This window comes from Marinomonas profundi (assembly GCF_020694005.1).
Taxonomy (GTDB): domain Bacteria; phylum Pseudomonadota; class Gammaproteobacteria; order Pseudomonadales; family Marinomonadaceae; genus Marinomonas; species Marinomonas profundi.
On record NZ_CP073013.1, the window covers coordinates 1441787 to 1499457 of the forward strand.

The following is a 57671-nucleotide window of genomic DNA, read 5'->3' on the forward strand; positions in this document are numbered from 1 at the left end:
ACGCCCTGACTTTTCTCAATAACCACACCATCAAGAAAACGCCACCGCCAGATAAAACCAACACGCCCCAGATAACGAGCAAGAAAGACGCTAGCTGCACTTCAAATAAAGTTTCGCCGAGAAACAACATAAAACCAATCGACACGACACTGGCGGCTAAGTTTTGCACCGCCATGGAACTCACTATATCAGACGATGAAATCGACATTTTTTGATAAGTCACACCAAGCGACAAGGACAATATAGCCACACAAGCCAAAGTAAACGTCAGCAAGGTTACGCCGCCGTGGCTCATATCCAGCGATAACGCCGGACTCACCACCAGCAACAACCCCACCATGCCGACCAACATCCCGATGATGCCTTTCAAGGCCGTTTTTTCTTTGATCAACAAGAAGGCGAGTAAGGTCACCAAAGCTGGTTGCAATGCGCCAATCAGCGCCATCATGCCGGCCGGTAAACCTTTAGCAATCGCCACATAGGCAAAGCCAAGGTAAAAACCATTCATCAGCATGCCAGCAATAATATGCTTAGGTAACTCTTTCCAAGCGGGAAAACGTCGACGCTGCCACAAAGCAATGGCAAGAAACAGTAACCCCGCTAGAACAAAGCGAATACTCAGAAATACGTTAGGGTCAATCAGGCCAACAATGAATTTACCCGTGATAAACCCTGTCGACCAAATAACCACCAAGAGTACATATAAAAATGCCATTCAAATTCCTTTCGCGAGTAAGCGCGCCACCGACAGAAACAGTGCCATTACATTGGCCGTGTAAGCACCATAAACGGGGTAATCCTATCTTATATTCGGATTATGTTATGGACAGAAAACATAAAAGGCGCTGATCGAATCGAAAAGCGCCTTTCATTTTATGGGTTAAAGCCGTAGAGGGATTACATACGCTCTAAGGTTTCGATGCCCAACAAAGACAAGCCCAATTTCAAGGTTGACGCCGTATTCAACGCCAACTGTAAACGGCTATGTTTCACGTCGTCTTCGGCATTCAGAATGGGGCAAGCTTCATAGAAGGTCATAAAGACGCCCGCCAAATCGTACAAATAAGCACACAAAAAATGCGGCATACCGTCGTTAGCGACCTGCTGGATGGCTTCTTCAAACTGACATAATTTCACCGCCAAGGCACGCTCTTGTGGCTCGTCAATCGCAATATCGCCCGTCAAGCTCGCCACCTCAATCTCAGAGCGCTTAACAATGCTCGCCACACGAGAATAAGCATACAGCAAATACGGCGCGGTATTGCCTTCAAAACTCAACATGGTGTCCCAGTTGAACACATAATCACTGGTGCGGTTTTTCGATAGGTCAGCGTATTTTACCGAGGCAATACCCACCACACGGCCGATGTTACGCAATTCTTCTTCGTCCATTTCTGGATTCTTCGACGCCACCAATTGATAAGCACGCTCTTGCGCTTCTTCCAACAAAGAAGACAATTTCGCCACGCCACCAGAACGCGTCTTGAATGGTTTGCCATCGCTGCCCATTACCGTACCAAAAGGCATGTGTTCCAATTGCGTTTCTGCTTTCACAAAGCCCGCTTTACGAGACAAGGTAAAAATCTGCTGGAAATGCAAAGACTGGCGAGCATCGACAAAATACAACACACGATTGGCATTCAAGGTATGTTGACGGAAACGCACCGCGGCTAAATCCGTTGTGGCGTATAAAAAACCACCACCGGTTTTTTGCACGATAATGGGCGTAATCTCGCCATCTTTATTGGCAAACTCTTCCATGAACACACATTGTGCGCCATTGGATTCTTGTAGCAAACCTTGATCTTTTAGCTCGCTCACAACGTTCTGCAAATCGTCGTTATACGCGCTTTCGGGCATCACGTGCTGACGCTCCAAAGACACACCTAACATCTTGTAGGTTTCTTCACAGTGCGCCATGGAGATTTCGATAAACTCATCCCAAAGCGCCAAGCATTCTTCGTTACCAGATTGCAGCGCCACAACCAATTCACGAGCACGTGCCGCGAAAGCTTCATCGTCATCAAAACAGGTTTTCGCGGCACGGTAGAAGGTTTCTAGATCCGCCAGCGCCATGCTGATTTTAGTGTTATCCGCACGCAAACGTTCCATGTACGCCAACAGCATACCGAATTGCGTCCCCCAATCACCTACGTGGTTTTGACGAACGACGTGATGCCCAAAAAACTCCAGCGTCCGCACCACGGCGTCACCAATTACGGTAGAACGCAAATGACCAACGTGCATTTCCTTGGCAAGGTTTGGCGCAGAGTAATCCACCACTACCGTTTCGGGCGCTTCAACAGGTTTTACATCAAGACGTTCACTGGTACGCAATTGCACCAACTCTTTGCTCAACCAAACATTTTTCAAAAAGATATTGATAAAGCCCGGTCCAGCAATGTCCACTTTATCGGCAAGATCAGACAGATCCAACTTATCTAATGTGGCTTGAGCAAAATCACGCGGGTTCATTTTTAACGCTTTCGCCGCGCCCATCATACCGTTGGCTTGGTAATCACCAAATTGCACTTTCGCCGATTGACGAACTAATGCAGGCGCTGTATCAGACGCGCCAGCCGCCACCATCGCCGCTTGGATGCGTTGATTTAAAAGAGTTTGAATATTCACAAGGGAGACCTTTAAACAGTAAACATGCCGCTAATAATGGCAGCACATTAGAATCACACAGCCCTCTGACTGTCACCAATCAGAGGGCTGAATTCAAAAAAATAGTGGCATCAATGATAACCGATTCTCACGCTTTTAGCGAAAGAACAGCCACGCTTTTAACGAAAGAACAGCTTACAGGCTTGGTTGTTATTTTCGTCCTGATAAGGATAGCCCAACTCGTCTAAGAAATGCGTCACGTCGGTTTCTTCACCAACCGCTTGCAGCCCCACCAAGACACGACCATAAGCATCACCATGATTACGATAATGGAACATGGAGATGTTCCATTGCCCGCCAAGGGTGTTCAAAAATTTCAGCAAGGCGCCGGGACGTTCAGGAAACTCAAAGCTGTACAGTAACTCGCCCTTGTCGCTGCGCAAATGGCCGCCAATCATATGACGAACATGGACTTTAGCGGTTTCATCGTCGGTCAAATCCACAATTTCATATTCTTTCAAATCCGCCAGTAATTCTTTACGACTGTGCGGACTGCCACCCAAGGCCACGCCAACAAAGATTACCGCTTCTTGATCATCACCATAACGGTAGTTAAACTCGGTGATATTACGGCCCACCAAGGCTTGGCAGAAATCTTTAAAACTGCCGGGATGCTCAGGAATCTTCACCGCAATAATCGCTTCGCGTTTTTCACCTAGTTCGGCGCGCTCAGACACATGACGCAAGCGGTCAAAATTCACGTTCGCGCCACTGTTGATGGCAATCAGCGTTTGGCCTTTCGCCTCTTCACGCTCAATGTACTTTTTCAACCCAGCCAAGGCACAAGCGCCTGCGGGTTCTGTAATCGCACGGGTATCATCGTAAATGTCTTTGATCGCCGCACACATTTCATCAGTGGTCACCGTAATCACTTCATCAACCGTGTCTTTGGCAATAGCAAAGGTATTGTGACCAATTTCCGCCACCGCCACGCCTTCGGCAAAAATCCCCACGGTGGCTAAACGCGTCGGTTTGCCTTTTTCAAGGGCAATTTTCAAACATGCCGCATCTTCTGGTTCGACACCGATGATTTTAATATCTGGACGCAGGTACTTGATATAAGCCGATACACCAGCGATTAGACCGCCGCCGCCAACAGGAATAAAAATCGCATCGATATTACCTTCGTGCTGATGCAGGATTTCCATACCGATTGTGCCTTGACCGGCAATCGTATCCAAATCATCGAATGGATGAACGTAAACTTGACCTGTTTTTTCCATGATTTCACGAGACTTTGCCGAGGCTTCATCAAAGGCATCACCAAACAAAATCACTTCCGCGCCATGATTGCGTACCGCGCTGACTTTTACTTCTGGCGTGGTCGCTGGCATCACAATCGTCGCTTGAATGCCCAGCTTTTTTGCCGCCAAAGCCAAGCCTTGTGCGTGGTTACCTGCCGATGCCGCAATAACGCCACGGGCGCGTTCTTCTGGCGTTAACTGACAAATCTTGTTGTATGCCCCACGAATCTTAAAGGAGAAAACTGGCTGTAAATCTTCTCGCTTCAAAATAATCTCATTGCCCAACCGATTCGACAATTGATTGGCACGAGACAGTGGTGTTTCTACGGCAACGTCATAAACGCGCGCCTGTAGAATCTTTTTGATCATGGTATGAGGCATAGTGTGTCCTAGATAGAAAAAACCGAGTAGGAAATATACTCTTTCACCCCTCTTGGCGCAAAGACAGATCGCCTCTAAATCCATCTCAAAAAGGCATAAAATCCATCAATAGGTCGATCTGGCAGGGTAACAATCGGCTCTTGAAGCGCTTATAATATCACCACCATCAGAGGTGGCTTATCTTCAAAAATAAGTCGAATAATATCGCCCCCGAGCACAATTATAATAGAAGGTGCAAATCACCATGACGCAAGACGAATTAAAACAAGCCGTTGCCAAAGCAGCCGTTGATTACATCTTACCTATGCTAGAGTCCGACACCATTGTCGGCGTTGGTACAGGCTCCACCGCTAATTTGTTCATTGACGAATTAGCCAAATACAAAAATCGTTTTGACGGCACCGTGGCAAGCTCTGAAGCCACCGCTGAGCGCCTAAAAAAACACGGCATTCCGGTTTATGATTTAAACAGCGTTGACAGCATCCGTGTGTATGTTGATGGCGCAGACGAATCCGATGAGCACTTACATTTAATCAAAGGTGGCGGTGCGGCCTTGACGCGTGAAAAAATTGTTGTCGCTTGCAGCGATGAATTTATCTGCATTGCCGATGCATCCAAACTGGTGAAAGTGCTTGGTAATTTCCCCCTTCCGGTCGAAATCATTCCAATGGCACGTGGTCATGTGGCGCGTGAATTAGTGAAATTAGGTGGTGATCCGGTTTATCGCGAAGGTGTTGTCACCGACAACGGCAACCATATTATTGACGTCTATAACTTAGAAATTCTCGATCCCATTACCTTGGAAAAAAGCATCGACGGTATTGTTGGCGTGGTGACAAACGGATTGTTTGCCAAACGTGCAGCCGATGTACTCTTGCTTGCAACCAAAGACGGCATCAAGACATTGAAGAAATAAACTGTACCAAGTCAAAGCGGCCTTCACATTTGGCCGCTTTGACTTAATAAACAGACACTTAAAACCAACGACTCCTGCGCATCAACATAAATTGACTGCCGCCTAAAACAAGTAAAGCGCCGCAAAATAACCAGAATGCCGCGTTACTGTCAGTGCCTGGCATACCGCCAATATTGATACCGAATAATCCGGTCAAAAAACCCAACGGCATAAAAATACCGGACAAAATCGACAAGACATACATCCGGGCGCTCATCTTTTCGGCTTGTAAATTGGCAAACTCTTCCTGCATCAACAAACAGCGTTCGCGCAATGATTCCAAGCCTTCGACATAACGAGTAATATCATTGGCCGCTTCCTGTACTTGAGCGATTTGCTCTGTTTTCATCCAAGACACAGCCTCCTGAGACAGTTTATTAATCGCCTCTTTCTGTGGCACTAAAAAACGCCTTAAGCGAATCGTCTCAAGACGTCGCAGAACAAGCGATTCACGTTGTCCCGACTCAATACCCTCACCAATACTTTCTTCTAAATCGGCTAATTCATCTTCTAAATCAGTAATGATTTTCGCCATTCTTTCAGTCAGCGTCGCGGTTAAGGTGGCAATCACATCCGCCGTATCAACAGGCCCTTCATTGTCAGCAAAACTTCTGACAACATCCTGTACCGAAAGTAACTTTCGGCGTCGACTCGACACAATAAAATGAGGTGTCACCCAGATACGTAAAGCGACCATATCAGATGGATTCGACTCTGGATTTAAATTAACGCCTCGTAGCGTCAATAATAGCCCCTTCCCCATGCGAACAGCGCGAGGACGTGTTTCTTCTGCGAATAACGCCTCTACGGCTGTCTCTGGTATTCCCTCCAAACCAGACAACCACGCATACCCTTCGTCTTCGGAACAATCCAAATGCACCCATCGACAACCCTGCTCAGGGATACTTTTAGGAAGATCCTCAGCCGGCAACGAAACAGCACCACCTTTACCATCGAGTTCTAAATGGTGAACAACAAATCCAGACATATCACTTCCTCTCAATATTTAGCGTAGGTTATCTAATAATTCCCACTTCCCCTATTTATTTTCCCTTCAGGACATCACCTTGGCTGACACTCAGTGGCTAGAATGGCATAATTTCAACAACTTCAAATAACAAGGAAATACCAAACCATGCAAAATCTACCTGACGTTTTAGCATCCAACGCGACACCGAAAACATTACAAGCTTTGTTAACCGTCACTACTGACACCTGCATCGCTATTTCAGACGCGCTAAAACAAGGCTCACTTGCAGGTATTTTAGGTATGGCTGGCAATGAAAATGTTCAAGGCGAAGAACAAAAGAAACTGGATGTTATCTCCAACAACATGTTGAAAGAAGCCCTAGTTGCTTATCCAGCCGTTAGAGCCATCGCTTCTGAAGAAGAAGACTACATAGTACCAGCCAACACAGACGGCGAATATCTCATTGCGTTTGACCCATTAGACGGCTCTTCTAACATCGACATCAACGCCATGGTGGGTACCATCTTTTCAATCTATCGCCAAACTGGTGACAAGCCAGCCACAGAAGCTGACTTTTTGATTCCAGGCAAAGAACAAGTTGCAGCAGGTTACGTTCTCTATGGCCCATCCACCATGCTGGTTCTCACCACTGGCGAGGGCGTCAACATGTTTACCTACGACCCAACCACAAACGTCTTCACGCTCACCCACGAAAACGTTCAAGTGGCGCAAGACACGCAAGAGTTCGCCATCAACATGTCAAACCAGCGTTTCTGGTCTACCAACATGCAAAGCTATGTCAATGACCTAGTGAAAGGCAAAGACGGCGCACGTGGTAAGAACTTCAATATGCGCTGGGTTGCCGCCATGGTAGGTGACGTACATCGTATTCTTTGTCGCGGCGGCATCTTCATCTACCCGTGGGATAACAAAGACCCATCTAAAGCGGGCAAACTGCGCCTAATGTACGAAGCCAACCCAATGGCCATGTTACTAGAACAAGCTGGAGGCAAAGCTCACACCCACACACAACGTATTCTAGACATCCAACCAGAAGCCATTCACCAGCGTGTCGCCGTCATCCTTGGTGCCACCAACGAAGTGGATAAGTGCCTAAGTTATTAACAAATCAGAAGTGTTAGTCGATTTCAGGCTCAATGTGGATAGGTTTGTTGAGATAAAAAAGGGCAAACGTTTCCGCTTGCCCTTCCAGATATTGTGCAGCGTTTTATGCGCTAAGCTTAGCCGCAACTTCAGCCACATGCTTGCCTTGGAATCGTGCCATCGCGATTTCTTTTTGTGAAGGCTGACGGCTACCGTCAGCCCCAGCAATCGTCCCCGCTCCCAAAGGAGACCCGCCTTTCACTTCACTGATATCGGCTAGCTCTGGGCAAGAATAAGGCAAACCAACCACCACAAAGCCATGATGGAATAACGTCGTGTGGAAAGACTGTATAGTGGTTTCGTTACCACCACCTGTACCTGTGGAAGTGAACACGCTACCCACTTTACCGACAAGCTTACCTTCAGCCCATAAACCACCAGTCATATCCAAGAAATTTCTCATTTGAGATGCCATATTACCAAAGCGTGTTGGCGAACCAAAAATCACAGCATCATAATTTACCAAGTCATCTGGCTTAGCTATTGGCGCGTCTTGATCAAGCTTCACACCTGAATTCTTGGCGACGTCTTCAGGCATCAGCTCAGGAACGCGTTTAATATCCACCTGCGCTCCAGCACTGCGGGCGCCTTTAGCTATTTCATTAGCCATCACTTCGATATGACCATAACTTGAGTAGTATAGAACTAACACTTTTGTCATCTCAAACTCCTTACTTAATTAAACAGTATATTCATTGTAGACGTGAATATTAAAAATTAAAGACAATGAGACAAGATGTAGAATTGTTTGAGTTTTATTTGGACATTAGTGAGCCTTACACCCTGTGATATAGGTGAAAACTGAACCGAATAGGTAATGGGCGACATGAATAGAGGGATACGGTATGGGTGGTACGTCAGCAACCTCTGATTTTTTCCATTTTCATGGAAGGTCGCCCCCATCTGTCACACGCCTGATTACGGTCGTGCCTCCCTCATCAGACCTACAAACCTATCTAACCTTCGCAAAAGCTCGTCTTGGTGTTGGATTTCCGCCTTCAAGGGTGTCGCTAAACGACTTCCGCCGATCTTGTAGGTCGCGATTTACCCTGAAAAAATAACATGCCGACAAAAACTCACCACGACAAATTACGCCTTGTCGGGCTAAAGCCACGACCTACAAAAAAACAATATAAATCAATCAATTGCAGGATGAATAAAGTCACACGCCTGATAACGGTCGTGCCTCCCTCATCAGGCCTACAAAACCTATCCAACCTTCGCAAAAGCTCGTCTTGGTGTTGGATTCGCGCTGACGCGTTGAGCCCGCGAAACAGGCGCAAGCGAATCGAATAGCAAGACAAGTGTATTTTTTACAGGCAAAAATGCAGACGAAAAAAAGCCCTGACAGGATAACCTATCAGGGCTTTCTAAATTAAAGCTTGACGACGACCTACTCTCACATGGGATCTCCCACACTACCATCGGCGATGGCGCTTTTCACTTCTGAGTTCGGGATGGGATCAGGTGGTTCAACGCCTCTATGATCGTCAAGCAATTCTGTTGCGTTCGTTCTGGCTGGACTTTTCGTCTCACCAAAACACGCGAAGACGTGCTTGGATCTTTAACAATTCTGTTTTGAAATAACAATAATCAAGTATTAAACCGATGCTCATCATGACTGATGCGTTATCGTAATCTGTGTCTCTATGTGTTTACTGTTCGACTTTCGTCGAGTCAGCAAAACCACTTTGGTGTTATATGGTCAAGCCTCACGAGCAATTAGTATTGGTTAGCTCAATGCCTCACAGCACTTACACACCCAACCTATCAACGTCCTAGTCTCGAACGGCTCTTCAGGGGACTTATGTCCCAGTGAGATCTTATCTTAAGGGAGGCTTCCCGCTTAGATGCTTTCAGCGGTTATCCCGTCCGAACATAGCTACCCGGCAATGCCACTGGCGTGACAACCGGAACACCAGAGGTTCGTCCACTCCGGTCCTCTCGTACTAGGAGCAGCTCCTCTCAAATCTCAAACGTCCACGGCAGATAGGGACCGAACTGTCTCACGACGTTCTAAACCCAGCTCGCGTACCACTTTAAATGGCGAACAGCCATACCCTTGGGACCGGCTTCAGCCCCAGGATGTGATGAGCCGACATCGAGGTGCCAAACACCGCCGTCGATGTGAACTCTTGGGCGGTATCAGCCTGTTATCCCCGGAGTACCTTTTATCCGTTGAGCGATGGCCCTTCCATACAGAACCACCGGATCACTAAGACCTACTTTCGTACCTGCTCGACGTGTCTGTCTCGCAGTTAAGCGTGCTTTTGCCTTTACACTCTATGCATGATTTCCGACCATGCTGAGCACACCTTCGTGCTCCTCCGTTACTCTTTGGGAGGAGACCGCCCCAGTCAAACTACCCACCACACAGTGTCCTCGATCCGGATAACGGACCTGAGTTAGAACCTCAAACATACCAGGGTGGTATTTCAAGAGTGGCTCCACGGTAACTGGCGTCACCGCTTCAAAGCCTCCCACCTATCCTACACAAGTAGGTTCAAAGTTCACTGTGAAGCTATAGTAAAGGTTCACGGGGTCTTTCCGTCTAGCCGCGGATACACAGCATCTTCACTGCGATTTCAATTTCACTGAGTCTCGGGTGGAGACAGTGTGGCCATCGTTACGCCATTCGTGCAGGTCGGAACTTACCCGACAAGGAATTTCGCTACCTTAGGACCGTTATAGTTACGGCCGCCGTTTACTTGGGCTTCGATCAAGAGCTTCGCTTGCGCTAACCCCATCAATTAACCTTCAAGCACCGGGCAGGCGTCACACCCTATACGTCCACTTTCGTGTTTGCAGAGTGCTGTGTTTTTAATAAACAGTCGCAGCCACCTGGTATCTTCGACCGACTGGTGCTTACGGGGCAAGCCCTTCACACTGGCCGGCGTACCTTCTCCCGAAGTTACGGTACCATTTTGCCTAGTTCCTTCACCCGAGTTCTCTCAAGCGCCTTGGTATTCTCTACCTGACCACCTGTGTCGGTTTGGGGTACGGTCAATGTATATCTGACGCTTAGAAGTTTTTCCTGGAAGCATGGCATCAACCACTTCGCCCAAAAGAGGGCTCGTCATCAGTTCTCGACATCCTCTCTTAAAGAGTGACCCGGATTTGCCTAAGTCACTTGCCTACCGCCTTAAACACAGACAACCATCGCTGTGCTGGCCTAGCCTTCTCCGTCTCTCCATCGCAATATACATCGGTACAGGAATATTAACCTGTTTTCCATCGACTACGCATTTCTGCCTCGCCTTAGGGGCCGACTCACCCTGCCCTGATTAACATGGGACAGGAAACCTTGGTCTTCCGGCGGGGGAGTTTTTCACTCCCCTTATCGTTACTCATGTCAACATTCGCACTTCTGATACCTCCAGCCTGCCTTACAGCTTGACCTTCAACGGCTTACAGAACGCTCCTCTACCATGCCTAGTAAACTAAGCATCCGTAGCTTCGGTGGCCAGTTTGAGCCCCGTTATATCTTCCGCGCAGGCCGACTCGACTAGTGAGCTATTACGCTTTCTTTAAAGGATGGCTGCTTCTAAGCCAACCTCCTAGCTGTCTAAGCCTTCCCACATCGTTTCCCACTTAACTGGCACTTGGGGACCTTAGCTGACGGTCTGGGTTGTTTCCCTTTCCACGACGGACGTTAGCACCCGCCGTGTGTCTCCCGTAATTGCACTCATTGGTATTCGGAGTTTGCATGGGGTTGGTAAGTCGGGATGACCCCCTAGCCCAAACAGTGCTCTACCCCCAATGGTGAGATACGAGGCGCTACCTAAATAGCTTTCGAGGAGAACCAGCTATCTCCGAGCTTGATTAGCCTTTCACTCCTATCCACAAGTCATCCCCAGCCTTTTCAACGGATGTGGGTTCGGTCCTCCAGTTGATGTTACTCAACCTTCAACCTGCTCATGGATAGATCGCCCGGTTTCGGGTCTATTCCCAGCAACTAAACGCCCTATTAAGACTCGGTTTCCCTACGGCTCCACTAATCGCTTAACCTTGCTACTGAAAATAAGTCGTTGACCCATTATACAAAAGGTACGCAGTCACGGAACAAGTCCGCTCCCACTGCTTGTACGTACACGGTTTCAGGATCTATTTCACTCCCCTCACAGGGGTTCTTTTCGCCTTTCCCTCACGGTACTGGTTCACTATCGGTCAGTCAGGAGTATTTAGCCTTGGAGGATGGTCCCCCCATATTCAGACAGGATAACACGTGTCCCGTCCTACTCGTTTTCATCATTAAGGTGTTTTCGTATACGGGGCTATCACCCTCTATCGCGGCACTTTCCAGAGCCTTCTACTAACACCAAAATCACTTAAGGGCTAATCCCCTTTCGCTCGCCGCTACTTAGGGAATCTCGGTTGATTTCTTTTCCTCCGGGTACTTAGATGTTTCAGTTCCCCGGGTTCGCCTCCTCACAGCTATGTATTCACTGTGGGATACTCTACAAGTAGAGTGGGTTTCCCCATTCGGACATGTTCGGATCACAGCCTGTTTATCGACTCCCCGAACCTTTTCGCAGATTACCACGTCCTTCATCGCCTCTGACTGCCAAGGCATCCACCGTGCACGCTTGGTCACTTGACCATATAACCCAAAGTAGTTTTTACGATTCAATAAAAAGCCATAAATGACTCAGTATAAAAAGTAGAAACAACCATCAGATCACATACCAAAGAGCTTTTGTGTCTCTCTGGATTTACGATAATAGAAGTCACTAAGCTGTTATCCTTAAAGAATAAGAGCAAGTGAACTTCCACCGGTTTAACACTTGATTTATCGTTATTTCAAAATTCGAATTGTTAAAGAGCAAGTTTAGTGCAAAGCACTAAGTCAGAGACTAAAAATCATCCAACACAATTAAATGTAAGATGTTTAGCGCCTTGCTTAATACTTTGTGCTAATACTTTTAAGATAGGTATCAGATAATTTGTGTGAACGCTCACCAGAGCCTTCTATCGTTTAAGGAGGTGATCCAGCCCCAGGTTCCCCTAGGGCTACCTTGTTACGACTTCACCCCAGTCATTGACCACTCCGTGGTAAGCGTCCCCCTTGCGGTTAGACTACCTACTTCTGGAGCAATCAACTCCCATGGTGTGACGGGCGGTGTGTACAAGGCCCGGGAACGTATTCACCGTGACATTCTGATTCACGATTACTAGCGATTCCGACTTCATGGAGTCGAGTTGCAGACTCCAATCCGGACTACGACGTACTTTCTGGGATTCGCTCACTATCGCTAGCTCGCTGCCCTCTGTATACGCCATTGTAGCACGTGTGTAGCCCTACTCGTAAGGGCCATGATGACTTGACGTCGTCCCCACCTTCCTCCGGTTTGTCACCGGCAGTCTCCTTAAAGTTCCCACCCGAAGTGCTGGCAAATAAGGATAAGGGTTGCGCTCGTTACGGGACTTAACCCAACATTTCACAACACGAGCTGACGACAGCCATGCAGCACCTGTCTCACAGTTCCCGAAGGCACCATCTGATCTCTCAAATGTTCTGTGGATGTCAAGAGTAGGTAAGGTTCTTCGCGTTGCGTCGAATTAAACCACATGCTCCACCGCTTGTGCGGGCCCCCGTCAATTCATTTGAGTTTTAACCTTGCGGCCGTACTCCCCAGGCGGTCTACTTATTGCGTTAGCTGCGCCACTAAGTCATTACAACCCAACGGCTAGTAGACATCGTTTACGGCGTGGACTACCAGGGTATCTAATCCTGTTTGCTCCCCACGCTTTCGCACCTCAGTGTCAGTATTAGTCCAGGGTGTCGCCTTCGCCACTGATGTTCCTTCCTATATCTACGCATTTCACCGCTACACAGGAAATTCCACACCCCTCTACCATACTCTAGCTAGCCAGTATCGGGTGCCATTCCAAGGTTGAGCCCTGGGATTTCACATCCGACTTAACAAACCACCTACGCGCGCTTTACGCCCAGTAATTCCGATTAACGCTTGCACCCTCTGTATTACCGCGGCTGCTGGCACAGAGTTAGCCGGTGCTTCTTCTGGGGCTAACGTCAAAACATTTGGATATTAGCCAAACGCCCTTCCTCACCCCTGAAAGTGCTTTACAACCCTAAGGCCTTCTTCACACACGCGGCATGGCTGGATCAGGCTTGCGCCCATTGTCCAATATTCCCCACTGCTGCCTCCCGTAGGAGTCTGGGCCGTGTCTCAGTCCCAGTGTGACTGGCCATCCTCTCAGACCAGTTAAAGATCGTCGCCTTGGTAGGCCTTTACCCTACCAACTAGCTAATCTTACGCAGGCTCATCTAATAGCGGAAGGTCACAAGTGATCCCCTCCTTTCCCCCTCAGGGTGTATGCGGTATTAGCATGCGTTTCCACATGTTGTCCCCCTCTACTAGGCAGATTCCTACGCGTTACTCACCCGTCCGCCGCTCGTCAGCAGGAGCAAGCTCCCCTGTTACCGCTCGACTTGCATGTGTTAAGCCTGCCGCCAGCGTTCAATCTGAGCCATGATCAAACTCTTCAGTTAAAAAAGCTTGCTTACTCAAATCTATTACACTAACTATAACTTAATCGACTCACTGCTTCGAAAAACAACAAGCCAACATAAAGCGAATTACTGTATAAACACTCGTAAGACTTCAATTTTTTTGATCAACTACATCTCGGCAAAACCGGTCTGCGATGATCTTCTGAAGCCTCCAGCGAGCGCCCACACAAATTATCTGATTATCTATTTTAAAGAGCGGGCTGACTTGAATTCTTTACCAGATCTTAATCTGATTAAGTTGAACTTGGTCTTCGTTGCTCTGAAGCCTTGTCCGTGTCAGCGAGGGCGTATATTAAGGATCTACAGATTTTGTGCAACCCTTTTTTGAAGAAATTTTAAATTAATTTAAAATCTATCGAACTTCAACAATACGTAATTCTTTTGGCATAGAGAAAGATACGTTCTCTTCTCGGCCTTTTAGTTCTTGAGGAGCACTACCACCTTCTTTAACCAGACGTTCAATCACTTCGTTAACCAACACTTCTGGCGCAGAAGCCCCAGCGGTCACACCAACACTATGAACATCAGACAACCAATCGCGTTGAATTTCATTGGCATTATCAATTAAGTAAGCTTTGGCACCCATTCTTTCCGCGAGTTCACGCAGACGGTTCGAGTTAGAGCTATTAACAGAGCCAACTACAAGAACCAACTCAGACTCTTCTGCCAATGTCTTCACTGCATCCTGACGATTTTGTGTCGCATAACATATATCGTCTTTTTTAGGACCATGAATCATCGGAAAGTGCTTTCGCAACGCATCAATCACAACAGAGGTATCGTCCATAGACAGTGTTGTTTGAGTAACAAAGGCAAGACGCGCAGGATCTTTAACCTGAAGCTTTTCCACGTCAGCGGGACTTTCTACTAGATAGATAGCACCACCTCGGCAATCATCGTACTGCCCCATGGTGCCTTCCACTTCAGGGTGACCATCGTGGCCGATCAAAATGCATTCCATGCCATCACGAGAATAACGCAGCACTTCTAGATGTACTTTTGTTACTAATGGGCAAGTCGCGTCGAATACTTTCAAGCCGCGATTTGTCGCTTCATCTCGCACTGCTTTTGAAACCCCATGCGCGCTGAAGATAACAATATTGTCATCTGGCACTTGATCAAGCTCATCAACAAACACCGCACCGCGAGACTTCAAAGACTCAACAACAAATTTATTATGCACCACTTCATGACGAACGTAGATTGGTGCTTCAAAGAGATCCAAGCAACGATTCACAATATCTATTGCTCTGTCTACACCCGCACAAAAGCCACGAGGGTTAGCAAGTTGAATAGCAAAACTCATGAGGTCTCCTCAATAGCTATGATTTGCACTCGAAAAGTAAGTGTACGACCCGCCAGCGGATGATTGAAATCCACCAGCACTTCTTTCTCACCAATTTCAGCAATCACACCCGGCAATTCATTTTTGCTCATATCTGCAAAAGACACCACCATTCCTTCTTCTAAATCCATAGAGAATTGAGAGCGAGGCATACGCTGAATATTACTTTCGTTGTGCACACCAAAGGCTTTTTCTGGCGACATAAGATAAGACGCCTCTTGCCCTGTAGACATGCCTAATAAAGCCGCTTCAAAGTCTGGTAACAAACTACCATCACCAAACACAAAACTGGCTGGCGTTTGAGAAAAGTTAGAATCAACAATTTGCCCGTCTTCCAGTGACAATTCAAAATGCAGAGTGACACGACTTTCCGCCGTAATGACATTCATTTTTTCGCCCCTTCTGGGTTTTTCGCCACAAAGCTTTCAAGCAACATTAAAATAACACCAATGGTAATCGCGCTATCGGCGACATTAAAGGCAGGGAAATACCAAGACTGCTGCCAATGAAATTGCAAAAAGTCCACAACATGACCATAGACGAGTCGATCATAAAGATTGCCAATCGCACCGCCCAATACAAACGTCAGTGCTAGAGACTCCAATCGATTTGTCTCTGCAATCTTAACCAAACGCCAACTGATACCCACTGCCACCGCCAAAGCAATGACAGAAAAAAACCAGCGCTGCCAGCCACCCGCTTGCGCTAGGAAACTAAAAGCGGCGCCCGTGTTGTATCTCAAGGTCAGATCGAAGAACGGCAAAACAGCAATCTCTTGCCCATAGAATAAATTGGACTCAATCGCCTGCTTTGTTACCCAGTCTAAAACAAACAGAATCAGAGCCAGCGCCCACCAGCGCTGAACTCGTTTCCACACAATTAAAGCCGTCATTAGGCGTAAAGGCGCTGTTCACCTTCCCCATCTGGCAAGTTAGAAATACAACGATCACACAACTCAGGATGCGCTTCTCGTTTGCCAACCTCTTCACGGTGATGCCAGCAACGCACACACTTAGTGTACTTACTCAGCGCTACGTGAACTTTTAGGCTATCAAGGTCTGTCGCTACTGCATCATCACCCGCTTGAGACAAAGGCAACACCTTCACCTCAGAAGCAATCAACACAAAGCGCAATTCCTCACCGAGGCGATTTAATGTCGCTTGCAAAACATCATCACAATACAATGTGATTTCTGCGCTTAGGCTTGCTTTCATCTTGCCTTCGCTACGGGCCGCTTCTAATACCTTGTTCGCCGCGACTTTCGCTTCCAGAACACGCTTCCAGAAATCACGCCCCATTGGCTCATCACCCGACAACTCTTCAAGACCTTCGTACCATGTCTCCAAGAAAACCGACTCGCCACGCTCACCAGGAAGCGTCTGCCAAATCTCATCCGCAGTAAAACTCAAGATTGGTGCGATCCAACGAGAGAACGCCTCCATCACATGATAAAGCGCGGTTTGCGCCGAACGACGCGCCAAGCTGTCTTCTTGAGTCGTGTACTGGCGATCTTTAATAACATCTAGATAAAAACCACCCAAATCGACAGAACAGAAGTTCTGAATCTTCTGATTAACGGTATGGAATTGATAGTCGTTGTACGCTGTATCTAATTCTTTTTGCAATAAAGCAGCACGGTCCACAATCCAACGATCCAGAGCAATCATCTCGCTCGAAGGCACCATATCAGTAGCCGGATTAAAGCCATTTAGGTTTGCCATCATAAAGCGTGCTGTATTACGAATACGACGATAAGAATCCGCCACTCGCTTGAGGATTTCATCCGATACTGTCATTTCAGTGGTGTAATCCGTTGCCGCCACCCACAGACGAATAATATCAGCACCCAAGGTATCCATGACTTTTTGAGGCGACAACACGTTACCCAAAGACTTGGACATTTTGCGGCCGTCGCCATCCACAGTAAAACCATGGGTCAGCACTTGCTTGTATGGCGGCACACCACGAATCGCAATCGATGTTTTTAAGGAAGACTGGAACCAACCACGATGCTGATCCGACCCTTCTAAGTACAAGTCGGCAGGGAAACTCAATTCGTCACGTTGATCGATAACAGAATAATGCGTCACACCAGAGTCAAACCATACATCTAATGTGTCAGTCACCTTGCTGTATTTCTCAGCATCCGCGCCTAGCAGCTCAGCAGCTTCCATTTCGAACCAAGCATCAATACCTTCTTTTTCAATGCGCAACGCGACTTCTTCGATCAAACGCGGCGTTTCTGGGTGAAGCTCTTGAGTCTCTTTATTAATAAACAACGCAATCGGCACGCCCCAAGTACGCTGACGAGAAACACACCAATCAGGGCTGTTATTCAACATCCCTTCCATGCGGTTTTGTCCCCAGCTTGGCACCCACTTCACGCCTTCAACCGCCTGCTTCGCAGCATCCAGCAAGCCTTCTTTGGTCATACTGATAAACCACTGAGGCGTCGCACGGAAAATGAGCGGGGTTTTAGTACGCCAGCAATGTGGATAGCTGTGGAAAATTTTTGACTCAAACACCAAGGCATTATTGCGATTGAGCGCGTCAAGCACCGCGCCATCTACTTTGTAAACGTGCAAGCCCGCAAATTCACCCGCCGCCTCGGAATAAACACCGTTATCTTGTACAAGATTAATTGTACCGATGCCATTTTCACGACCAACGTTAAAGTCGTCTACGCCGTGGTCAGGTGCCGTATGTACGCAACCGGTACCGGCTTCGGTCGTGACATGCTCACCCAAGATGACAGGAATATCACGTGCCAAGAAAGGATGATCCAACACAGTACCCGCGAGCTCAGCCCCCACAACACGACCAACAATACGGAAATCAGCGACACCATAACGAGACATAATGCCCGCTACCATATCTTCAGCAAGGATCAGACGTTCTTTGCCCAAGCCCATATCAACTTCAACTAATGCGTAGTTAAATTCTGGATGAACCGAGACCGCCTGACTGGCGGGAAGTGTCCAAGGCGTCGTTGTCCAAATAACAACAGACACTTTACCTTCACCCTCAAGATCAGAGAATTTAGCCAGCAAGGCCGCTTCGTCTTGTGGCGCATAACGCACATCCAAAGACAAAGAGGTTTTATCCTGATATTCCACTTCCGCTTCCGCCAAGGCCGAACCGCCCACCACGCTCCAGTAAACCGGCTTAAAGCCCTTTACTAAATGGCCATTTTTAGCGATTTTGCCCAAAGCACGAACAATGTTCGCCTCGGTTTTAAAATTCATGGTCAGGTAAGGATTTTCCCAATCCCCCATCACGCCCAAGCGGATAAAGTCTTTTTTCTGCTCTTCAATCTGTGAATAAGCGTATTCACGACATTTGGCACGAAACTCTTTATAAGAGACTTTCGCGCCCGCTTTGCCGATCAATTGCTCCACTTTGTGCTCTATTGGCAAGCCGTGACAGTCCCAACCCGGAATATAAGGTGCATCAAAGCCACTAACGGTTTTGGATTTAACAATAATATCTTTGAGGATTTTGTTAACCGCGTGACCAATGTGAATACTGCCATTTGCGTACGGAGGGCCATCATGAAGAATAAAAGATTTACGGCCTTTACTTGCCTCACGGACTTTTTGGTACAGGTCTATATCCTGCCAATGCTTCAGCATTGCAGGTTCACGTTTTGCCAAATCCCCACGCATAGGGAAGTTAGTATCTGGCAAATTCAGTGTCGGTTTATAATCACTCATGGTTTATCGATTCATCCTCAAAGATCATCTTTTCACTGATTGGCAAAAAAGCGTAACGCTTCTTCTTTATCACATTGAATTTGTTTTTCCAGCGCATCTAGGCTGGCCATTTTTCGCTCTGCCCTAATAAACTGACAGAAAGTCACCTGCACATATTTGTCATACAGGTCACCATTAAAATCGAGTAGGTGTACTTCCAGTATTGGCGTCTTACCTTGCACCGTAGGGCGCACCCCAATATTGGCAACGCCATTATGGGAAACGCCGTCAACCATAAAGGTCACCGCGTATACGCCTGAAAGTGCAGATTTAATCCCTTTAAGGTGCACATTCGCCGTTGGAAAACCCAGTTTTCGGCCAAGTTGCTGTCCATGTATCACACGCCCACTCAAGGTAACCAAATGCCCCATATTCATCTGCGCAGCAACAATATCGCCGCGCTCAAGGGCATTTCTAACCAGCGTACTGCTCACGCGTTCATCCAACGCATTTAACACCGATGGCGTATTCTCAACAGCAAAACCATGCTGGCTGCCGAAGTCTTGCAGATAATAAAAATCCCCTTGGCGATCACAACCAAAGCGGAAATCATCGCCCACCACCAAATGCTTGACAGACAAACCGTCTAATAAGATTTGCTGGCAAAACGCCTGAGCATTAAGTTGCTGCAACTTAGGGTTGAATGGCATGCAAAGCACATAATCAATGCCCTGCCCTTCCAACAAGCGAATTTTGTCACGCAAGCGCCCAATACGACCCGGCGCCGTGTCTGGCACAAAGAACTCTCTTGGCTGAGGCTCAAAAATCATAATAGCGGCAGGCGAACCATATTGCTTAGCCAAGGCTTTAACCCGTGCCAAAATGGCGCCATGCCCTAAATGAACACCGTCAAAGTTACCTATCGTCAGCACGCATTCTTTATGCTTTGAACGGATATTATGAATACCGCGAATTAACTCCATAGAACCCCGTACAAAACAATTAAACCCAGCGTCGAAAAAATATTGAAGATTATATAGCAGTTAACCAGATGACGGTAGGCCAGAACTTGCACAAGCAGCGCAAAGCCATAATCAAAGCCAAAAACGCGCTCAATACACCTAATGCTTCAAAATGGAGGGACGCAAACCGGCGGCGACCGCAACCAAAACGTACACCAGCACGCCACAAATGACCACCATCAAGGTGCAAGCCACTCGATTCCAATCGTCCATTTGTGTCCATTGCCAACCCTGCAGAAGGAACAGATACAAACACAGACCTAACGCGATCGTCGCACTGATCACAATACGCAGCAAACGCCCCCACTGAGCGGAAAACACATGGTATTGTTTTTTATACAAACCGCGCCACAGCAAAAACGCATTCAACCCAGCAGAAAGACTGGTCGCCAACGCCAAACCAACATGCCCGAGCGGCCACACCAAAATTAAATTCAGCACCATATTCGACGCCATCGCAATAATACCAATGCGCACCGGCGTTCTGGTATCTTGCCGTGCGTAATACCCAGGCGCCAGCACCTTAATCAGCATCATAAACACCAAGCCCAGTGAATAGGCCTGCAAGCTTTGCGCGGCCATCTGCACATCGTTCACCGTTAACTCGCCGCGATAAAAAATCGTCGCAATCAAAGGCTCCGCCAGCATAAACAGAGCAAGAGAGGACGGAATCGCAATCAATAACAATATCCGCAGCGCCCAATCCAGCGTCTCTGAAAACTTGGAAGACTCACCACCCGCAAAGCTACGCGACATAGAAGGCAAGATAACCGTACTAATGGCGATAGCAAAAATCCCCAACGGCAACTCATACAGGCGATCAGACAAATACAACCAAGTAATACTGCCGGTTTGCAGAAAAGACGCCAGCACCGTATCCAAGAGCAAATTAATCTGGCTGACCGACACCCCAAACAGTGCCGGCCCCATCAACAGCAGAATGCGCTTCACTCCCGGATGACGAAAACCCAACGTCGGCATCGGCAAGAGTCGCAATCTGGCTAAAAACGGCATTTGAAACATTAACTGAATCAAGCCGGCGAAAAACACCCCCCAAGCCACCGCCGTTTCTGCTTGCGCCGCAGAGCGAGCAAAAAACACCGTCGCAACAATAAGAGAAATATTCAAAAAAATCGGCGTAATCGCTGGCACGGCATATTCGCCATGCGCATTTAAAATACCACCCGCCAAGGCCGTTAACGAAATAAACAACAAATACGGAAACGTAATGACCAACAATTCAGCCGCCAGCTTTGTTTGACCATCATTGCCAGAAAAACCCGGCGCAAAAATGTAAACAATCCAAGGCGCACAGACCATAAACAGCACGGTGATGCACAACAAGACCAACGTCAGCGATCCCGACACCGCAGAAATGAGCGCTCGAACGTCGTCTTTGCCTTCCTTCACCCGATAATCACTTAATACCGGGACAAAAGCCTGAGCAAATGCCCCTTCGGCAAATAAGCGACGAAAAAAGTTAGGAATTTTAAACGCAACGTAAAATGCGTCCGCACTGCCACTTGCGCCTAAAACATACGCCAACGCGGCGTCTCTCACCAAACCAAGAATACGAGAAAGGAAGGTACAAATAGAAACCAAGACACCAGAACGTAACAAAGACAAAGACTTAGGCTCTTTATCGAGTGCGGATTTTTTTTCGGACATAAAAAATTACGACATAAGCAATAGACAGATCGACAAAGAATAACACCAGCCACTACCAGAGCGCAGCCAAATATATAAGCTCATTTGATTAAATTTTGTATAATAGGGTTGTGGCAACGCTAAAAACTGGTAAAATCCGCCGCGAGATTTCAAAGTTAAAACTTGACATTAATTTCATGACGCAGCAGAGTGCTGAGTCATTACTTATTCAACACTAAAGGAGCCAGACCGTGGCAAATTCCGCCGGTTCAAAAAAACGCGCGCGCCAAGCAATCAAAAGCCGCGCTCACAATGGTAGCCTTCGTTCAATGGTTCGTACCTACTTGAAAAAAGTAGATGCGGCTATCGAAGCAGGCAATCAAGCTGACGCACAAGCAGCTTACGTTCTAGCAACTTCTAAGCTAGACAAAGCCGCAGACAAAGGCCTATATCACAAAAACAAAGCAGCTCGTCATAAGAGCCGCTTGAGTGCTAAAATCAAAGCACTGGCCTAATATCCATAAAAAAACCGGCACATGCCGGTTTTTTTATGTTTTTAAAGCACTATGCCTTTTAAAGCACTATGCCTTTTAAAGCACTATGCCTTTTAAAGCACTATGCCTTTTAAAGTACCACACCTTTAAAACACTCAAGCTCGCCATTCAAGCAACACCGTCCAAACCGCATTATCCAAACAGAATAACCAGCCACACAACGGCCGCCAAAATCAGCGTTAACATCACCGCCGCTGAACCCAAATCTTTCGCCCGCCCAGACAACTCATGATGCTCACTGCTAATGCGATCGACTACAGCCTCGACGCCTGAATTCAATGTCTCAACGATCAACACTAAGCCAACCGAAAAAATCAGCACCGCACGCTCAAGACCGGTATCACCAAGCCAGATAGCAAAAGGCAAAGAAATCAAAAACAAAAAAGACTCTTGTCGAAAAGCCGCTTCGTGCTTCCACTGTGCACGTAAACCTTGATACGAATACTTTGATGCACTCAATACGCGCTCTAAACCCACTTTACCTGGCTTAGCCATGACAACTCCCTAAATAATCACCAAATCATCACGATGAATTAACTCTGGCTCACCCTTGTAACCCAGAATCTCGCCAATATTAGACGAAGGCTGACCCAGCAGTTTCAAGGTTTCGGCCACACTGTAGTTCACTAAACCACGAGCCACCAGCCCTCCTTGCAGGTCAACACAAATCACCATATCGCCGCGCGAAAAAGTCCCTTGGGCATCTTTAACGCCAACCGCCAGCAAACTGGTACCTCCCTGACGCAAAGCCTTTACCGCGCCATCATCTAGAATCAATGCACCACGGCTTTTCAAATGCCCTGCCAACCACTGTTTGCGGGCCGCCACTCTACCCTGCTCTGGCTGTAGCCAAGTCCCTAGCCGCTCACCTGAAGCTACTCGCACAATCACATTTTCTTCACGACCAGACGCAATCAAGGTATCCGCACCAGACCGCGCCGCCAAACGCGCCGCCCGCACTTTCGTCAGCATGCCGCCACTGCCCAGTACGCCAGCACCGCCACTCGCCATCGACTCAAGACGATCATCCGACGCTGAAATATGCGAGATTAGCGTGGCATCTTGATGATCACGCGGGTTTTTATCAAACAGCCCCTGCTGATCCGTCAAAATAATCAACACATCAGCCTCAATCAAGTTAGCAACCAAAGCACCTAAGGTATCATTGTCACCAAAACGAATTTCATCCGTTACAACCGTGTCATTTTCATTAACGATTGGCACAACGCCAAAACCAAGCAGAGTTCGCAAAGAAGAGCGTGCATTTAAGTAACGTCGACGGTTCGACAAATCATCATGGGTCAATAAGATCTGCGCAGTACACAAGTCATGCTTTTCAAAATGCGACTCATAAACGCCCACCAACTCCATTTGACCCACTGCGGCCGCCGCCTGCAGCTCGTTAACCTGAGTGGGGCGAGAAGAAAAACCGAGGCGCTTCATGCCAGCCGCAATAGAACCAGAAGACACCAACACCACTTCCTTACCTTGCGTTCGCAATTGAGCAATTTGAGCCACCCAAAGGCCAATTCGAGCGACATCTAACCCTTGGCCATCATTTGTCAACAAGGCACTGCCTATCTTGACGACGATACGCTGCGCCTTCGCTATTTTTTCTCGCATTTCCATGATACTAGTTATTCCTACCCATCAGATTAGCTAACGTATTCCACTTCCACATCGTAGTCATCTTCATCAAAATCGTCATCATCAAGCAACAAGCCTGCTTTACGACGCTTTTCACGCAATGACATAATACGGTTTCGGCCTTCTTCATCAATCAAGGTACGCAGTGCTTTTTCTTTCTCGCGTGCTTCCGGACTTTCGATCAACAACTCACGTTTCTCATCGAGTGCCGTCATCAAATCCAAACACAAGACTTCCGTACCTTCACCAGAAATGGCAGAAATACGGTACGCCTTACCTTCCCAGCCAAGCGCATCAATCACGCTCTGGCAACGCGCTTCCAATTCGTCTTCTGGCACCATATCGGTTTTATTCAACACCAACCAACGATCACGCTCGGCCAAAGCCGGACTAAACTGATGCAACTCGTTCACCGCGATAACCGCCGCTTCCGCCGGGGTAATTTCATCCCAAGGCGCCAAGTCTACGATGTGCAACAAAATACGGTTACGCACCAAATGCTTCAGAAAGCGAATACCCAGTCCTGCACCTTCAGACGCCCCTTCAATAATTCCAGGAATGTCAGCAATAACAAAGCTTTGGTGTTTCTTAACCTTTACCACGCCAAGGTTTGGCACCAAGGTGGTAAACGGATAGTCAGCCACTTTTGGCTTAGCAGAAGACACAGCACGAATAAAGGTCGACTTACCCGCATTAGGCAGCCCTAGCAACCCCACGTCTGCCAACACTTTCATTTCTAGCTTGAGCGTACGCTCTTCACCAATGGTGCCTTTCGTTGTTTGACGTGGCGCACGGTTGGTACTGGATTTGAATCGCGTATTCCCCAAGCCATGATGCCCGCCTTGAGCGACTTTTAATTTTTGACCGTCACGAACAAGATCACCAAGCGTCTCGCCGGTATCGTCGTCAATCACCGTCGTGCCCACTGGCACTTTAATTTCAAGATCAGGCCCTTTCGAACCCGTCATATCTCGACCTTGGCCCGTCTCACCACTCTCGGCAATGTATTTCTTCGTAAAACGAAAATCAATCAGCGTGTTTAGGGCTTCATCAGCAACCAGTACGACACTGCCGCCATTACCGCCATCCCCACCATCAGGACCACCTTTCGCCACGAATTTTTCGCGCCAAAAGCTCAAACAACCATTACCGCCTTTACCCGCTCTTACATAGATACTGGCTTCATCAACAAATTTCACAGATACACCTCGTCGGTGGATTATCAGAATCAACAAACCCTGATTATAGAATTCTTCCAAAAAAAAAGCCCCGCGTCGCGGAGCTTTTTTTAAGTTTTTTAGTAAGCAATTAAGCCGCTACGACAGAAACTGTACGACGCTTCAACTTACCTTTCACTTCAAACTTCACTTGGCCTTCAGCAACAGCGAACAAAGTGTGATCTTTACCAATCTGAACACCAACACCAGGGTGGAACTGAGTACCACGCTGACGAACAAGGATGTTACCTGGGATCACGGCTTGACCACCAAAACGTTTGACACCTAATCGTTTCGACTCGGAATCGCGACCGTTACGAGTACTACCACCCGCCTTTTTATGAGCCATAACTTACTCCTTAAATTTGAATAGTTAGCGCTTAGTTAATGCCAGTTATTTTCACTTCTGTGAACCACTGACGATGACCCATACGCTTCATAGAATGCTTACGACGACGGAATTTCAAAATTTTCACTTTGTCTCCGCGACCATGAGCAACAACTTCCGCTGTTACTTTAGCGCCTTCTACAACTGGTGCACCAACTTTAACGTCGTCGCCATTGCATACAAGAAGAACGTCATCGAATTGAATCGCGCCACCTTCTTCAACAGCTAATTTCTCAACCTTAAGGGTTTGGCCTTCTTCTACACGGTATTGCTTACCGCCAGTTTTGATCACTGCAAACATGTTCTTCTCCAATAAGATTTACCCGGCTACTGAAATTGAATTTGACCTACTTCTAGTGGCAATAAACATCTGACCGAATCGGACAAAAATTACTAACCATATGATAGGGAGCAAAATGTGGGTAAATCGGACGCGAGATTGTACAAAATCGCACCATCTAATACAAGCGAAAAGCAATCTCTTTATAGATTTTTTGCATTGTGGGTTGACCCTGGCACAAGCCTTACCTAGCATGTGGCACACTTGCTGATCAGCTTGGGATTATTTAGCTTCGGAAATTGCATGCAACCTATACAAATACACGATGTTGTGGCCAATGAATTTGGCCAAGTGAACGACTATATTGTGTCACAACTTAGCAGTGACATCCCGCTCATAGAGCAAATCGGCTACTACATCATTAGTAATGGTGGAAAACGGCTCAGGCCGCTATTGGTATTGCTGGCGGCAAAAGCGAGCGCCGAACTCGACGCCAAAAAACTCGAACAAGCCATTCAGATGGCGACCATTATCGAATTTATTCATACCTCGACATTATTACATGACGATGTAGTGGATGAATCCGATATGCGTCGAGGCAAAAAAACCGCCAACGAAGAATGGGGTAATGCCCCCAGCGTTCTGGTGGGAGACTTTCTGTATTCGCGCGCTTTTCAAATCATGGTCGATGTCGGCAGCATGCAATGCATGAGCATTTTAGCCAAAACCACCAACATCATTGCCGAAGGCGAAGTTCAGCAATTAATTAACTGTGGCGACCCAGACACAACAGAAGAAAGTTACTTAAAAGTCATTCAATATAAAACCGCCAAATTGTTTGAAGGCGCGGCACTCTGTGGGGCCGTTGTCGCAGGCGCAAGCGCTGAACATCAAGAGGCCCTAAGACAGTTTGGTTCGCACGTTGGCACCGCTTTTCAGCTCATTGACGACGTGATGGATTACACCAGTACAGCAGAAGAAATGGGCAAGAGTGTTGGCGATGACCTTGCCGAGGGCAAACCCACCTTACCGCTCATATTCACCATGAAACACGGCCCTAAAGACGCCGTAGAGCGGGTCAGACAAGCCATACTAACCGGCGGACTTGACCAGCTAGATACGATTATCAATGATGTGCAAAACTGTGGCGCGATTGAATACACCCAGCAAAAAGCACAGCAACAGGCAGACCTAGCAATCCAAGCCATTGCGTCATTGCCAGAGTCGGACTATAAAGCCGCACTTGTCGCACTCGCCAACGCATCGGTAAAACGCCGCCACTAGCCGTTCATAAACTAAAAAACCAAACATAGTGCTTAAGCTATGTTTGGTTTCTGCGTTCACTTTCCCACATTAAGCGTTTTTTAGTGCCTCCATTACCGCCTGAGCGGCCATCGCAGAATGCTGCTGCATAAAACAATGCCCTCCGTCGACCTCGATGACTTGAATGTGCGGATTCAGCTTTGCTGCTAGTTGGTAAGCTTCTTTGAAATAATCAAACGTCTCTTTACCCTGAATAATGTAAGTTGGCACAGATATCTTCGCAATCGCCCCCCAGAGCCGCTTGGGATAACTCGAAAATATCGCCGCTTCCATCCACGACGGACAACTTAATTGATAATGCCCTTTTTCATCATGCTTAATAGAAGACGCAATATAGTCTTCCAAGCAAGCTAACTCCCAACCTTTAAACGTGCCCCTTTCAAAAAAGTTACTTTTCACTTGCGCAAAACTTTCCCATTGCGTCCGGCGACGACGAGCCTGTTTAGCCAAGGGGATCTGACTTTTTAAGCCTGCCAGTTTGACGCCGCGCATCATCCAAATTAAACGCGGCGGAAAAAGCGCAGGATCCAATAAAACCAAACGATCAAAAAGCGTAGGCTCTTGCTCACTCATCAGCATGGTCATGCAACCGCCAAAACTATGCCCCATACCAATCAATTCGGTTTTCGGCAAAGCCACACGCTGCGCATCCAGCGACTCAACAAACCGAGACGCAGTCGCATTCCAGCCAATAAACTGCTTTCCCGCGGTAGATTCTCCGTGACCTGCCGCATCTTGCATAATCAAATTGTAACCTTTTAGCTTTTCCAAAAAGCACAAATACGTCTTTACTGAAAAGCCATTACCATGCAGAAAATGAAGCGTTGGCTGATTTTCTTCCACTCGCCCAAGATATCCTTGGATATGGCCATCACCCACTTTATGCTGCCATGACGTTAAATCTATACGGTTACTTACACTCATAAAGGCACCCAAAAACAGTAAAGAACAACCAAACTCACGATCCTAACAGAAAACACATAGAAACGACCTTTTAATAAAAAACGCATTAAAGCCAAGCTTCACAACCCAATTTTCCAGCTTATTTTCCTCTCAGAGCCCAAAATGATCATTTTTTATGCAGGTAATTTGGTTTTTTTCCGTTCAAACATTCATATTAGAGTTTCAAACCGATATAATCAGCAAGATTTTTTACTGCAATCTGGACCACACAAATCCGCCAGACCCTGTTAAGTCATCGGCTGGATGTGGATATAGGACTATAATGACTACAGCTTCATCTTTTGAAAAAGACGAACTATTAAAATGCGGCCACGGTGAAATGTTTGGTGCAGGCAATGCCCAGCTTCCTGTCGGCAATATGCTAATGATGGATCGCATTACTCACATCTCGACTGAAGGCGGGGAACACGGCAAAGGCGAAATTATTGCTGAGCTCGACATCCACCCTGACCTTTGGTTTTTTGCGTGTCACTTCCCTGGCGACCCAGTTATGCCAGGCTGTTTAGGCTTGGACGCAATGTGGCAGCTAGTAGGATTTTTTCTAGGCTGGAAAGGCAATAAAGGTCGCGGTCGCGCCCTCGGCTCTGGTGAAGTTAAATTCACTGGGCAAATTCTGCCAACCGCGAAAAAAGTTACCTTCCACATCAACTTGAAACGCGTTATTGAGCGCAAGTTAGTGATGGGGATTGCAGACGGAAGTGTTAAAGTTGATGGTCGTGAAATTTACACCGCAAAAGACTTGCGGGTAGGCTTATTCACGTCAACGGATAACTTCTAAAGTTTAAGAATGAAAGAGGCACATTTATGCGTCGTGTAGTAGTAACAGGTCTTGGCATTGTCAGCTGTCTTGGCAATGATAAAGAAAGCGTTCTAAACTCCTTACGCGAGGGCCAGTCTGGCATTCGTTTCGCTGAAGACTATAAAGAGCATGGCTTTCGTAGCCATGTTTGTGGTCGCATCGACTTAGATGCTGAAAGTATTGATCGCAAAATTCGTCGCTTCATGGGCGATGCCGCGACTTACGCTTATGTATCTATGCAACAAGCGATTCTAGACTCTGGCTTAACAGAAGACCAAGTATCCAATATTCGTACTGGTTTAGTGGCTGGATCTGGCGGCGCATCTGCCAAAAATCTAGTCGATTCTGCAGACACGCTACGTGAAAAAGGCGTTAAGCGCGTTGGCCCGTACCGCGTCACCCAAACCATGGGCAGTACTGTCTCTGCTTGTTTGGCGACACCGTTCAAGATCAAGGGCGTTAACTATTCCATCACGTCCGCATGTTCAACCAGTGCACACTGTATTGGTAATGCCATGGAGCTTATCCAGTTAGGCAAACAGGACATCGTCTTTGCCGGTGGTGGTGAAGAAGAGAGCTGGACTCAAACTTGTATGTTTGATGCCATGGGCGCTCTATCGTCTAAATACAACGAAACACCTGAAAAAGCGTCTCGCGCCTACGATGCAAACCGTGATGGTTTCGTTATTGCTGGCGGTGGCGGTATGCTCGTTATCGAAGAGCTAGAACACGCCAAAGCTCGCGGTGCAAAAATCTACGCTGAATTAGTAGGTTACGGTGCAACATCTGATGGCTACGACATGGTAGCCCCTTCCGGTGAAGGCGCTGTACGCTGCATGCAAATGGCGATGAGCACAATTGATGGCGACATTGATTACATCAACACTCATGGCACAAGCACCCCTGCTGGCGACATGAAAGAGCTACAAGCCGTCAACGAAACTTTCGGTGATAAAATCCCTTTGATCAGCTCGACAAAGTCTTTGTCTGGCCACTCTTTGGGCGCTGCAGGCGTTCATGAAGCGATCTACTGCTTGCTGATGATGGAAAACAACTTCATCGCCGCTTCCGCAAACATAGATGAACTTGACCCAGCCGCCGGAAACATTCCAGTGGTAACGACGCGTAAAGACAATGCAGATTTGAATCTGATTATGTCTAACAGCTTTGGATTTGGCGGCACCAACGCCAGCTTAGTATTCAAAAAATACACAGCGTAAATAATCCGTCACGGTAAAACGCCAAGACGGACCAAAAGCACAAAAAAGCCGCAACCAATTGATTGCGGCTTTTTTATGTAGGCCACTTTATAATCGCTAGTGGGTCTTTTCACTAACAGCTTTTCGTTAAAGCCTTCTTGCTAAAACAGAAAGTCATTGCCTTTCGGCAGCTTCGCCATTTCCGTTCGCATCCAAACATCCATTTCATCGTGTAAAGCCGATGTTTTCTTGCCTTCAGACTCAATAATAGGGCCAATAACCACCCGAATCGAGCCGGGGAATTTACGCCAGCGCTTACCTGGCCAAGTATAGCCCGCGTTATGCACCACAGGCAGAATAGGCACACCTGCGGACGTGGCCAGCATGGCAGCGCCTTTATTAAAGGCTTGCTCTTCGTTTGGTGCGATGCGCGTACCTTCTGGAAAGATCAACACAGAGCGACCATCGTCTAAGCGCTCTTTGCCCTGACTAATAATTTGCTTCAAGGCATTGGTGCGCTGAGAGCGATCAATCGCGATAGGTTGCACCATACGCAATCCCCAACCAAAGAATGGCACGGACAATAGCTCTTTCTTCAATACCGTAGAAACCGGCGCCATCAGCACTTGCAAAACATAGGTTTCCCACTCGCTTTGATGATTGGCCACCAGCACCACGGGACGGTTTTTATTAATATGCTCTAAGCCAATAATCTCAACCTTCACACCACAAAAAACCCGAAAGACAAACAATAAGCCTTTGTTATGCAGATTCAATACTGGCTGGCGATAATTCTTCGGCAACAAAACCGTTGCGAAAGGCGCCAACACACCAAATATAATGGTGGATACCATGTAATAAATGGCGAATATTATTGAGCCGACCCACGACCTCAACGCCCCCAACATGCTCATTGACACCTTACTCCCCGCATTGCTTATTCGAATGATTTATTCAGATACTTTTTTTGTTGCTTCAATGGATTGGCGTACATAGCCAACACCGTTTCTCTTAAATTCTCAGGGCAGCGCTCAAGGTAATTCGAAAACGCACTGTCACCTGAAGGCAAACCCTGCTGCAAAGCAAGTGCCGCCTCATTAGTAGACTGAATCGCATAGTGGGTAATAATTTGACGATCAACTTCAGCAACAAAGGCTTCCGGCGTTTCAAAACCGTCTTTTATCACATCGCCAAACGTAACCACTACCTTGCCTTTTTGACCGACAATGCCATTTTTAATGCTGTCTATGTCTTCAAATTCGGCTTTTTCATAAGCCCCTGTCGTCGACTTTTGATGCAACTCGCGCGCCTTATCAAAGGCACAAGGATCGTATTCATAAGCAATCGAAACGGGGACAATTTTTAAGTTCGCCATGGCGTCAGCGAAAGGCGTCTTTGCCTTCTTTTGGCTCATAAAGAACATTTTGATAATCGCAGGGTCGGTTTGATCTAAACCATCTTTGGCACGCCCTTCTTTTTGCGCAATCCAAATGTTCGCCTGATCTGTCATCAGCGACTCTGTGATATAAGCAGATAATTGCCCAAACGCCGCCATCATTTCTCGAATACCATTGGCCGAGCGTTTGACGATAAAGCTTTTATTAAGGCGCATTAGGTCCGACACAAAAGGACGACGCAATAAGTTATCGCCAATGGCAATTCGCACCGTATTCAACCCCGCCAAGTACAAACCATAGTTAACAAAAGCAGGGTCCATGGCGATGTCTCTATGATTCGACAAGAACAAATAACCAACGCCTTTTTCTAGCTTTTCAATGCCACGGTATTCCACATTCGTGGTCGTGGTTTTTATCATCCGTTCCATGTAGCTGGCGACACGCGTTTGGAATTCATGAACATTCGAAATATTAGCAATCTGACGCTTTAGCGCCAGTTTGACGCAAAATGCCAACGGCGCACGTAAAAACCTAGGCCATTGGGCAAAACGAAAGCCAATAATCGTATTAATAAAATCGGGCATTTCAACCAGATTATTCAACACCTTGGCGACTTCATCGTCGTTGTAGGGGCGTATATCGTGAAACTGATCCATTTAATTTTCCGTCAGTAAAACTGTTTGGTTTTTTGTTATTAATTGAGACCTTTGCACCATTGCAGTACAAAGGCCTCAGTCTTTTTTACAGCGCTTGAATATCAAACCCTAATGCTTCCAACTCCGCACGCTTAGACGTGGACGTCACAACGGCGATGTTTTCGTTTTCTTTGGTTAAGTACGTCTTAGCCACTTGTTTCAACTGCTCGATTGTCACCGCCAAAACCTTGGCGCGAAACGCTTCTCTGTAGGCTAAACTGCGGCCATGTAGATGCACATAGAAATCACTTTGCGCTTCTCCCGCTGGCGAGCCAGGTTTATCCATCGAACCAATCACGCCTAAAACCGCTTCTTCAAGCGCCTCTTCAGTGTGTGTTTCATCGAGCATCCACGCAACCGAAGCATCGAAATCCGCCAAGGTTTCTGTCAAACGCGGATCACGATAGGAGTAAAAGCGGAACGACCCCGTGCTGCCATCAAACGTCGCCCCACCGCCATAAGCTCCACCCTGCTCTCGAATAGCGCGATGTAAGAAACCATTACGCAAGAAGCCACCCAATACCGTCAAAGCGGCAACATCTGGGTGATCGCCAAAGGCGGTACGAAAGGCTTTACTGCAAAAACTCACCTGAGTCGACGTCAGCCAAGCGACTTTCACTTTAGAATCCACCGCCGCCATCGAGAATTTAGTCTGCGCGGTACCGGTCGATAAATCGGCAAAAACAGCCTGAACCTGATCTATCACGCTCGCTTCATGCTGAGGCTCTGCAACAAGCAGCAACTGTTTGTTCGCTTGCAACAACTTATCGTGCAAACGCTTGAAAATAGCCAAGACATTTTCCGCGGTTTTGCTGTCGGCCTTCATCGCATCGTCCAATGCAATCGCGGCACGAATGCCTGACATGCCACTCCATTTTTCCTGTTGCGACGCCAAACCGGACAGCGCACTTGCCGCCGCTGTCATCGCCAACGAGTGCCCTTGGCCAGTAATAGACTGTTCGCGACGAGCACGACGTTGCGCCACCAGCTCTTTCACTCGACTCACTTCATCAAAGCGCACATTAAGCATGGTGTCTTTCAGCAACTCGCTCATCGCCTGAACATTGGGCACCAAGGCTTTGGAGGACAGAATAAAGTAACCATTCAATGCTTGGCGATCGTCAATCGTCGCACGAATCGAGTTAGACGCGCCTAAACCGCCACACACCTGAGCTTGGCGCTCCTGCACAGCAAGGTAATCGTCTTCCCCAATGCCCAGCTCCGTCATCATAGAAGAGAACAAAGGCAAATATTCCGTTTCTTCTGCATCCAGTTCAGGCAGGTCAATCACCAACTGCTGATAAACCAAGCCATTTGTGCCTTGAGGGTAAAACGTAATCGGCAAATCCCCCGCGACTTTTTCATGCTCATATTCTGGCAAACGCGCAGGCACATCTTCTAAACCCACTTTCGGCAGAATACTCATGTCGTCAACTTGCGATTGGCGCGTCTTCAATGCCGCACTGCGGGCAATAATCTGTTGTTTTTCTGTATCAGACAAGGCGGCTTTAATCTTGCTGAGACGGTCTTTTTCCGCCTGATTACGGCGGGTTTCAAGAGCATCGTCTGGGCTTAATGTGATCGTTACCCGATGCGCATTGGACAACAACAAGCTTTTAATCAAGTTCGGGATATAGCCTTGATCCTGCACCTTGTCACGCATTGCATTAATTACAGGGTCAAGGTCAAGCTGAGCAATCACATCACCGGCATGTACGGCGGTGGATAAACCGGCCAAGATCAATTGCAAGCCATAAGGGTAACTGCCACCGCCAATTTCACGCTGACTTAATTCCAATTGATGCAACATGGCATCCACCATGTCTTGTGGCACGCCTTTCTCTGCAATGCTTTCGAGTGTCGACAACACCAAGGCTTCGACTTTCGGTGCGTCTTCTCGCTTAACGCCTTCCAGCCCACACATGAAGCTCATTTCTTTATTGCTGTCTTCAAGGCCACACATTGGCGATGGCGCACGGCCAAGTTCGCTGTTTTCTAATACTCGCATCAAAGGCGATGCGCTGTTATCGAGCAAGACGCTAGACAGCAATTGCGCTTCAAACTGTTGGTTCAAATCGGTACTTTCTCCCAATAACCAACCGACCACCACATGACTGCCATCTTCTTTCACTTCATCCGCTGCATAACCTTCTTCCACTCGCACCGGAGAAAAATAGCGCTTAGCGTTGGGTACGCTTACTTGATCTTCAACGGGCAAACGTTCAAATCGACTCAAAACTTTCGCTTCAAATTCCGCCTGCAGTGTGTCGGCTGGAATATCACCAAAGGTCATGAAAACAGCGTTAGACGGATGGTAATGGGTTCGATAAAACGCCAACAAATCTTGGTAGGATAAATCGGGAATATCGGCTGGTTCACCACCAGAATTGAAATGATAGGTATTGTTGGGGAATAAATACTTGGTTAGCGTTTGCCACAACACGGATGTGGTTGAGCTCATGGCGCCTTTCATTTCATTGAAGACCACACCTTTAAAGGTCAAATCTGACTCAGCGTTGTCAGGCTCGGCAAACTCTAAGCGGTGGCCTTCTTGGGAAAAATCCAACTCATCCAAACGCGAAAAGAACACCGCATCTAAATACACATCCAACAGGTTGTTAAAGTCTTTCTTATTCTTACTGGCAAATGGATACGCCGTCCAATCAGAAGAGGTAAACGCGTTCATGAAGGTATTCAACGAACGACGAATCATCATAAAAAAGGGATCACGCACTGGAAAGCGCTCAGAGCCACACAACACAGTGTGCTCTAAGATATGCGCGACGCCGCAAGAATCCGTCGGCACCGTTTTTAATCCCACTAAAAAGACATTCTCGTCATTCTCGGACGCGATATGAAAATGCTTAGCGCACGTTACGGTGTGCTCAAACTCTTGGACAGTTACATTAAGAGCATCAATATACTCACTGCGAAGAAACGTAAACGCAGGATGGTGCGCGGTGCTATTTGCCATTCTCTACCTCGATAGAATTAGAATACGATAATTATAATATTTTGGGGCAGCTTGGACACATTCAAGACAACATAAGTCCAAGACAGCAAAGTGGCGGAATTATAGCAAAAACATGGCTTTTACTGCACGAACTAACGTGAATACTCCCATTTCAATAGAAGCAAAGCATTAACGCTTCTGGTGTTTTTCCCAATCGTCCAAACGCGCTTTTTCCGTCTTCTTAAACAACACATACACCGCCCCCAAACCACCATGATGCCGTTGCGCGCTATGAAACGCCATCACAGCATCCAGCTCTCTCAGCCATTTATTAATATGACTTTTAATCATCGCTTGGCTATCGGGATCTGGCGTGCGGTCGCCCTTGCCATGTACGATGATAGCGACGCGAATATCATTACGCATACAGTCATCAACAAATTGGTACACTTGTTCTCGCGCTTGCGCCACCGTATGGCGATGCAAATCCAAACGCGCTTCTATGCCATATTTACCTTGCCTAAGACGCTTAAACACACCGTCTTGCACACCAGAGCGCTTATATTCAAGCACATCATTTGGCTCGACCTTTTCCACATAGTCTTGCGACAAATGATTTCTGTCTGCCTCCTTCGCAATCAACGCCGCCTTTTGGCGCACCAAAAAATCGACCTGAGGACCTTTCTTAACTAAATATACTTCGCTTTTTTTCAGTGGCTTAATGCCCGCCACCTCTTGAGCGAACAAAGACGTTTCATCTTCGTCGTCCACAGCTTACATCCTCTTTGATTTACTCATCTTATTTAGCACACCACTATAGAACAATAAAGGCCCCTAAAAGGAGCCTTTATTACGTCAACACCTGTGTATCAAAGGGCTAACAAGCTAGAACGGGATGTCATCGTCGAAGTCGTCAAAGTTTGGCGCTTGCTGAGGTTTTGGCTCAGGTGCTGGAGCGCGCTGTGGTGCTGGCTGCTGTGGCGCGCGTTGAGCCGGTGCTTGCTGTGGCGCGTTACCCCAGCTGCCGAAAGACTGCGGCGCGGCCTGTTGTGGCGCAGCGGCTGGCTGGTGAGCCGGTTGCTGTGACGCCTGTCCATAACCGCCCTGTGGCTGATTGAAACCACCTTGAGGTGCGTGCTGCTGTGGTGCGGCTTGTTGAGGTGCTTGGCCGTATCCACCTTGCGCAGGCGCGGCTTGTTGTGGCGCGCTGCCGTAACCGCCGCCTTGTTGAGCATCGTAACCACCGCCTTGCTGGCCCGCGTTATCGCCACGGCCGTCTAGCAATTGCATTTCGTTGGCAACGATTTCTGTGGTGTAGCGTTTAACGCCGTCTTTTTCCCACTCACGAGTACGCAACGACCCTTCTACGTAGACTTTAGAGCCTTTCTTAATAAAATCGCCAGCGATTTGACCAAGACGAAAGTTACCACGGTCCATAAAGGCGACACGATGCCATTCCGTACGCTCTTGCATTTGACCCGTTTGCTTATCACGCCAGCTTTCTGTTGTTGCTAAGTTAACGTTTGCAACGGCGGCGCCAGACGGCATAAAACGCACTTCGGCATCGTTGCCTGCGTTACCAATCAAGATTACTTTGTTTATTCCACGTGCCATGACGTTCTTCTCCAACTAAAAGATAGAATAGTGTTTTACTTAAAGACGCACTTGCGGTGCCAGACGCACCAGAGCCTCTTTGTCTAATATTTTTTTATCGACTTTCAGATAAGCCGTTTGCTCATCTTTAAAAAATTGCATACCTTCCACTCCTTGGATTTGCGCAAGTTGATCCGCCAACTTCGTTACTTCTTCATCTGTCATATTGGGCAGGCTAAACGCCAGACTGCTTAACTGGCGAGGCGCCGGCTGGACAACACAAACAAGTGCCCAAGCCAAGAACACCACACCGACCACCCAAAAGACACCGCTATTCGAATGATGCTGAAGCAGCCAACCGCCACCAACACCACCCAAAAATGACCCCATAAACTGATGGGTAGAAAACACCCCCATTGCCGTGCCACGATAACCTACCGGTGCTAGCTTACTAAGCAGAGAAGGCAACACCGCTTCCAGTGAATTAAAGCCAACAAAATACACCCATAACAAGACCCCAAACACCCACAGGTAGGGCGCCCATTGCAGTAATATCGAGCTTAAGCCTAACAGCACCAGCACGGCGAACAGCACGTCTTTCGTCTTACCTTTTGATTCGGCAATAATCACTAATGGTAACATACCTGCGAAGGCAAAACCCATGATGGCTAAGTATAACCAGCTATGCTGCGACAAGGGTAAATCAAACTGCTGGATCAACAAATTGGGCACTGTCACAAACAACGCTGTTAAGCTGGCGTGCAATAACAAGACGCTGACATTCAAGAAGCGCAATTTTGAATCTTTCAACACCAAACCTAGTGCCTGAATACTGGGTGTCGTATCGCGTCGGAAAGTATGTTGAACGATATTCGGCACGGCAAAAATGATCAAGACAATGCCCAGTAAAGAGAGCGCAAAAGACAGATAAAAAAGCCCCGACAGCCCCACTAAAGCAAAAATCCAGGGCCCCAATACCAAAGACAACATAAACGAAGCGCCAATACTAATGCCCACCATGGCCATGGCTTTGGTACGGTTCTGCTCTCTCGTCACATCACTTAATAATGCCATCAAGGTACTGGCAATAGCGCCCGCACCCTGGACCGCCCGTCCGAATATCAGTGTCATTATGTCCGTTGCGTTCGCACAAATTAAACTGCCCACGGCAAACAACAACAGTCCAATGACGATAACGCGCTTGCGGCCGATTTTATCTGACCACATTCCCATTGGAATCTGCAAACTCGCTTGAGTCAGACCATAAATACCAATCGCTGTCCCGATCAACGCCGCATCCGCGCCAGTTAAGCCATCAGCGGCCACACTGATAACCGGCATAATAAGGAACAGGCCTAACATTCTGAATAAATAAATCAGCGCTAAAGCAAGAACTGAACGACGCTCAAGTAGATCCATAAAGAGGTTACAACCGTTTAACATGGAGGCTTAGGGAAAAAGATGTCAATTTTACAGAAAATACCGTTGAAGCTCCATTTCAACTACTGTAAAAATAGACAGTTATTTAATTTACTCACAGATTCACTCTGTTGATCGACTTCACATTGGAGACTCATGGATACCATTACCCTACGCGGGGCCCGCACTCACAATTTAAAAAATGTGGACCTAGACATCCCAAGAAACAAACTTGTGGTGATTACTGGCCTATCCGGCTCAGGTAAATCCTCTCTCGCTTTCGATACTTTATACGCCGAAGGGCAGCGTCGCTATGTAGAATCGCTCTCGACCTACGCAAGACAATTTTTATCCATGATGGAAAAACCAGACATAGACCATATTGAAGGTCTTTCCCCTGCGATTTCCATCGAGCAAAAATCCACCTCTCACAACCCCAGATCAACAGTGGGTACAATAACAGAAATCTACGATTATCTACGATTGTTATTTGCCCGTGCAGGACAACCTCGCTGCCCAGATCATGGCGAACCATTAGAGGCACAAACCATATCACAAATGGTCGATAAAGTTATATCGCTACCAGAAGAAACCAAGATGATGCTACTTGCCCCCATCGTTAAGGATCGAAAAGGTGAGCACTTACACACTATTAGCGATTTGCTGTCGAAGGGCTTCATCCGTGCCCGAATCGATGGCATTGTGGTTGACTTGGACGACGCGCCAACATTAGAAAAGAATAAGAAGCACACTATCGAAGTCGTGATTGACCGTTTCAAAGTGCGTTCTGATCTGCAATTACGCTTGGCCGAATCGTTTGAAACTTGCCTTGGTTTATCGGATGGCATTGCCAAAGTCATCAATATGGACGACGAAAAAGAAGAATATATTTTCTCTAGTAAATTTGCCTGTCCCGTTTGTGGCTACAGTTTAACGGAATTAGAACCTCGCCTTTTTTCTTTTAACAATCCAAATGGTGCTTGCCAAACCTGTGATGGGCTAGGCACACACCAAATGTTTGATCCGGATAGAATCATTCAAGATGAAACGCTCACTCTCGCAGAAGGCGCGATTCGCGGCTGGGGTCGACGCAGTATTTTTTACTACCAACAACTGAGCGCCTTGGCAAAACATTATGGATTTGACATAGAGTCGAAATACAAAGACATCCCTAGCGAATTCAAAAAACGTATTTTGCAAGGCTCCGAAAAAGACAAAATAGATTTCATCTATATTAATGAACGCGGCGATAAAATGACGCGCTCTCATTCATTTGAAGGTGTTATCCCAAATCTACAACGCCGCTATCACGAAACCGAGTCCGACAGCGTGCGTGATGACTTATCACAGTACATCAGCATTCAAGCTTGCCCAGATTGTCATGGCACTCGACTCAATCGATCTGCCCGCAACGTCTTTATTGCCGAGCAGACCCTACCGGAAGTAGTGACCTACCCCATCGCAGAATGCTTGAAGTATTTTGAAGCGCTCGAACTACCGGGATCGCGCGGGGAAATCGCCTCGAAAATTCTTAAAGAAATTCGTGACCGCCTCACCTTTCTAGTCAACGTTGGCTTGGAATATCTCACTCTGGACCGCAAAGCCGACTCACTCTCTGGCGGCGAAGCGCAACGTATTCGTCTTGCTAGCCAAATTGGTGCCGGCCTGGTTGGTGTTATGTATATCCTTGACGAACCGTCAATTGGCTTACACCAGCGCGACAACGAACGACTCATTGCCACATTGACTCGACTCCGAGATTTAGGCAATACCGTCATTGTAGTAGAGCACGATGAAGACGCGATCCGCGTTGCCGACTTTGTGGTCGACATAGGCCCAGGGGCCGGCGTTCATGGCGGACAAATTATTGCCAGTGGCACACCACAAGATATTATGGATTGTCCGGAATCCGTGACCGGGCAATTTCTAACTGGCAAACGAAAAATTGCCATCCCCGCCATTCGACACAAAGCCAAAGACCAGCAGTTTCTCAAACTGATCGGCGCAACAGGCAACAATCTCAACACCGTTAACCTGCAAATCCCCGTCGGCGTGATGACGTGCATCACAGGCGTGTCTGGCTCTGGCAAGTCAACCTTAATAAATGGCACCTTGTACCCGCTTGCAGCAACAGTTCTTAATGGCGCGACCACACTGAAGGCCGCACCGCATGAACGCATTGAGGGCTTAGACTTATTTGATAAATGTGTGGACATTGACCAGAGCCCAATTGGCCGTACACCAAGATCAAACCCTGCCACCTACACTGGCATTTTCACCCCGATGAGAGAGCTGTTCTCGGCAACGCAAGAATCTCGCTCACGAGGCTACAAGCCGGGACGCTTCAGCTTTAACGTCAAAGGCGGCCGCTGCGAAGCCTGCCAAGGTGATGGCGTCATTAAGGTAGAAATGCACTTTCTCCCTGACGTTTACGTGCCTTGCGATGTATGCAAAGGCAAACGCTACAATCGTGAAACCTTAGAAATACACTACAAAGGCAAGAACATTCGCGAATGCTTAGAAATGACCATTGAAGACGCTAGGGAATTCTTTGATCCCGTCCCTTCTATTGCGCGAAAACTGCAAACTCTGATAGACGTAGGCTTAGGCTACATACGACTAGGGCAAGCGGCGACAACCTTGTCAGGCGGTGAAGCGCAGCGCGTTAAACTTGCCAAAGAGCTCTCTAAACGAGACACCGGTGCCACTTTGTATATCTTAGATGAGCCGACAACAGGATTGCATTTCGCCGATATTGAGCAGTTATTAAAAGTGCTCCATCGACTCAGAGACCATGGCAATACCGTCGTTGTCATCGAGCATAATCTTGATGTCATAAAAACAGCAGACTGGGTTGTCGACTTAGGGCCAGAAGGCGGCAGCGGAGGCGGTTATATCGTCGCAGAGGGCACACCAGAAGAGATTGCTCAGGCAGAAAAATCTCATACCGGACGCTTTTTAAAGCCGATGCTCAGTTAGTTATTGTGATAAAAAAAACAAAAACACCCGATGAAAGCGTATTTCATCGGGTGTTTTTTTATACCCTATCTTGGCACCAAGACACCTTAATAGCGGTTTAATTCAGGCAAAAAAAAGCCGAGCTAATTAAATAGCTCGGCTTTTTATTACAAACTGATATTACTCAGCGGCTTCTGTGACTGGACGATCGACCAATTCAACATAAGCCATAGGCGCATTGTCACCTGAGCGGAAGCCACATTTAAGAATGCGAACATAACCACCAGGACGAGCTTGGTAACGAGGACCAAGTTCAGAGAACAATTTACCTACTGCATCTTTGCTACGAGTACGAGCAAAGGCAAGGCGACGATTCGCAACAGAATCAACTTTCGCCAATGTGATTAACGGCTCAGCAACACGACGTAGTTCTTTTGCTTTCGGCAACGTAGTTTTAATAACTTCGTGTTCGAACAAAGAAGCAGCCATGTTTTTAAACATCGCTTTACGATGTGAGCTAGTACGGTTTAAGTGACGTCCACTCTTACGATGACGCATTTTACATTCCTTACCAAACTACGGTGGTCAGGGAACAATGACCTAGCGAGCTAGAACTTTGCTATCGTCTTTCAAACTAGCTGGTGGCCAGTTTTCTAAACGCATTCCCAAAGACAAACCACGCTGTGCTAAAACATCTTTGATTTCAGTTAACGACTTCTTACCTAGGTTAGGCGTCTTAAGAAGCTCAACCTCAGTACGTTGAATCAAATCACCGATGTAATAAATGTTCTCTGCTTTTAAACAGTTAGCACTGCGAACGGTCAATTCAAGATCATCAACCGGGCGTAGCAAAATTGGATCAATCTCATCCTCTTCTTCTACAACAGGCGCTTCGCTCTCGCTTTCAAGGGCGACGAACACAGCAATTTGCTGTTGTAAAATAGTCGCTGCGCGACGAATGGCTTCTTCAGCATCAATAGTACCATTAGATTCGATGTCTAAGACTAACTTATCTAAATCTGTACGTTGCTCTACACGAGCATTTTCGACACTGTAAGCCACACGACGAACAGGGCTGAATGAGGCATCCAGCTGCAAGCGACCGATTGGACGAGTCTCATCGTCGCCAGCAACACGAGCATCAGCAGGCTCATAACCACGACCACGTGCGACTTTGATCTGCATAGTTAACTCAGCAGTATCATCTAAGTACGCAATAACATGATCAGGGTTCGCGATCTCTGCATCTGCAACTAGCTGAATATCTCCAGCAGTCACGATACCAGGACCCTTTTTACTTAGAGTAAGAGTTGCTTCATCTTGCCCGTGTAGAGCGATCGCAACTCCTTTCAGGTTAAGAAGAATTTCAATTACATCTTCTTTAACCCCTTCGATTGCGCTGTATTCGTGTAATACACCGTCGATCTCAACTTCAACAATCGCACAACCTGGCATTGAAGACAGAAGAATACGGCGCAGCGCGTTACCCAAAGTATGACCAAAACCACGTTCTAGCGGTTGCAGTGTAACTTTAGCGCGACAATTGCCCAATTCCTGCACTTCAATGTTGCGTGGGGTTAACAATTCGCTCACTGAACGCTGCATAGATCCACCTATTTCTTAATCCTAATCACCAACTTACTTAGAGTAAAGTTCGACAATTAGGTTCTCATTAATTTCAGCTGATAAATCGGCACGCTCTGGAACAGCTTTGTAAGTTGCTTCCAGTTTAGTTGAATCAACTTCGATCCAATGGATCGGTGCACGACCTTTAGATAGCTCTAGTGCGCTTTGTACACGCAATTGCTTCTTAGCTTTTTCACGAATTGACACTACATCACCAGCTTTCACTTGGTAAGACGGAATGTTAACCGTTGCGCCATTTACTAGAATGCCTTTATGGCCTACTAGTTGACGAGCTTCTGCACGTGTAGAACCAAAACCTGAGCGATAAACAACGTTATCTAAACGTGATTCCAAAAGTTGCAAAAGGTTCTCACCGGTTGCGCCTTTAAGACGAGCTGCAGATTTGTAGTAATTACGGAATTGCTTTTCAAGCACACCGTACATACGACGTACTTTTTGTTTCTCACGTAACTGTAAGCCGTATTCAGAAAGACGACCACGACGTGCACCATGCACACCAGGAACGGTTTCTACTTTACATTTCGACTCAAGAGCGCGTGAACCGCTCTTCAATTGCAAGTCGGTACCTTCACGACGAGACAACTTACAAGTTGGACCTATATAACGAGCCATGTATCTGTCTCCTCTTAAACGCGACGTTTCTTAGGTGGACGGCAACCGTTGTGCGGAATTGGCGTCACATCTGTGATGTTATTGATACGCAAGCCCAATGCATTTAATGCACGAACTGCGGACTCACGACCAGGGCCAGGGCCTTTGATCATTACGTCAACGTTTTTAAGGCCGAACTCTTGTGCGACAGCACCGGCACGTTCCGCGGCTACCTGAGCTGCGAAAGGTGTACTTTTACGAGATCCGCGAAAACCAGAACCACCGGCCGTAGCCCAAGACAAAGCATTGCCTTGACGGTCAGTGATAGTCACGATCGTGTTGTTAAATGACGCGTGTACATGAGCAACACCGTCGACAACCGTCTTTTTGACTTTTTTCTTGGTATTGCGCGTAGCTGGCTTAGCCATATTGCACTTTCCTATTTAATGCTCAGCTCTAGCAAACATAGCGGCTAGAGCGAAACGCGTTTAAATTACTTACGAATAGGTTTACGAGGACCTTTTCGTGTACGAGCGTTCGTTTTGGTGCGTTGACCACGAACTGGTAGGCTGCGGCGATGACGAATCCCGCGGTTGCAACCTAAGTCCATCAAACGTTTGATAGACATACTGACTTCACGACGTAAGTCACCCTCTACAGTATACTTAGCAACTTCGCCACGAAGCTCATCAAGGATATCATCACTTAAAGAACCTATTTTCGCAGTTTCTGCAACACCTGTAGCAGCGCAAATAGCGCGTGAACGAGTGCGACCAATTCCGAAGATGTAAGTCAGAGAAATGACCGCATGTTTATTGTCAGGAATATTGACACCGGCTATACGAGCCATTCACTTTACTCCGTTGTTATTGATGAATAACTATAATCCATCACTTAGCTTACATAAGGGCGGCTGATTATGCCTACATTTAGGACATAAATCAACCACCCTTTCCTATCATCGAGCGTATTCGCAATTAGCCTTGACGCTGCTTATGACGAGGCTCAATACAAATCACTCGAACTGAACCGTTACGACGAACGATTTTACAGTTACGACAGATTTTCTTTACAGATGCACGTACTTTCATATGTTCAACTCCAACCTTACGCTTAGCGCATTAGGCCATTTGGACCATAACCAGTCAGATTAGATTTCTTCATTAATGACTCGTATTGCTGACTCATCAGATGACTTTGCACTTGCGACATAAAGTCCATGACAACCACTACTACGATCAACATAGAAGTACCGCCAAAGTAGAATGGAACATTCCACGCAACAACAAAGAACTGAGGCATCAATGACACTAGCGTGATGTACAAAGCACCAAACAGCGTCAAACGAGTCATTACACCATCAATATATCGAGCAGTATGATCGCCTGGACGAATACCCGGCAAAAACGCACCGGATTTTTTCAAGTTATCTGCCACATCTTTAGGGTTGAACACCAGTGCTGTGTAAAAGAAGCAAAAGAAAACAATTGCTATCGCAAACAACAACACATAGAGCGGTTGCCCAGGAGCCAAAGCCAAAGAGGTATTTTGCAACCATTCCATCCCCTCACCTTGACCGAACCATTGTCCGATAGAAGCCGGGAATAAAAGAATACTTGAAGCAAAAATAGGCGGAATAACACCGGCCATGTTTACTTTAAGTGGCAAATGGCTCTTTTGTGCAGCAAACACCTTTTTACCCTGTTGACGCTTAGCATAATTCACCGTAATACGACGTTGACCACGTTCGATGAAAACAACGAAAGCAACCGTCGCAATGGCTAATATACCAATGAGCAACAAGGCCAAAATATTAATATCGCCTTGACGAGCCGATTCAAATGAACGCCCAAGAGCAGATGGCAAACCAGCAACGATACCAGCAAAGATCAATATGGAAATACCATTACCAATCCCTTTCTCAGTAACTTGCTCGCCCAACCACATTAAGAAAACTGTACCCGCAACAAGCGTCACCACAGCAACAGCATAAAACTCCATGCCACTACTAAACGAGATGCCCTGACTTGCCAAACCAACCGCCATACTAGCAGATTGGACAAGGGCAAGAAGCACGGTACCATAACGAGTGTATTGAGTTATCTTACGACGACCCGCCTCACCCTCTTTCTTTAACTGCTCAAGCTGCGGACTCACAACCGTCAATAACTGCATAATAATAGAGGCAGAAATATAGGGCAAAATCCCGAGCGCAAGAATACTCATGCGCTCAAGCGCGCCCCCTGAGAATACGTTAAATAAACTCAGAATAGTGCCTTCATTTTGATCAAACAGTGCTGATAACCTGTCAGGATTAATACCTGGAACAGGGATATGGGCACCGATTCGGTATACAATAATTGCTAAAAACACAAACCGTATGCGAGCCCAAAGCTCGCCAAGTCCGTTTTGCATTCCAGCAGGTAGTGAGCCACGCTTTGCCATTTATTCCTCGACTTTTCCGCCAGCCGCCTCAATAGCAGCACGAGCACCTTTAGTCACTTTAAGACCGCGTACCGTGATAGCCTTGTCAATAGAACCAGACAAAATCACACGAGCCGTCTTAATTTGATGACCAAGAATGTCGGCGCTTTTAAGAGCAGCCAAATCTACAACTTCAGCATTTACAGCAGCAAGCTCGTTTAAACGAACCTCAGCAACATACTTTGCCTGACGTGAAGTAAAACCAAACTTTGGCAGACGACGCTGCAAAGGCATTTGACCGCCCTCAAAACCAGGTTTTACTGAGCCACCAGAACGAGATTTAAGACCTTTATGGCCTCGTCCGCCGGTTTTGCCCAAGCCGCTACCAATGCCGCGACCAACACGTTTAGGAGCATGTTTGCTACCTTCGCCAGGACGAAGTGTATTTAAGAACATGTTATTCCCCTACCACTTTAACCATGTAATAAACTTTATTAACCATACCGCGTACAGAAGGAGTATCTTCCAACTGACGAGTTTGGCCAACTTTACGCAAACCCAAGCCTTTAACAGTTTCACGGTGCTTTGGAAGACGACCGATCGGGCTGCGGGTTAGTTGAACTGTGATGGTATTATTCGCCATAACACATTACCCCAAAATTTGATCGACTGACTTACCGCGTTTCGCTGCGATTTGCTCAGGCGCTTTCATATCCTGCAAACCTTTGATCGTAGCACGAACTACGTTTACAGGGTTTGTAGAGCCATAACATTTTGCCAATACATCGTGCACACCAGCAATTTCAAGAACCGCACGCATCGCACCACCGGCAATAACGCCAGTACCTTGAGACGCAGGCTGCATGTAAATGTTGGACGCGCCATGATTCGCTTTAATAGGATACTGCAAAGTACCACCATCAAGCTTAACTGAAACCATGTTGCGGCGTGCTTGTTCCATTGCTTTTTGAATTGCTTGAGGAACTTCGCGTGCTTTACCACGACCAAAGCCAACTTTACCTTTACCATCACCAACGACTGTCAAAGCAGTGAAAGAGAAGATACGACCACCCTTTACTACTTTAGCAACGCGGTTTACTTGTACTAGCTTCTCTTGGAGGTCGCTAGTTTGTTGATCATTAACTGCCATTTGCTACCCCTTAGAACTCTAGACCGGCTTCACGTGCAGCGTCAGCAAGAACTTGAACGCGGCCATGATACTTGAAGCCAGAACGGTCAAAAGCGACCGAAGTGACACCTGCTTCTTTAGCGCGTGTAGCAATCAAAGTGCCGACTTCTTTAGCCGCTACCTTGTTGCCTGTCGCTGAGCCACGAAGAGCTTCTTCAAGAGTAGAAGCGCTAGCTAGCACTTTGCTACCACAAGGAGAAATCACTTGAGCATACATATGGCGTGGTGTGCGATGTACAGTAAGACGATTCGCACCTAAGTCACGAATATGCAAACGAGCACGACGTGCACGACGAATCCGAGATTGTTTTTTAGTGTTCATGAATGCCTACCTACTTCTTCTTAGCTTCTTTACGACGAATTACTTCGTCAGAATAGCGAACACCCTTGCCTTTATATGGCTCTGGTGGACGGAAACCGCGAACTTCTGCAGCAACCTGACCAACGGATTGTTTATCAATACCACGAATCACGATTTCTGTTTGAGAAGCACATTCAGCTGTGATGCCTTCAGGTAGCTCGTAATCTACTGGGTGAGAGAAACCCAGAGACAGGTTAAGCACATTGCCTTTAAGCGCAGCACGGTAACCAACACCTTGAAGAAACAATCTTTTCTCAAAACCTTGGCTAACACCAACAACCATGTTGTTAACCAAAGCGCGAGTGGTACCAGCTAAGGCACGGCTTTGTTTTGCACCATCGCGCGCAGCGAAGGTAATAACATTTTCTTCTTTAGACACTTGTACGCTTGTGTGAACATTAAACTCTAAAGAACCTTTGCCGCCTTTTACAACAACAGTTTGTCCATTTAGGGTTAAATCTACACCACTAGGAAGCGTCACGGGACTATTAGCAACTCGAGACATACTAACTCCTAGAATACTGTGCAGATTACTTCGCCACCGATACCAGCAGCACGAGCTGCACGGTCTGTCATCACACCTTTAGAGGTAGAGATGATTGCAACACCAAGGCCAGCTTCTACTTTTGGTAAAGCAGACGTGCCTTTGTATTGACGCAAACTTGGGCGAGATGCGCGTTTGATTTGTTCGATAACTGGCTTACCTTCGTAATATTTCAATTCGATAGTAAGCGTTGGCTTAACTGCTTCATCGATAGAGAAGTTACCTACGTAACCTTCTTCGCGTAAAACAGCAGCAATTGATGCCTTCATTTTTGATGAAGGCATGCTCACAGAAGTCTTTGCAGCCATCTGTGCATTGCGAATACGTGTAAACATATCCGCAAGGGTATCTTGCATACTCATTTAAGAGCTCCTAATTTAAAAACCATTGTGCAGCAAATAGAGCTCGCGCATAGTACACAGCAGCGAGCACAATGTCCAGTATTTAGACACTCCACTCACTGCCATATATTATGATAGCGCTTTACTTGCTTACCAACTAGCTTTCTTCAAGCCTGGAACGTCGCCACGCATCGCTGCTTCACGCAGTTTGATACGAGACAGGCCAAAACGACGGTATACACCGTGCGGACGACCTGTAATTTGGCAACGATTACGCTGACGTGAAGAAGATGAATCGCGTGGCAACGCTTGTAATTTAAGCGTTGCATCCCACTTTTCATCATCCGATGCATTAACGTCGCTAATGATCGTTTTTAGAGCGGCACGCTTTTCAGCATACTTAGCTACTAATTTGGTACGCTTTGCTTCGCGCTGAATCATTGATACTTTAGCCATGATTCCTACCTCTTATTTCTTGAAAGGGAAACTAAAGGCGGCTAGCAAAGCACGACCTTCTTCGTCGGTACGAGCAGTCGTTGTAATGGTAATATCCATACCACGTACACGGTCCACTTTATCGTAGTCGATCTCTGGGAAGATGATCTGCTCTTTAACACCCATGCTGTAGTTACCACGACCATCGAAAGACTTAGGGTTAAGTCCACGGAAGTCACGGATACGTGGAATAGCAACATCAACCAAACGGTCAAAGAAATCCCACATACGCTCACCACGTAGCGTCACTTTACAACCGATCGGATAACCGTCACGGATTTTAAAGCCTGCTACAGATTTACGCGCCTTAGTCACTACAACTTTCTGGCCGCTAAGTGCTTCAAGATCATTTACCGCATGCTCAAGAAGTTTCTTGTCTGCGATAGCTTCACCAACACCCATATTTAATGTGATTTTAGTGATTTTCGGCACTTCCATCACGTTTTTGTAGCTAAACTCTTCTGTCAGTTTTGCTACAACTTGATCTTTATAAACTTGCTTAAGTCTCGCCATGGCTATAATTCTCGCTCTTAGGCGTCGATCGCTTCACTATTTGATTTAAAAACACGCACTTTCGTACCGTCTTCATTCAATTTAAAGCCGACGCGATCCGCTTTACCCGTAGCACTGTTAAAAATGGCTACATTGGAAACCTGGATAGGTGCTTCTTGCTCAACGATACCGCCAGTTGATCCTTTCATAGGATTTGGCTTCTCGTGTTTCTTAACAGTATTAATGCCAGAAACTAGAACTCGATTTTCGTCTACTACCTTAACAACTTTACCGCGCTTGCCTTTATCTTTACCAGCAATCACGATAATTTCGTCGTTACGTTTGATTTTGCGCATAATGTCCCCTCTCCCTCTTACAGCACTTCAGGTGCAAGAGAAACAATTTTCATGAACTGCTCAGTTCGCAATTCACGTGTTACAGGGCCAAAGATACGAGTACCAATAGGCTGTCCTGAAGCATTCAATAGAACCGCTGAGTTTACATCAAAACGGATCACTGAGCCATCAGAACGACGAACACCTTTCTTAGTCCTAACGACAACTGCGTTTAGAACCTGCCCTTTTTTAACACGACCACGAGGGATCGCTTCTTTTACTGTGACCTTAATAATGTCACCGATAGCAGCATAACGACGATGTGAGCCACCCAGTACTTTAATACACTGAACACGCTTTGCGCCGCTGTTATCTGCAACATCAAGCATCGATTCTGTTTGAATCATAACTGCTCTCCAATCAAATTAGATAACAAGTCTCACGAGGGAAGAAGCAGCTTATACAGCTGCTGCTTTCTCAACAACTTGAACCAGATTCCAAGTCTTAGACTTAGAGTAAGGGCGTGTTTCTACGACCTTAACGGTATCACCGATCTGACACTCATTGTTTTCATCGTGAGCGTGTAGTTTGGTCGAACGACGTACAAACTTACCGTATAAAGGGTGTTTCTCCGTACGCTCAACCAGTACCGTGATGGTTTTATCCATCTTGTCGCTTACTACTTTACCAGTAACGGTACGCGCTTTTGTTTCTGCCATCTTAGTTACCTGCCTTATCATTTAGCACGGTTTTAACACGTGCGATATTGCGGCGAACTTGCGAGAGCAAATGAGTTTGCGCTAACTGACCAGTGGCTTTCTGCATACGCAGAGTAAATTGCTCACGTAGCAGTTCAATCAAGGTCGCTTGTAGCTCAGCTACAGACTTTTCTTGCATTTCTTTTGCTTTCATCTACATCACCGTACGCGTTACGAAAGTTGTGGACAGAGGAAGCTTAGCAGCAGCCAACGCAAACGCTTCGCGTGCTAACTGTTCTGAAACGCCCTCAACTTCATAAAGCATTTTTCCAGGTTGGATCTGCGCAACCCAGTATTCTACGCTACCCTTACCTTTACCCTGACGAACCTCAAGAGGCTTCTGAGTAATCGGCTTATCAGGGAACACACGAATCCAGATTCTACCACCACGCTTGATGTGACGAGTCATTGCACGACGCGCCGCTTCAATTTGACGAGCAGTAAGACGACCACGTTCAGTGGACTTCAATCCGAATTCACCAAAGCTAACTTGGTTTCCGCGAAGAGCAAGACCGCGGTTACGGCCTTTTTGCATCTTGCGGAACTTAGTACGTTTCGGTTGTAACATGACTTACCCCCTACTTAGACTTCTTCTTTTGTGCGCCTTTGTCAGCTCGCACTTGTTCAATACCGCCCAAGATTTCGCCTTTGAAGATCCACACTTTTACGCCAATGATGCCGTAAGTTGTAGCTGCTTCATAAGTAGCGTAGTCAATGTCAGCGCGTAGAGTGTGTAGAGGCACACGGCCTTCACGGTACCACTCAGCACGTGCAATTTCTGCACCGCCTAAACGACCACTCACCTGAACCTTGATACCTTTTGCGCCTGCACGCATAGCATTTTGTACCGCACGCTTCATAGCACGACGGAACATAACGCGACGCTCAAGTTGGCTTGCAATATTTTGCGCAACCAACTTCGCATCCATTTCAGGCTTACGAATTTCTTCGATGTTGATGTGGACAGGTACGCCCATCATTTCAGAAACTGCATTACGTAGCTTCTCAACATCTTCACCTTTCTTACCAATCACGATGCCTGGACGGGCAGTGTGAATTGTAATACGGGCTGTCTGAGCAGGGCGCTGGATCTCAATACGAGAAACAGAAGCCTGGACCAATTTTTTCTCCAGGAACGCACGAACCTGAAGATCGTTTAATAACAGCTTAGAGTAGTTTTGATTGTTCGCATACCAAGTAGAAGTATGATCTTTAACTATCCCTAGGCGTATACCAGTTGGATGAACCTTCTGACCCATTGGGTTTCTCCTAATTAGTCAGCGACTTTAACTGTAATATGGCAACCGCGTTTTAGAATACGGTCAGCACGGCCTTTGGCACGTGGCATAATACGTTTCAGAGTCATTGCCTCATCAACGTAAGCCGTAGACACACGCAAGTCATCTACATCAGCACCTTCGTTATGCTCAGCGTTAGCTATAGCAGACTCTAGTACTTTCTTGACAATTACTGCCGCCTTCTTAGGACTGAACGTTAAAATGTTCAGTGCTTCGCTAACAGATTTGCCGCGGATTTGATCTATAACCAAACGGGCCTTCTGCGCTGAGAGGCGAGCACCCTTCAATGAAGCGCTTACTTCACTCATGTTAATACCCCTTATTACCGTTTGGCTTTCTTGTCCGCAGCATGACCACGATATGTACGGGTCGGAGCGAACTCACCCAATTTATGACCGACCATATCTTCAGTTACTAGAACTGGAACATGCTGGCGACCATTATGGACAGCGATAGTCAACCCTACAAAATCAGGGAAGATAGTAGAACGGCGTGACCAAGTTTTAATTGGACGACGATCATTTTTCTCTACCGCAGCCTCTACCTTTTTCAACAAATGAAGGTCGATAAAAGGACCTTTTTTTAGTGAACGTGGCACAGTCGTTTCCTCTTATTACTTAGTACGGCGACGTACAATAAGTTTGTCAGTACGCTTGTTGCTGCGTGTTTTGTAACCTTTAGTAGGCACACCCCATGGCGTAACTGGGTGACGACCACCTTTGCTACGACCTTCACCACCACCATGTGGGTGATCCACTGGGTTCATCGCCGCACCGCGAACGGTAGGACGAACACCACGCCAACGCGTAGCACCAGCTTTACCAAGAACTCGTAAGCTATGCTCAGAGTTTGATACTTCACCTAAAGTAGCGCGACATTCTGTCAATACTTTACGCATTTCACCTGAACGTAGGCGAAGCGTAACGTAACGACCTTCACGAGCAACTAGCTGAGCAGAAGCACCGGCAGAACGGGCAACTTGTGCACCTTTACCTGGCTTAAGCTCGACACAGTGTACGGTACTACCAACCGGAATATTTTGCAGAGGCAAAGTATTACCCGCTTTGATAGGCGCATCTGCACCACTAAAAACAACATTGCCAGCGACCATACCTTTAGAAGCGATAATGTAACGACGCTCACCATCAGCATATTTAATCAATGCAATATTTGCAGAACGGTTTGGATCATATTCCAAACGCTCAACTACCGCAGAAATCCCATCTTTATTACGACGGAAATCAACCATACGGTAATGCTGCTTATGACCACCACCTACGTGACGCGTAGTGATGCGTCCGTTATTGTTACGTCCACCAGATTTGCTTTTTTTGTCTAGCAAAGGTGCATACGGTGCGCCTTTGTGCAAATCGTTGTTGGTAACTTTAACAACGTGACGACGGCCTGCAGACGTTGGCTTACTTTTAACAACAGCCATTGACCTATCTCCCCTTATTCAGCGACCATGAAATCAATGTCTTGACCTTCAGCCAAACGTACATACGCTTTTTTCACGTCTTTACGCTTACCTAGACCACGAACTGTACGCTTAGTTTTACCTTTATGGTTCAACGTACGAACAGACTCAACTTTGACTTCAAAAAGCGCTTCGATAGCTTGTTTGATTTCAGGTTTAGTTGCATCACCAGTTACACGAAAAACATACTGACCATTGCCTTCGGCTACGATCGTTGCTTTTTCGGAAATATGTGGACCCAACAGAACTTTATAAATACGTTCGCCGATCATGCTAGTGCCTCCTCAACTTGTTTCAGAGCACCAACTGTCACCAACACTTTGTCGTAAGCAATCAAGCTAACAGGGTCGATAGACGCTGCATCACGTACATCTACGTTAGGAATGTTGCGAGCCGCTAAGAATAAATTGCTATCCAACTCGTGGGAAACAATTAAAGCGTTCTCAATATTCAATTCTGCCATTTTTGCTATGAAGAGCTTAGTTTTTGGAGCTTCCAATTTAAGATCTTCAACCACAACAAGACGGTCTTGACGTACAAGTTCAGACCAGATGGTGCGCATTGCTGCACGATACATCTTCTTGTTCACTTTCTGAGAGTGGTCTTGTGGTTTCGCAGCGAAAGTAACACCACCAGAGCGCCATAAAGGGCTACGGATAGTACCTGCGCGTGCACGACCAGAACCTTTTTGTTTCCAAGGTTTGCGTCCACCACCTGCTACTTCAGAGCGAGTTTTTTGTGCGCGTGAGCCTTGACGAGCGCCAGCCAAGTAAGATGTTACTACTTGGTGAACCAACGCCTCGTTATATTCACGAGCAAAGGCTACATCAGAAACTTCTACTGTTCCTTCCGCGCCTGTTAGATTCAAGTTCATTGTCTACCCCTCTTAGCGAGCTTTAACAGCTGATTGAAGAATAACATCACCATTTACTGCACCAGGTACGGCACCTTTCACAAGGATAAGGTTACGTTCTGTGTCTACACGAACCACTTCTAGTGATTGAGTAGTGACTTGTGCAGCACCCATATGGCCAGCCATCTTCTTGCCTTTCCAAACACGACCAGGTGTTTGACATTGGCCGATAGAACCAGGTGCACGGTGAGACAATGAGTTACCATGTGTAGCATCTTGCATACTGAAATTATGACGCTTAATGGCACCTTGAAACCCTTTACCCTTTGATTGACCAGTTACATCAACCATTTGGATAGATTCGAAATCAGCAACAGTTAGCTCATCACCAACATTGATTTCTTTTTCGTCACCTGCCAGGCGGAACTCCCACAAACCACGACCTGCTTCAACATTCGCTTTTGCATAATGACCCGCAGCAGCTTTGTTAACGCGGCTCGAACGGCGAGAACCTACAGTAATCTGAATAGCTTGGTAGCCATCAGTTTCTGTTGTTTTCACCTGAGTAACGCGGTTCGGTTCAACCTCGATGACGGTTACTGGCACGGATACACCCTCTTCAGTGAAGATACGTGTCATTCCGGCTTTGCGTCCGACTAATTGAATAGCCATTTTTTACCTCATTTGCCAGTTGTGTATGGGGCTATCACCCGCTACGGCTGATCATTCCAGATCATTCCACTATTGTGCATATAGCCGACTGATAACCAGCCGGTTGTCGCACCCCAAACTTTGAGCTATTAACCCAAAGAAATTTGTACTTCCACGCCTGCCGCAAGATCTAGCTTCATCAAAGCATCAACTGTTTTTTCAGTTGGCTCAACGATGTCTAGAACACGTTTGTGTGTACGGATTTCATACTGATCACGCGCATCTTTATTTACGTGTGGAGAAATCAATACTGTATAACGCTCTTTGCGAGTAGGAAGTGGAATCGGTCCACGCACTTGCGCACCTGTACGCTTCGCTGTGTCCACAATTTCTTGTGTTGAAGCATCGATCAAACGATGATCAAACGCTTTCAGACGAATACGGATTTTTTGGCTTTGCATTTCCAACTCCAAATACAATGTTTTAATGACTTAACTGTACATTTATTAAGCCACAATCCTTTTTTAAGGACGGCGAATATTAGCTATTCGAAAACTGGTTGTCAAGTAACCAATTTCTGAACAAACAAAATAAACCATAAAATAAAAAGGCCACCCGATATGCGAGTGGCCTTTTTCTAAATCAAAGCAAGCAGATATTACTATCTAATTACTTAAGGATTTTAGCTACAACACCAGCACCAACTGTACGACCACCTTCACGGATCGCGAAACGTAGACCTTCGTCCATCGCGATTGGGTGAATTAGCTCAACAGTCATTTGAATGTTATCGCCAGGCATAACCATTTCTACGCCTTCAGGAAGAGAACACGCACCCGTTACGTCAGTTGTACGGAAGTAGAACTGTGGACGGTAGCCTTTAAAGAATGGCGTATGACGACCACCTTCATCTTTACCCAACACGTAAACTTCTGCTTCAAACGTAGTGTGAGGAGTGATTGAACCAGGCTTAGCCAATACTTGACCACGCTGAACATCTTCACGCTTAGTACCACGAAGAAGGATACCACAGTTCTCACCAGCACGACCTTCGTCAAGAAGCTTACGGAACATCTCAACACCAGTACAAGTTGTTTTGATAGTATCAACGATACCAACAATCTCAACTTCTTCTTGGATTTTAACGATACCACGCTCAACACGACCAGTAACAACCGTACCACGACCCTGGATAGAGAATACGTCTTCGATTGGCATTAGGAATGCACCGTCGATAGCACGCTCTGGCTCAGGAATGTAAGCATCTAGAGTTTCAACCAATTTCTTAACTGCAGTTGTACCCATTTCGTTGTCGTCTTCGCCTTTCAACGCCATTAGCGCAGAACCTGGGATGATTGGAGTGTCATCACCTGGGAAGTCGTATTCAGAAAGAAGGTCACGCAACTCCATCTCAACCAATTCTAGCATTTCAGCGTATTCTTCAGAATCCGCACCACCACAGTCTTCAGCCAACAAGTCAGACTTGTTCAAGAAAACAACGATGTAAGGAACACCTACTTGACGAGAAAGAAGGATGTGCTCACGAGTCTGAGGCATTGGGCCATCAGTCGCACCACAAACTAGAATAGCGCCATCCATTTGAGCAGCACCAGTGATCATGTTTTTAACATAATCGGCGTGTCCAGGACAGTCTACGTGTGCATAGTGACGAGTTGGAGAATCATACTCTACGTGAGAAGTAGAGATAGTGATGCCACGCTCACGCTCTTCAGGAGCATTATCGATACCGTCAAAAGCAACGGCTGTACCGCCAAATACTTCTGCACATACACGAGTCAATGCTGCTGTTAGCGTTGTTTTACCATGGTCAACGTGACCGATAGTGCCAACGTTAACATGTGGTTTATTACGTTCGAATTTACTCTTTGCCATGATACATACACCTTAAGAATTAGTAAGTATGATGATTAATCTTCATTTTTGATGATCGCGTCTGCCACACTAGCCGGTGCTTCAGCGTATTTCTCAAACTCCATTGCATAACTTGCACGCCCTTGCGACAAGCTACGCACGTCAGTTGCATATCCGAACATCTCCCCGAGAGGAACTTCAGCACGAATAATCTTCCCTGACGGGGAATCGTCCATCCCCTGAACAACACCGCGACGACGATTCAGGTCGCCCATCACATCGCCCATGTATTCCTCAGGAGTTACAACTTCCACTTTCATTACAGGTTCAAGAACGCAAGGATCAGCATCAGCCGCTCCTTTTCTTAGCCCCTGAGAAGCCGCAATTTTAAAGGCCATTTCGTTAGAGTCAACATCATGGAACGAACCATCGATCAGCACAACCTTGATACCCAATAATGGATAACCAGCGATCACACCGTTCTTCATTTGCTCTGAAACACCCTTTTCTACTGCAGGGATGTATTCTTTAGGAATAGCACCACCAACAATCTCGTTAACAAACTCAAGCCCATCTTTATCAGTTGGGATTAACTTCATTACGACGTGACCGTACTGACCACGACCACCGGATTGACGCACAAATTTGTGATTAACCACCACTTCTTTGCGAATTTTCTCCCGATAGGAAACCTGAGGCTTACCAATGTTTGCCTCCACCTTAAACTCGCGACGCATACGGTCAACCAGTATATCAAGATGCAGTTCACCCATACCGGAAATAATTATTTGACCCGTCTCTTCGTGTGTCTCCACTCTAAAAGATGGATCTTCTTGCGCCAGTTTGCCCAGCGCAACCCCCATTTTATCTTGATCAGCCTGAGACCTTGGCTCAACAGCGACCGATATAACAGGTTCTGGAAACTCCATACGCTCAAGCACAACGACATCATTCATATCGCAAAGCGTATCGCCCGTAGTGACGTATTTCATTCCTACTACAGCAGCAATATCACCCGCCAATACTTCTTTGATTTCTTCGCGATTATTAGCGTGCATCTGAACCATTCGACCAATGCGCTCACGCTTATGCTTCACAGAATTGTAAACCGCATCACCGGAACGTAACACCCCAGAATACACTCGAATAAATATCAATGTACCAACAAATGGGTCTGTCGCTATCTTAAATGCCAACGAAGAGAACGGATCCTCATCATTCGCACTACGAGTCACGACCGTTTCACCATCTTCAAGCGTCCCTTCAATCGCTTTAACTTCAAGCGGTGAAGGCAAATATTCAACAACCGCATCCAAAACAGCCTGAACGCCT

The 57671-nt window shown here is 46.8% G+C and carries 60 protein-coding genes and 3 rRNA genes (2 of these 63 running past the window's edge); 7 read left to right on the forward strand and 56 right to left on the reverse strand.

Going from position 1 to position 57671, the window contains the following annotated elements; all coding sequences use genetic code 11:
• The 3 genes from J8N69_RS06765 to ilvA form a co-directional block, all read right to left on the reverse strand.
• Window positions 1-715, reverse strand: the 5' portion of a protein-coding gene (locus J8N69_RS06765; protein ID WP_168826455.1) for a DMT family transporter. It extends 152 nt beyond the left edge of the window; the window shows 715 of its 867 coding nt (coding positions 1-715); the start codon lies at window positions 713-715; the stop codon falls past the left edge of the window.
• Between the two features lie 182 nt (window positions 716-897).
• On the reverse strand, window positions 898-2631 hold the full coding sequence (gene argS, locus J8N69_RS06770; RefSeq protein ID WP_168826456.1) for an arginine--tRNA ligase: 1734 nt from the start codon (window positions 2629-2631) through the stop codon (window positions 898-900).
• Window positions 2632-2789: 158 nt separating this feature from the next.
• A complete protein-coding gene (gene ilvA, locus J8N69_RS06775) occupies window positions 2790-4295 on the reverse strand; it encodes a threonine ammonia-lyase, biosynthetic (RefSeq protein ID WP_168826457.1) in 1506 nt (501 codons plus the stop codon).
• 244 nt (window positions 4296-4539) lie between these two features.
• Between ilvA and rpiA the strand changes: the two genes are divergently transcribed.
• Window positions 4540-5211, forward strand: a complete 672-nt coding sequence (gene rpiA, locus J8N69_RS06780; protein WP_168826458.1) for a ribose-5-phosphate isomerase RpiA — start codon at window positions 4540-4542, stop codon at window positions 5209-5211.
• Window positions 5212-5269: 58 nt separating this feature from the next.
• Here the strand turns inward: rpiA and J8N69_RS06785 are convergent, their stop codons facing one another.
• On the reverse strand, window positions 5270-6238 hold the full coding sequence (locus J8N69_RS06785) for a zinc transporter ZntB (protein WP_168826459.1): 969 nt from the start codon (window positions 6236-6238) through the stop codon (window positions 5270-5272).
• Between the two features lie 147 nt (window positions 6239-6385).
• Between J8N69_RS06785 and J8N69_RS06790 the strand changes: the two genes are divergently transcribed.
• Window positions 6386-7345, forward strand: a complete 960-nt coding sequence (locus tag J8N69_RS06790; RefSeq protein ID WP_168826460.1) for a class 1 fructose-bisphosphatase — start codon at window positions 6386-6388, stop codon at window positions 7343-7345.
• Window positions 7346-7448: 103 nt separating this feature from the next.
• Here J8N69_RS06790 and wrbA read toward each other — a convergent pair whose 3' ends face one another.
• The 10 genes from wrbA to murJ all read right to left on the reverse strand — a co-directional run bounded on the left by wrbA (window position 7449) and on the right by murJ (window position 21647).
• Window positions 7449-8045, reverse strand: coding sequence for an NAD(P)H:quinone oxidoreductase (gene wrbA / locus J8N69_RS06795; protein ID WP_168826461.1), 597 nt, complete (start codon window positions 8043-8045; stop codon window positions 7449-7451).
• 719 nt (window positions 8046-8764) lie between these two features.
• Window positions 8765-8879: ribosomal RNA gene (gene rrf, locus J8N69_RS06800) — 5S ribosomal RNA — on the reverse strand.
• A 206-nt stretch (window positions 8880-9085) separates the two neighbouring features.
• Window positions 9086-11984 (reverse strand): 23S ribosomal RNA (locus J8N69_RS06805).
• 376 nt (window positions 11985-12360) lie between these two features.
• Window positions 12361-13898 (reverse strand): 16S ribosomal RNA (locus tag J8N69_RS06810).
• The 16S, 23S and 5S rRNA genes sit together here, the layout of an rRNA operon.
• A 373-nt stretch (window positions 13899-14271) precedes the next feature.
• Window positions 14272-15225, reverse strand: coding sequence for a 4-hydroxy-3-methylbut-2-enyl diphosphate reductase (ispH, locus tag J8N69_RS06815; RefSeq protein ID WP_168826717.1), 954 nt, complete (start codon window positions 15223-15225; stop codon window positions 14272-14274).
• Complete coding sequence (locus tag J8N69_RS06820; protein WP_168826715.1) at window positions 15222-15653, reverse strand: FKBP-type peptidyl-prolyl cis-trans isomerase; 432 nt, start codon at window positions 15651-15653, stop codon at window positions 15222-15224. The genes ispH and J8N69_RS06820 overlap by 4 nt, the downstream gene beginning before the upstream one ends.
• Window positions 15650-16156: a signal peptidase II gene (gene lspA, locus J8N69_RS06825; protein ID WP_168826713.1), complete on the reverse strand. Its 507-nt coding sequence runs from the start codon at window positions 16154-16156 to the stop codon at window positions 15650-15652. Before lspA ends, J8N69_RS06820 begins: the two co-directional genes overlap by 4 nt.
• A complete protein-coding gene (gene ileS, locus J8N69_RS06830) occupies window positions 16156-18978 on the reverse strand; it encodes an isoleucine--tRNA ligase (RefSeq protein WP_168826711.1) in 2823 nt (940 codons plus the stop codon). Before ileS ends, lspA begins: the two co-directional genes overlap by 1 nt.
• Before the next feature lie 32 nt (window positions 18979-19010).
• Complete coding sequence (ribF, locus tag J8N69_RS06835; RefSeq protein ID WP_168826709.1) at window positions 19011-19940, reverse strand: bifunctional riboflavin kinase/FAD synthetase; 930 nt, start codon at window positions 19938-19940, stop codon at window positions 19011-19013.
• Between the two features lie 138 nt (window positions 19941-20078).
• Entirely contained in the window at window positions 20079-21647 is a 1569-nt protein-coding gene (murJ, locus tag J8N69_RS06840; protein WP_168826707.1) for a murein biosynthesis integral membrane protein MurJ, read from the reverse strand.
• 230 nt (window positions 21648-21877) lie between these two features.
• Between murJ and rpsT the strand changes: the two genes are divergently transcribed.
• Window positions 21878-22141, forward strand: coding sequence for a 30S ribosomal protein S20 (gene rpsT / locus J8N69_RS06845; RefSeq protein ID WP_111608659.1), 264 nt, complete (start codon window positions 21878-21880; stop codon window positions 22139-22141).
• Between the two features lie 171 nt (window positions 22142-22312).
• Here rpsT and J8N69_RS06850 read toward each other — a convergent pair whose 3' ends face one another.
• The 5 genes from J8N69_RS06850 to rplU all read right to left on the reverse strand — a co-directional run bounded on the left by J8N69_RS06850 (window position 22313) and on the right by rplU (window position 25733).
• Window positions 22313-22675: a diacylglycerol kinase gene (locus J8N69_RS06850; RefSeq protein WP_168826705.1), complete on the reverse strand. Its 363-nt coding sequence runs from the start codon at window positions 22673-22675 to the stop codon at window positions 22313-22315.
• 9 nt (window positions 22676-22684) lie between these two features.
• Window positions 22685-23809: a glutamate 5-kinase gene (gene proB / locus J8N69_RS06855; protein WP_168826703.1), complete on the reverse strand. Its 1125-nt coding sequence runs from the start codon at window positions 23807-23809 to the stop codon at window positions 22685-22687.
• 26 nt (window positions 23810-23835) lie between these two features.
• Complete coding sequence (gene cgtA / locus J8N69_RS06860) at window positions 23836-25026, reverse strand: Obg family GTPase CgtA (RefSeq protein WP_168826701.1); 1191 nt, start codon at window positions 25024-25026, stop codon at window positions 23836-23838.
• Window positions 25027-25135: 109 nt separating this feature from the next.
• The gene (rpmA, locus tag J8N69_RS06865) at window positions 25136-25393 is read right to left on the reverse strand and encodes a 50S ribosomal protein L27 (protein ID WP_168826690.1); all 258 of its coding nucleotides are present in this window, start codon (window positions 25391-25393) and stop codon (window positions 25136-25138) included.
• Window positions 25394-25424: 31 nt separating this feature from the next.
• Window positions 25425-25733: a 50S ribosomal protein L21 gene (gene rplU / locus J8N69_RS06870; protein WP_012071898.1), complete on the reverse strand. Its 309-nt coding sequence runs from the start codon at window positions 25731-25733 to the stop codon at window positions 25425-25427.
• Window positions 25734-26015: 282 nt separating this feature from the next.
• Here rplU and J8N69_RS06875 point away from each other — a divergent pair, with 282 nt between their 5' ends.
• The gene (locus J8N69_RS06875; RefSeq protein WP_168826688.1) at window positions 26016-26996 is read left to right on the forward strand and encodes a polyprenyl synthetase family protein; all 981 of its coding nucleotides are present in this window, start codon (window positions 26016-26018) and stop codon (window positions 26994-26996) included.
• Between the two features lie 69 nt (window positions 26997-27065).
• On the opposite strand, the gene J8N69_RS06880 is transcribed toward J8N69_RS06875, so the two are convergent.
• Window positions 27066-27959: an alpha/beta fold hydrolase gene (locus tag J8N69_RS06880; RefSeq protein ID WP_168826686.1), complete on the reverse strand. Its 894-nt coding sequence runs from the start codon at window positions 27957-27959 to the stop codon at window positions 27066-27068.
• A gap of 301 nt (window positions 27960-28260) precedes the next feature.
• Between J8N69_RS06880 and fabA the strand changes: the two genes are divergently transcribed.
• Window positions 28261-28776 carry a bifunctional 3-hydroxydecanoyl-ACP dehydratase/trans-2-decenoyl-ACP isomerase gene (fabA, locus tag J8N69_RS06885; RefSeq protein ID WP_111608653.1) on the forward strand — a complete coding sequence of 172 codons (516 nt, stop codon included), beginning with the start codon at window positions 28261-28263 and terminating at the stop codon, window positions 28774-28776.
• Window positions 28777-28802: 26 nt separating this feature from the next.
• The gene (gene fabB / locus J8N69_RS06890; RefSeq protein ID WP_168826684.1) at window positions 28803-30017 is read left to right on the forward strand and encodes a beta-ketoacyl-ACP synthase I; all 1215 of its coding nucleotides are present in this window, start codon (window positions 28803-28805) and stop codon (window positions 30015-30017) included.
• 140 nt (window positions 30018-30157) lie between these two features.
• Here the strand turns inward: fabB and J8N69_RS06895 are convergent, their stop codons facing one another.
• From J8N69_RS06895 to J8N69_RS06920, 6 genes are all read right to left on the reverse strand, one after another.
• On the reverse strand, window positions 30158-30910 hold the full coding sequence (locus J8N69_RS06895) for a lysophospholipid acyltransferase family protein (RefSeq protein ID WP_168826682.1): 753 nt from the start codon (window positions 30908-30910) through the stop codon (window positions 30158-30160).
• Between the two features lie 23 nt (window positions 30911-30933).
• Entirely contained in the window at window positions 30934-32049 is a 1116-nt protein-coding gene (locus J8N69_RS06900; RefSeq protein WP_168826680.1) for a 1-acyl-sn-glycerol-3-phosphate acyltransferase, read from the reverse strand.
• An 85-nt stretch (window positions 32050-32134) separates the two neighbouring features.
• Window positions 32135-35062: an insulinase family protein gene (locus J8N69_RS06905; RefSeq protein WP_168826678.1), complete on the reverse strand. Its 2928-nt coding sequence runs from the start codon at window positions 35060-35062 to the stop codon at window positions 32135-32137.
• Between the two features lie 168 nt (window positions 35063-35230).
• Entirely contained in the window at window positions 35231-35812 is a 582-nt protein-coding gene (smrA, locus tag J8N69_RS06910; RefSeq protein WP_168826676.1) for a DNA endonuclease SmrA, read from the reverse strand.
• A 114-nt stretch (window positions 35813-35926) separates the two neighbouring features.
• Window positions 35927-36655, reverse strand: coding sequence for a single-stranded DNA-binding protein (gene ssb / locus J8N69_RS06915; RefSeq protein ID WP_168826674.1), 729 nt, complete (start codon window positions 36653-36655; stop codon window positions 35927-35929).
• A 39-nt stretch (window positions 36656-36694) separates the two neighbouring features.
• A complete protein-coding gene (locus tag J8N69_RS06920) occupies window positions 36695-38053 on the reverse strand; it encodes an MFS transporter (RefSeq protein ID WP_168826672.1) in 1359 nt (452 codons plus the stop codon).
• Window positions 38054-38209: 156 nt separating this feature from the next.
• Between J8N69_RS06920 and uvrA the strand changes: the two genes are divergently transcribed.
• Window positions 38210-41032 (forward strand): excinuclease ABC subunit UvrA, encoded by a 2823-nt coding sequence (uvrA, locus tag J8N69_RS06925; RefSeq protein WP_168826670.1) that lies wholly within the window; start codon window positions 38210-38212, stop codon window positions 41030-41032.
• A gap of 159 nt (window positions 41033-41191) precedes the next feature.
• Here uvrA and rplQ read toward each other — a convergent pair whose 3' ends face one another.
• From rplQ to fusA, 30 genes are all read right to left on the reverse strand, one after another.
• Window positions 41192-41569, reverse strand: a complete 378-nt coding sequence (gene rplQ / locus J8N69_RS06930; RefSeq protein ID WP_168826668.1) for a 50S ribosomal protein L17 — start codon at window positions 41567-41569, stop codon at window positions 41192-41194.
• Between the two features lie 42 nt (window positions 41570-41611).
• Complete coding sequence (locus J8N69_RS06935; protein WP_168826666.1) at window positions 41612-42616, reverse strand: DNA-directed RNA polymerase subunit alpha; 1005 nt, start codon at window positions 42614-42616, stop codon at window positions 41612-41614.
• Window positions 42617-42649: 33 nt separating this feature from the next.
• The gene (rpsD, locus tag J8N69_RS06940) at window positions 42650-43270 is read right to left on the reverse strand and encodes a 30S ribosomal protein S4 (RefSeq protein ID WP_168826664.1); all 621 of its coding nucleotides are present in this window, start codon (window positions 43268-43270) and stop codon (window positions 42650-42652) included.
• 14 nt (window positions 43271-43284) lie between these two features.
• Window positions 43285-43677: a 30S ribosomal protein S11 gene (gene rpsK, locus J8N69_RS06945; protein WP_009836290.1), complete on the reverse strand. Its 393-nt coding sequence runs from the start codon at window positions 43675-43677 to the stop codon at window positions 43285-43287.
• Window positions 43678-43742: 65 nt separating this feature from the next.
• Window positions 43743-44099, reverse strand: coding sequence for a 30S ribosomal protein S13 (rpsM, locus tag J8N69_RS06950; RefSeq protein ID WP_013797821.1), 357 nt, complete (start codon window positions 44097-44099; stop codon window positions 43743-43745).
• Window positions 44100-44226: 127 nt separating this feature from the next.
• Window positions 44227-44340: a 50S ribosomal protein L36 gene (rpmJ, locus tag J8N69_RS06955; RefSeq protein ID WP_110577380.1), complete on the reverse strand. Its 114-nt coding sequence runs from the start codon at window positions 44338-44340 to the stop codon at window positions 44227-44229.
• Window positions 44341-44362: 22 nt separating this feature from the next.
• A complete protein-coding gene (gene secY, locus J8N69_RS06960; RefSeq protein WP_168826654.1) occupies window positions 44363-45694 on the reverse strand; it encodes a preprotein translocase subunit SecY in 1332 nt (443 codons plus the stop codon).
• On the reverse strand, window positions 45695-46129 hold the full coding sequence (rplO, locus tag J8N69_RS06965; protein WP_100637475.1) for a 50S ribosomal protein L15: 435 nt from the start codon (window positions 46127-46129) through the stop codon (window positions 45695-45697).
• 1 nt (window position 46130) lies between these two features.
• On the reverse strand, window positions 46131-46316 hold the full coding sequence (gene rpmD, locus J8N69_RS06970) for a 50S ribosomal protein L30 (RefSeq protein WP_111608639.1): 186 nt from the start codon (window positions 46314-46316) through the stop codon (window positions 46131-46133).
• A 6-nt stretch (window positions 46317-46322) separates the two neighbouring features.
• Window positions 46323-46823 (reverse strand): 30S ribosomal protein S5, encoded by a 501-nt coding sequence (gene rpsE / locus J8N69_RS06975; protein ID WP_168826652.1) that lies wholly within the window; start codon window positions 46821-46823, stop codon window positions 46323-46325.
• 10 nt (window positions 46824-46833) lie between these two features.
• A complete protein-coding gene (gene rplR / locus J8N69_RS06980) occupies window positions 46834-47184 on the reverse strand; it encodes a 50S ribosomal protein L18 (protein WP_168826650.1) in 351 nt (116 codons plus the stop codon).
• Window positions 47185-47194: 10 nt separating this feature from the next.
• Window positions 47195-47728 carry a 50S ribosomal protein L6 gene (gene rplF, locus J8N69_RS06985; RefSeq protein ID WP_168826648.1) on the reverse strand — a complete coding sequence of 178 codons (534 nt, stop codon included), beginning with the start codon at window positions 47726-47728 and terminating at the stop codon, window positions 47195-47197.
• Window positions 47729-47736: 8 nt separating this feature from the next.
• Window positions 47737-48129, reverse strand: coding sequence for a 30S ribosomal protein S8 (gene rpsH / locus J8N69_RS06990; protein ID WP_168826646.1), 393 nt, complete (start codon window positions 48127-48129; stop codon window positions 47737-47739).
• A 129-nt stretch (window positions 48130-48258) separates the two neighbouring features.
• Complete coding sequence (rpsN, locus tag J8N69_RS06995) at window positions 48259-48564, reverse strand: 30S ribosomal protein S14 (protein WP_168826644.1); 306 nt, start codon at window positions 48562-48564, stop codon at window positions 48259-48261.
• A gap of 12 nt (window positions 48565-48576) precedes the next feature.
• Window positions 48577-49116 carry a 50S ribosomal protein L5 gene (gene rplE / locus J8N69_RS07000; RefSeq protein WP_012071924.1) on the reverse strand — a complete coding sequence of 180 codons (540 nt, stop codon included), beginning with the start codon at window positions 49114-49116 and terminating at the stop codon, window positions 48577-48579.
• Between the two features lie 17 nt (window positions 49117-49133).
• Window positions 49134-49451, reverse strand: coding sequence for a 50S ribosomal protein L24 (gene rplX / locus J8N69_RS07005; protein WP_168826635.1), 318 nt, complete (start codon window positions 49449-49451; stop codon window positions 49134-49136).
• Between the two features lie 17 nt (window positions 49452-49468).
• On the reverse strand, window positions 49469-49837 hold the full coding sequence (rplN, locus tag J8N69_RS07010) for a 50S ribosomal protein L14 (protein WP_067020125.1): 369 nt from the start codon (window positions 49835-49837) through the stop codon (window positions 49469-49471).
• A gap of 51 nt (window positions 49838-49888) precedes the next feature.
• Window positions 49889-50149, reverse strand: coding sequence for a 30S ribosomal protein S17 (gene rpsQ, locus J8N69_RS07015; protein WP_168826633.1), 261 nt, complete (start codon window positions 50147-50149; stop codon window positions 49889-49891).
• 1 nt (window position 50150) lies between these two features.
• The gene (rpmC, locus tag J8N69_RS07020; protein ID WP_012071928.1) at window positions 50151-50342 is read right to left on the reverse strand and encodes a 50S ribosomal protein L29; all 192 of its coding nucleotides are present in this window, start codon (window positions 50340-50342) and stop codon (window positions 50151-50153) included.
• On the reverse strand, window positions 50343-50756 hold the full coding sequence (gene rplP / locus J8N69_RS07025) for a 50S ribosomal protein L16 (protein ID WP_012071929.1): 414 nt from the start codon (window positions 50754-50756) through the stop codon (window positions 50343-50345).
• A 10-nt stretch (window positions 50757-50766) separates the two neighbouring features.
• Window positions 50767-51447: a 30S ribosomal protein S3 gene (gene rpsC / locus J8N69_RS07030; protein ID WP_012071930.1), complete on the reverse strand. Its 681-nt coding sequence runs from the start codon at window positions 51445-51447 to the stop codon at window positions 50767-50769.
• Window positions 51448-51461: 14 nt separating this feature from the next.
• Window positions 51462-51794: a 50S ribosomal protein L22 gene (gene rplV / locus J8N69_RS07035; RefSeq protein WP_067037070.1), complete on the reverse strand. Its 333-nt coding sequence runs from the start codon at window positions 51792-51794 to the stop codon at window positions 51462-51464.
• Window positions 51795-51808: 14 nt separating this feature from the next.
• A complete protein-coding gene (gene rpsS / locus J8N69_RS07040) occupies window positions 51809-52084 on the reverse strand; it encodes a 30S ribosomal protein S19 (protein WP_012071932.1) in 276 nt (91 codons plus the stop codon).
• Between the two features lie 15 nt (window positions 52085-52099).
• On the reverse strand, window positions 52100-52924 hold the full coding sequence (rplB, locus tag J8N69_RS07045) for a 50S ribosomal protein L2 (protein WP_168826631.1): 825 nt from the start codon (window positions 52922-52924) through the stop codon (window positions 52100-52102).
• Between the two features lie 14 nt (window positions 52925-52938).
• Window positions 52939-53235, reverse strand: coding sequence for a 50S ribosomal protein L23 (gene rplW / locus J8N69_RS07050; RefSeq protein WP_012071934.1), 297 nt, complete (start codon window positions 53233-53235; stop codon window positions 52939-52941).
• Window positions 53232-53837 carry a 50S ribosomal protein L4 gene (gene rplD, locus J8N69_RS07055; RefSeq protein ID WP_168826629.1) on the reverse strand — a complete coding sequence of 202 codons (606 nt, stop codon included), beginning with the start codon at window positions 53835-53837 and terminating at the stop codon, window positions 53232-53234. Before rplD ends, rplW begins: the two co-directional genes overlap by 4 nt.
• Window positions 53838-53849: 12 nt before the next feature.
• Complete coding sequence (rplC, locus tag J8N69_RS07060) at window positions 53850-54488, reverse strand: 50S ribosomal protein L3 (protein ID WP_168826627.1); 639 nt, start codon at window positions 54486-54488, stop codon at window positions 53850-53852.
• A gap of 128 nt (window positions 54489-54616) precedes the next feature.
• A complete protein-coding gene (gene rpsJ, locus J8N69_RS07065) occupies window positions 54617-54928 on the reverse strand; it encodes a 30S ribosomal protein S10 (protein WP_012071937.1) in 312 nt (103 codons plus the stop codon).
• 208 nt (window positions 54929-55136) lie between these two features.
• Window positions 55137-56360 (reverse strand): elongation factor Tu, encoded by a 1224-nt coding sequence (gene tuf, locus J8N69_RS07070; RefSeq protein WP_168826626.1) that lies wholly within the window; start codon window positions 56358-56360, stop codon window positions 55137-55139.
• 35 nt (window positions 56361-56395) lie between these two features.
• Window positions 56396-57671: the 3' portion of an elongation factor G gene (gene fusA / locus J8N69_RS07075; protein ID WP_168826624.1), read on the reverse strand. Its footprint extends 818 nt past the window's final position; the window shows 1276 of its 2094 coding nt (coding positions 819-2094); its start codon lies off the right edge, out of view; the stop codon is at window positions 56396-56398.

What these genes read in the sequence shown, in the direction of transcription:
- wrbA (WP_168826461.1), bottom strand. Translation starts at nt 8,045, where the DNA reads ATGACAAAAGTGTTAGTTCTATACTACTCAAGTTATGGTCATATCGAA.
- rpsM (WP_013797821.1), bottom strand. Translation starts at nt 44,099, where the DNA reads ATGGCTCGTATAGCCGGTGTCAATATTCCTGACAATAAACATGCGGTC.
- tuf (WP_168826626.1), bottom strand. Translation starts at nt 56,360, where the DNA reads ATGGCAAAGAGTAAATTCGAACGTAATAAACCACATGTTAACGTTGGC.
- secY (WP_168826654.1), bottom strand. Translation starts at nt 45,694, where the DNA reads ATGGCAAAGCGTGGCTCACTACCTGCTGGAATGCAAAACGGACTTGGC.
- J8N69_RS06900 (WP_168826680.1), bottom strand. Translation starts at nt 32,049, where the DNA reads ATGGATCAGTTTCACGATATACGCCCCTACAACGACGATGAAGTCGCC.
- rplB (WP_168826631.1), bottom strand. Translation starts at nt 52,924, where the DNA reads ATGGCTGTTGTTAAAAGTAAGCCAACGTCTGCAGGCCGTCGTCACGTT.
- rplR (WP_168826650.1), bottom strand. Translation starts at nt 47,184, where the DNA reads ATGAACACTAAAAAACAATCTCGGATTCGTCGTGCACGTCGTGCTCGT.
- rpsQ (WP_168826633.1), bottom strand. Translation starts at nt 50,149, where the DNA reads ATGGCAGAAACAAAAGCGCGTACCGTTACTGGTAAAGTAGTAAGCGAC.
- rpsJ (WP_012071937.1), bottom strand. Translation starts at nt 54,928, where the DNA reads ATGCAAAGCCAAAAAATCCGTATTCGTCTGAAAGCGTTTGATCATCGT.
- rpsE (WP_168826652.1), bottom strand. Translation starts at nt 46,823, where the DNA reads ATGGCAGTTAATGATCAACAAACTAGCGACCTCCAAGAGAAGCTAGTA.
- ilvA (WP_168826457.1), bottom strand. Translation starts at nt 4,295, where the DNA reads ATGCCTCATACCATGATCAAAAAGATTCTACAGGCGCGCGTTTATGAC.
- uvrA (WP_168826670.1), top strand. Translation starts at nt 38,210, where the DNA reads ATGGATACCATTACCCTACGCGGGGCCCGCACTCACAATTTAAAAAAT.
- rpmC (WP_012071928.1), bottom strand. Translation starts at nt 50,342, where the DNA reads ATGAAAGCAAAAGAAATGCAAGAAAAGTCTGTAGCTGAGCTACAAGCG.
- J8N69_RS06880 (WP_168826686.1), bottom strand. Translation starts at nt 27,959, where the DNA reads ATGAGTGTAAGTAACCGTATAGATTTAACGTCATGGCAGCATAAAGTG.
- rplC (WP_168826627.1), bottom strand. Translation starts at nt 54,488, where the DNA reads ATGGCTATTCAATTAGTCGGACGCAAAGCCGGAATGACACGTATCTTC.
- J8N69_RS06850 (WP_168826705.1), bottom strand. Translation starts at nt 22,675, where the DNA reads ATGGCTAAGCCAGGTAAAGTGGGTTTAGAGCGCGTATTGAGTGCATCA.
- rpmD (WP_111608639.1), bottom strand. Translation starts at nt 46,316, where the DNA reads ATGGCGAATAATACCATCACAGTTCAACTAACCCGCAGCCCGATCGGT.
- rplQ (WP_168826668.1), bottom strand. Translation starts at nt 41,569, where the DNA reads ATGCGTCATCGTAAGAGTGGACGTCACTTAAACCGTACTAGCTCACAT.
- J8N69_RS06785 (WP_168826459.1), bottom strand. Translation starts at nt 6,238, where the DNA reads ATGTCTGGATTTGTTGTTCACCATTTAGAACTCGATGGTAAAGGTGGT.
- fabA (WP_111608653.1), top strand. Translation starts at nt 28,261, where the DNA reads ATGACTACAGCTTCATCTTTTGAAAAAGACGAACTATTAAAATGCGGC.
- J8N69_RS06875 (WP_168826688.1), top strand. Translation starts at nt 26,016, where the DNA reads ATGCAACCTATACAAATACACGATGTTGTGGCCAATGAATTTGGCCAA.
- J8N69_RS06820 (WP_168826715.1), bottom strand. Translation starts at nt 15,653, where the DNA reads ATGAATGTCATTACGGCGGAAAGTCGTGTCACTCTGCATTTTGAATTG.
- fabB (WP_168826684.1), top strand. Translation starts at nt 28,803, where the DNA reads ATGCGTCGTGTAGTAGTAACAGGTCTTGGCATTGTCAGCTGTCTTGGC.
- ileS (WP_168826711.1), bottom strand. Translation starts at nt 18,978, where the DNA reads ATGAGTGATTATAAACCGACACTGAATTTGCCAGATACTAACTTCCCT.
- rpsN (WP_168826644.1), bottom strand. Translation starts at nt 48,564, where the DNA reads ATGGCTAAAGTATCAATGATTCAGCGCGAAGCAAAGCGTACCAAATTA.
- rplF (WP_168826648.1), bottom strand. Translation starts at nt 47,728, where the DNA reads ATGTCTCGAGTTGCTAATAGTCCCGTGACGCTTCCTAGTGGTGTAGAT.
- rplE (WP_012071924.1), bottom strand. Translation starts at nt 49,116, where the DNA reads ATGGCGAGACTTAAGCAAGTTTATAAAGATCAAGTTGTAGCAAAACTG.
- J8N69_RS06790 (WP_168826460.1), top strand. Translation starts at nt 6,386, where the DNA reads ATGCAAAATCTACCTGACGTTTTAGCATCCAACGCGACACCGAAAACA.
- ssb (WP_168826674.1), bottom strand. Translation starts at nt 36,655, where the DNA reads ATGGCACGTGGAATAAACAAAGTAATCTTGATTGGTAACGCAGGCAAC.
- rplX (WP_168826635.1), bottom strand. Translation starts at nt 49,451, where the DNA reads ATGCGCAAAATCAAACGTAACGACGAAATTATCGTGATTGCTGGTAAA.
- ispH (WP_168826717.1), bottom strand. Translation starts at nt 15,225, where the DNA reads ATGAGTTTTGCTATTCAACTTGCTAACCCTCGTGGCTTTTGTGCGGGT.
- rpsH (WP_168826646.1), bottom strand. Translation starts at nt 48,129, where the DNA reads ATGAGTATGCAAGATACCCTTGCGGATATGTTTACACGTATTCGCAAT.
- J8N69_RS06920 (WP_168826672.1), bottom strand. Translation starts at nt 38,053, where the DNA reads ATGGATCTACTTGAGCGTCGTTCAGTTCTTGCTTTAGCGCTGATTTAT.
- rplN (WP_067020125.1), bottom strand. Translation starts at nt 49,837, where the DNA reads ATGATTCAAACAGAATCGATGCTTGATGTTGCAGATAACAGCGGCGCA.
- rpsD (WP_168826664.1), bottom strand. Translation starts at nt 43,270, where the DNA reads ATGGCTCGTTATATAGGTCCAACTTGTAAGTTGTCTCGTCGTGAAGGT.
- rpiA (WP_168826458.1), top strand. Translation starts at nt 4,540, where the DNA reads ATGACGCAAGACGAATTAAAACAAGCCGTTGCCAAAGCAGCCGTTGAT.
- rplW (WP_012071934.1), bottom strand. Translation starts at nt 53,235, where the DNA reads ATGATCGGCGAACGTATTTATAAAGTTCTGTTGGGTCCACATATTTCC.
- lspA (WP_168826713.1), bottom strand. Translation starts at nt 16,156, where the DNA reads ATGACGGCTTTAATTGTGTGGAAACGAGTTCAGCGCTGGTGGGCGCTG.
- J8N69_RS06895 (WP_168826682.1), bottom strand. Translation starts at nt 30,910, where the DNA reads ATGAGCATGTTGGGGGCGTTGAGGTCGTGGGTCGGCTCAATAATATTC.
- rplP (WP_012071929.1), bottom strand. Translation starts at nt 50,756, where the DNA reads ATGTTACAACCGAAACGTACTAAGTTCCGCAAGATGCAAAAAGGCCGT.
- rplV (WP_067037070.1), bottom strand. Translation starts at nt 51,794, where the DNA reads ATGAGTGAAGTAAGCGCTTCATTGAAGGGTGCTCGCCTCTCAGCGCAG.
- rpmA (WP_168826690.1), bottom strand. Translation starts at nt 25,393, where the DNA reads ATGGCTCATAAAAAGGCGGGTGGTAGTACTCGTAACGGTCGCGATTCC.
- J8N69_RS06905 (WP_168826678.1), bottom strand. Translation starts at nt 35,062, where the DNA reads ATGGCAAATAGCACCGCGCACCATCCTGCGTTTACGTTTCTTCGCAGT.
- rpsK (WP_009836290.1), bottom strand. Translation starts at nt 43,677, where the DNA reads ATGGCTAAGCCAGCTACGCGCAATACCAAGAAAAAAGTCAAAAAGACG.
- J8N69_RS06935 (WP_168826666.1), bottom strand. Translation starts at nt 42,616, where the DNA reads ATGCAGCGTTCAGTGAGCGAATTGTTAACCCCACGCAACATTGAAGTG.
- ribF (WP_168826709.1), bottom strand. Translation starts at nt 19,940, where the DNA reads ATGGAGTTAATTCGCGGTATTCATAATATCCGTTCAAAGCATAAAGAA.
- rplD (WP_168826629.1), bottom strand. Translation starts at nt 53,837, where the DNA reads ATGAACTTGAATCTAACAGGCGCGGAAGGAACAGTAGAAGTTTCTGAT.
- rplU (WP_012071898.1), bottom strand. Translation starts at nt 25,733, where the DNA reads ATGTTTGCAGTGATCAAAACTGGCGGTAAGCAATACCGTGTAGAAGAA.
- rplO (WP_100637475.1), bottom strand. Translation starts at nt 46,129, where the DNA reads ATGTTCTTAAATACACTTCGTCCTGGCGAAGGTAGCAAACATGCTCCT.
- rpmJ (WP_110577380.1), bottom strand. Translation starts at nt 44,340, where the DNA reads ATGAAAGTACGTGCATCTGTAAAGAAAATCTGTCGTAACTGTAAAATC.
- proB (WP_168826703.1), bottom strand. Translation starts at nt 23,809, where the DNA reads ATGGAAATGCGAGAAAAAATAGCGAAGGCGCAGCGTATCGTCGTCAAG.
- murJ (WP_168826707.1), bottom strand. Translation starts at nt 21,647, where the DNA reads ATGTCCGAAAAAAAATCCGCACTCGATAAAGAGCCTAAGTCTTTGTCT.
- rpsC (WP_012071930.1), bottom strand. Translation starts at nt 51,447, where the DNA reads ATGGGTCAGAAGGTTCATCCAACTGGTATACGCCTAGGGATAGTTAAA.